Origin of the sequence: Bradyrhizobium sp. CB82 (assembly GCF_029714405.1) — a bacterium.
Taxonomy (GTDB): domain Bacteria; phylum Pseudomonadota; class Alphaproteobacteria; order Rhizobiales; family Xanthobacteraceae; genus Bradyrhizobium.
The window spans coordinates 7,401,030-7,458,293 of record NZ_CP121650.1 but is presented as its reverse complement, the minus strand read 5'-3'; the positions used below and the strand labels follow the sequence as shown (position 1 = coordinate 7,458,293).

The following is a 57,264-nucleotide window of genomic DNA, read 5'->3' as shown; positions in this document are numbered from 1 at the left end:
ACGCTTCGTCCACAGCCCCGGTCGCCGGCGAACCAGCCGGTGTGATATCTCTCGTCATGGCGTTGCTCTCCTTTGTGGAATCAGCACCCCGAGCCTACCGGCTCAAGGTGGGCAACGCCGACCTCTTCAGAAGTTCAACAGAACCCGGGACATCCCCATACTGTCGGTATCCGCCATGCTAGGCGAACACCGCGGCCAGATAGCGTGAACGCCCACCACATTTATGGCCATTGGGTTGGTCAGCTAACGTGGCTTCTTGGATCCATGCAATTCAGCGCCTCTCGCAAATTGGGTCAGAGGGCAGGGGCCATTTGCTCCGAACTGTTCTATCTCGGCTGGTCCCTCTGCCGTCTATAGGGAAGCCGAATTAGCGATGTATCGGCAAAGCTCGCGGCATCTCGCACCTCGATAGCGACCCGCTTAGGCAAGGCGGATGTCAGAATGGTGCTCACCAGGACAGCTCTACGATCTGACCTTGTCAGTTCGCGGTCGCACTTTGCAGGAGATACTCTCTCGCTAGACGTTGTCTGCTCTGGCGAAGCCCAGTCGGGATATCGATGGGTCACCCTAGAAACGCGAGAATACAATGTCATGGGCGAAATGCGAACCGAAGAAGACGTTCTTGGTGAGAGACAACTACCAGCGGACGCGCTCTACGGCATCAATACTCTCCGGGCTTTGGAGAATTTTCCACTCACGCGCCGCACGATCGTCGACGCTGCCTGAGTTTGTCCCTGCACTGGCGATGATAAAAGAAGCGGCGGCGCGAGCGAATCAAGAGATCGGCGCGCTGTCAGCGCAGAAAGCGGATGCCATCATTGAGGCGTCTCAAGAGATCCGCGCCGGAACGACGCTTCCATAGCAATGGCCTGCCAACAAGGACTGTTGGAGATCAACTGTTACGACATGCTAGTCTGCGATCGTCTGATCGAATCGATCACTCTCCTGCAGCGTTCGGCGACTGTCTTGATCGAACGGTATGTGCGCTCGCTTACAGTAAATGAGGAGCGTTCGCGGCAGAATCTGCTTGCGTCGTGTGCTCTAGCAACAGCGTTGGTACCCAAGTTCGGGTACGCAAGTGTTGCCGCGATCGTGCGGGAAGCGCTCGATGAACATCGATCGTTTCTCGCGTGCCATAGAACGTGGATTGCTGGGGCAGAAAGACGTGGATTCACTTATGCGCCGCGCTGCCGCCCAATCGACGCCCACGGCGAAGTGATGCAGATCTGCCAAAGGGAAAATTGCGAATTCTGGGATCGTATCGAGGAGGTTCCTTTCGCTTGCTCAGCGGCATGCATTAAATCCGAGAAGGACCTCCGGTTGCGAGCAAGGCGCGTCATTGGGGTATTGCCGGCCTATGCCAGATGCGCTATTCGCTCTCAAGTCGCCAACAAACGATCCCCCAAGGCCACCTCTCAAAAGACGGCTTGTTTCCAGGCTGACGGTCCGGCATCGAGACGGCTAGAGTGGTTTTCGTTGCGTTAGGGATGCAGGACATAATTCGCGACTCATTCTCAGAGTTTCTTACCCAACCTCGTCTTGAAAAGCCGCTTGCGGCGCAAGAACGGCGGCTAAACCTTCGCACTACTGCGGCCTCTAAGAGGAGGGGAACGCGTGGTTTGCGGGCCAAAGAGCCTATAAAAACGCTTTTGGACAAGTTCGTATCGGCGTAGTGATGTCGATGTGAACGACTAGTCTAAGTTCTGATCGCGAGTCCGACGCGATAGACGGTGGCCATAGCGTCTCAACCTCTGTCGCTAGACGGCCGCAACCGCATCGTACCTCTCGTGCTGAGGGCTACCGTTGTGCTTCATACGCTACTATCTTGCGATCGCTCTGCCAAAGCTCAATCGCGTAATCATTTGCAACTTGCCGTACCCGCTCCTTTGCTGCGCCCTCATCAGAACAGATAAATTCGACAAAACCCACAGCATGCCCATCTGGCCCGACTAGGTAGGCCGTGTACCGCTCCATCGAAGCTGCCTCTAGCCGACCGCTCGTGACCAAAGCGGCCCCGGTCTGTGCATTGACCGGTAACGCGCAACCCGGATTGCGGCGCAAACCTGCACTGCGTAAAGTGTCAAGATTGCTTGTCATCGATTCACTCCGTGATTGGAGTGCGGCTCCCCGACCAGATCGTGTACGTGAAGTCCGCGCCTTCCCGGTGATCGAACACCCTGGCGTGCTTGCTGGTGACCTTTACGGAAAAGAAAGATGAAGTGTCATGATCAAAGCCGCTGTACGCTCCCAGGGGGCTCGGCCTCAGCCGCCAACGCGATCTCACGCCGTGGTGAAACATATGCGGCAGTGAGCCGCCGACTTTGCACTGATTGTCGTAGTCGTATCCGCTCGCCCAATTTGCGTTTACCCACACCCTGATCCTGTTGTACCCACGGGTCTCGTGTTCGTACAAGCTGAGGACCTCGCGGCGGAGCGCGTGAGCAAAGGCGACCGCAGCCGCCGCCGCCCGCATATGCTGTTTCATGTCACCTCACCGCAGATCGGTCGGGGCGGACACAACACGCCGTGACACGTCCGGTCCGCCCCTGCATCACCGAGCCGGGAGGCGAGACGGTGATGGTGTGCTGGGCGAAGCAAGCTGCGTGCCGAAGGCGAAATTGCGAGGTCTGCGAGCGCCTCGCGATCGTGTGCGTAGCGTCAGACTAGGGAGATCGGCTCAAACCCGACAAACTCGCAAAGCTGCTGTCGGATTGTTCGCAAAGGCTGTGGTGCGGATCCTCGGCTTTGCTGGATTTGGCTTCACGGCGCACCGGCACGTCCGCCAACTGCCAGAGGTGCGGCTTTGCCGACACCTGGCGTTTCCTCGCTTCCTCCTTCGCCGATCCAATGCGAAGGATCAGTTCGCACCAAGCTCCAGGAGCAATGAGCCGGAGCCGCGATGCTCGCCAGCAGTCGACGGGAGCTTCGCTTGCCCCATCTCTTCGGGCGATTGCCCCAGGCCGTCCAAGCGAAAAGCGCGACGTTAGCGGCATACTTTTTCAGTTCTGCCTTGTCGGCCAGCACATCGGCCGCGCACTTTTTAAACGCACAGCTAGTGCAAATATACATCGGCCGCCTCGGTGACAGCTTCAAGGTTCTGGAGACCGTTTTTCCGAGCCTGGTCATACGGTCAACTACTAACATTGGCAATTGATGAAGATGACGCGCACGTGGCAATCGTACTCAATCAAGCCAGAAGAAAATCAGGATGCAATATAGATGTGGCCGCCCGATGAACCTGAAAGATGTGCTCACTCGTTGCCTAAAGCCGTCACTCGCGATCTCGGAAGCCGATGTACGCGCTGAGCCGCTATCAGCCTGGCGTCGGAAGGCGAAAAACTTCGCCAAAGTCGGTGCAGCATGTTTTCTCTGGCTTTGGCCGTCATCTCACTGCTCTACGCGACGGTCGGGCAGGCGGGCGGGACCGCGTTTCTCGGGCTGATGGCGTTCGCCGCTCTTCCGCCAACAGAGATGCGCCCGACAGCGCTTGCTCTCAACGTGGTTGTCGCGACTTATTCAACTTGGGTCTTTAATCGCAACAGAGCCGTTGACTGGACAATGCTGCGTCCGCTTTTATTTTCATCAACGCCAATGGCACTTGGCGGCGGTCTTATCGTTCTCGGGGATTACATTTACAAGCCAATGACTGGCATCCTCCTTCTCCTGGCAGGCGCCGTGATGACCTTACGGCGCGATCGGGTCAGCGATCAGGATCGCCAAATCCCGCTCTGGGGTACCGTAAGTGTTGGAGCGATCGTCGGCCTGATTTCTGGCCTGACCGGTGTTGGCGGCGGAGTGTTCTTGGCTCCGACGCTCATTGCATTGAATTGGGCGTCTCCTAAGCAGACCACTGCGCTGTCGAGCCCATTCATCCTGGCGAACTCCACTGTCGGGTTAGCCGGAGTTCTTCTCGCCGGCCAAGTTCCGTCTTTGCATCTCGGGTCATATGCCATCGCCGCGCTGGGGGGCTCCATCACAGGAACGGCGATCGGCCTCAAATGGCTGGGTCAAACAGCCACCAGGTTCATCCTCGCGGCAGTTCTGTTCGCCGCCGGGATCCAAATGGTTCTCGTTTGAAGGCTGAGGTCGCTGGAGTTTCATGAAGCTTGGCGCGAGCTCGAGGAGATGTGACGTCAATTCGGCAGCTGGCGTGTCGTAGTAGACGCTAACCATCTGTTCGGCAGTTGAGGCAGGAACGCATGTTGAACAGGCCGATGGGGATCAAGCCAAGCTCGATTTATTTAGGCTGGATTGAACGCTAGCCAAGCCTGATCGGATCGAATTGGAAACACTATATCATGGCTCAAATCGCATTCGAGAATCTGGCACCGCCCCCAGGATTGCAAGCCGCCATTGAACGGCACATTTCCGAACTGGAACAACTGTACGGTCGAGCGACGGTGGGACGAATCACCGTGCGAGGCTCGGGTGATCGTCGCGAGCCGGATAGTCAGTACCACGTAAGCATTCGGCTCGCGCTTCCCAATGGGAGCGAGGTGGATATCGGATGGAGGTCTGAGGGGGGTGAGCAGTACACCGATCTAAGCTCGGCCGTGGACGATGCGTTCAACCGAGTACGGAGCCACCTGAGGGAGCACGAGAATCTGATTGGCAGCGGTCGGATAGCGTCCCGGGAAGCAGAGACGGTTGGCACCGTGGTGCGGATTGATCCAGGGCGCCAGTTCGGTTTCCTCAAGAGCGCCACTAATCAGGAGATTTACTTCAGCAGCATCAGTATTCTGGGAGCTGGCGCGGAGATCGCTGTCGGAGCGCGCGTTAGCTATATCGAGGAACTCGGCGAAGACGGTCTGCAAGCGATCGCAGTCAAAGTTTTGGGCAAGTGAGCTAAGCTTGCCGTCGCACCCGACAATAAACCGCGATGTGAGGAGTAATGGCCGGGCCAGATGTACGCGGCGAAGCAGCTAAGTCATTGAGAAAGGTTCTCGCGTCGTCTTATGAGAGAGCTTCCGTCCTTCCATCCGCGTGTCGGCACCTTCGACGGCAGCAGCCGGCAGGCGCGATAGATGATCGCATGTTCTCGGGGAGGGTGGCTCCGGTTCCGACGACACTATATCGGCCACGCGGAGGGGATATTTCGCGTTGGCGAACCGAGTCTGAGCATCTCGCCCAGCTTATCATGATCCGGGCGATGCCAACGCGCCGAGTTTCTATTTGTACATCACTTAATGCGCTATGGATCAAGCAACCACCCAGCCGCGAGGTTGATGCGGGCGAGTTCACCCTTCTCCTGGTTCCTCCGCTCTGGCGGAAGATGTAGAAAATCTTGCTCGTGGGGCCCGGTCCGGGCGGCGTTTATTCCGTCCGGCATGTTTTCACCTCTGAAGTGGGCGGTATTGATCAGCGTGCCCGATGCCGCTCTCAAAGGGCGCCCGACGGCGGTGTGCATTTGTTGCGAGAATCTCGACACCAGTTCTGTGCATGCCGGCCGAGTCGAGGGTACCAGTCGCCGGATTCGCGCGCTCCTGACTAGTGCAGATTGTGCCTCCTGATATTCTTCCGCGGACATCCGGCGTGGGGGAGGTAATCCGCGCTGGTTTTGTGCGATGGCATTTCGCTTGCGCGACGGCATTCGTCTCGAGCATGCGAATTCAAACGCCATCTGAAAAAGTCAAGGCAGTCGAGTGAAAGAATAGCTGCGCCATACGTGCGGATCTTAAAGCCGCTTGCGGATTAGACGACGAATGAAGTCACTGATCTGTCACGGCGAGTTCGTACACATGCACGATAGAGTTAGTGATATATTGAAAAGCAGCCAAGAAAGAGCGCAAAATGAGCTCTCTTTCGCGGAACCGCAACGTTTTTCTAGCGGGAGATTCTATTCGATGTGGCCGTTTCAGAACAGGATGGTTGAGCAAGGACTGCGGCGATAAGCGCGATCAATTCCAAGAACAGGAGCGGGCAAGAAACGGAAAGACTGTTGAAATCTTCAAAGCAGTGAGTTCATCGCTTTTCTCTCGCGGTACTCGACACCAGGCTTTGTCCGCAACATGATCCACGTCATTTTTAGGTCAGATTTTCAAAATGCGTTTTCGTTCAATCATTGTCGCGCTGGGCGGCGTGGCCGTATTCGTCGTTGCGTTTATCGCCGATACCGGCGGCACACGCTCATCCCTTGCCTGGATCGGCAACAGGGTCGATCGCGCGTCTATGGTGCAGGAAGCTCCGACCATCGGCTCCGACCCGCCGATGTTCCGCTATGCCTCGATCCAGCGCGGCAGCATCGAACAGACGATCACGGTCACCGGCGCGCTTCAGCCCGTGAAGACGATCGAAGTGGGATCGCAACTGTCGGGGCAGATCTCGAAGGTCCACGTCGACTTCAACGACAATGTGCGGAAGGACCAGCCGCTGGCACAGATCGACTCGCGGAGCTTTGCGGCCAAGGTCGACGAAGCCAAGGCGGCGGTCGAGATGGCGCGCGCCAATGTCGAGCTGGAGCAAGCCAAGCTCGACCGCGGCAAGATCGACCTTGAGAATGCGAAGGGCACAAGGGCGGTGCTGGCGGCCAAACTGGACAGCGCCCAGGCGGTCAAGGCTTCGGCGCAGCGGACGCTCCAGCGCAAACTGGCGTTACAGTCGCAGAACGTGGTAGCGACCACGACGGTCGAGGACGCGCAGACCGATTTCACCGCGCGCCTCGCACAGGAGCGCGAGGCGGAGGTCCTCGTGACCCTGAACGCCTACGCCGTCGAAGGTGCCACCGCCGACCTGCGCCGGATCGAGGCCGAGCTCCAGCAGGCGAGGACAGCCGTGCCGGAGAAGGAGGCCATTCTCCGCGCCGCCGAGGCCGATCTCGACCGCACCATCATCCGCTCTCCGATTGACGGTGTGGTCGTCGGCCGGTTCATCAACGAGGGACAGACCCTCGCGGTCGGTCTTGAGGCGCGAACTGCCTTCCTGGTGGCGCACCGGCTCGAGGACATGGAGATCCACGCCCAGGTCGACGAGGCAGATATCGGACGCATCGCCGCCGGCCAGCGCGCGCACTTCACGGTCGATTCCTATCCGGACCGCCGCTTCGAGGCAGTCGTGCGGCAGGTCCGCAAGGCGCCCAAGACGCAGCAAAATGTGGTCACCTATACCGTCGTGCTGTCGACCTCCAATCTCGACGGCGCGCTGCTCCCCGGCATGACCGCGCTCGTCAAGATCGTGATCGACCGCCAGGACGACGTTCTGAAGGTGCCGGTCGCGGCGCTCCGCTTCCAGCCGAGCGGCACGCAGCCGTCCACGACCCAAAGCCGGGACGGCGTATGGCTGCGCACGTCTACGGGCTCGCTCAAGCGCATCGCTGTCACGGTCGGCACCGACGGCGCCGAACAGGTCGCGCTCAAAAGCGGCGACCTGACCGAAGGCAGCCAGGTGGCGGTCGGTCAGGCGATCCGGCCCGCGGGCATGGAACTGCTTGGAATAAGGTTCGGGTCATGACAGCCCTCCCCGCACTCGTCAGCCTCAGATCGGTCTGTCGCACCTTCCGGACCGACGGTGTCGCGGTGACCGCGGTGCGCGCCGTCAGCTTCGACATCCGGCGCGGCGAAAGCCTTGCCATCATGGGCCCTTCGGGGTCAGGGAAATCGACCCTGATGAACATGATCGGACTACTCGATCGTCCGAGCGAGGGCGAGATCCTCCTGGAAGGCGGCGACGTCGCCGACCTGCCTGATGACCGCAGGTCCGAATTGCGCGCGCACAGCATCGGCTTCGTGTTCCAATCCTACAATCTGCTCGCGCGCCACAATGCGCTCGAGAACGTGGCGCTGCCGCTCGTTTATGGCGGCATCCGCCACAAGCAGCGGATGTTGCGTGCCGAACAGTGCCTTGAGGCGGTCGGCATGCTGCACCGGGCGCGGCATTTTCCGCGACAGCTCTCCGGCGGCGAGCAGCAGCGTATCGCGATCGCGCGGGCCCTCGTCGCATCGCCTGCGATCTTGCTCGCGGACGAGCCGACCGGCGCGCTGGACAGCCGGACCGGCGCCGAGATTCTGGCCCTGTTCGACGCTCTCCACGACGGCGGCCAGACCATCGTGATGATCACGCACGATTCCAGCGTGGCCGCGCGCTGCGAACGAACCATCCGCCTGCATGACGGCGAGGTCGTCGCCGATGAGATACGTGATCCAATGCCGAAAAAGGTCTGGGCATCATGACGGCATATCAGGCCCTTCAGACCGCCCTTCATGCGCTGCGCCTGAACCCGTTGCGCAGCATCCTGACCATCCTGGGCATCGTGATCGGCGTGGCCTCGATCGTCACCGTCTTCGCCATCGGCAAGGGCGCGCAACTTCGCGTCGAGGAGCAGATCCGTTCGATCGGCTCCAACGTGCTGATGATCATGCCGGGCGCGGTCCAGCAGGGTGCCGTTCGCATGAAGGCCGGCACCAAGCTGACGATGACCGAGGGCGACGTGCGGGCGATCCTCGATCAGATTCCGGAGATCCAGACCGCGGCGGGTTCGGTCTCTGGCACAGCGCAAGTCATCCGGGAAAGCAAGAACTGGAACACCACGATCAACGGCACGACCACCTCGCACTTCATGGTGCGCGACTGGCAATTGTCATCCGGTCGATACTTCTCCGCGGCCGAGGAAGCGAGCGCCGCGAAGATCGTCATTCTCGGCAGTGCCGCCGCCAAAGAGTTGTTCGCGCCGGGCGACGATCCGATCGGCGCGCAAGTCCGGATCATGCAGGTCCCGCTCGAAGTCATCGGCGTGCTCGATCGCAAGGGACCCTCGCAGGACGATGTCGCCTTCGTTCCACTGACCACGGCCAAGCTGCGCTTTCTCGGCAGCGCAAGCGGTATCAACCGGGACGCCATCGCCTATATCCTCGTCAAGGTCGCCTCCGATACCCAGATGGCGGGCGCGATCAGCGAGATCGAAGGCCTGCTGCGGCAACGACACAGGATTCCCGCCGGCCAGGCCGACGATTTCAAGGTGCAGGATCCCGCGGCCGCCATGGAGGCGCAACAGGGCGCCATCCGCACCGTGGCGCTGCTGCTGTTCGCGATCGCCTCGGTCTCGCTCCTCGTCGGCGGCATCAGCATCATGAACGTGATGATCGTTTCCGTCACTGAACGTACCCGAGAGATCGGAATTCGCCGCGCCCTCGGTGGCCGGATGCGCGATATTCGTTTGCAATTTCTTTGTGAAGCTCTCGTCCTTTGTCTTCTTGGTGGCGCCATCGGCGTCGTCGGCGGCATCACGCTGTCGATGACGGTGGCGCGATTGGCCGGCTGGATCACTGCGATCGACGTGCGGTCGATTGGCCTTGCCGTCGGATTTTCAGCCATGACCGGTGTGATCTTCGGGTTCTATCCCGCCCACATGGCTTCCAAGCTCAGTCCGATCGAAGCGCTCAAGGTGGAGTGAGAAATAATGCCGAGATGGTCACATCAACCTCATGCCACGGGAAAATTGATCATGAACACAAAGGTAACCGTCACACCCACGCCGCGTGAGCGCGAACTCATGATGCTGATTGCCCGCGGCATGCAGAACAAGAACATCGCCTGTGAACTCCAGATTTCGGAAAACACCGTGCGTGCGCATGTCAGCAATATCATACGCAAATACAATCTGCAGAACCGTACCCAGATTGCAGTCATCTACGCGCTCCAGGCGCCTTAGTCATGCATGCGGCAACGGCGACCTCGCTTTGGTCAAACACTCCGGCCCGCGAGTCGATGCGACGCCGGCGAGGCGGCACCCCCACGTTCGTTTTGCATGAGATTCGCAGTGTATTGCTGGCGGGCTGACGATGAGAGTCGTGTCGGAATGTCGGGCTTTGGAGCTCACTGCGAAGCGCAACGGCGATGCCGGTACCCGCAAACCAGATCTGTACGCAGCGTACATTCTGATCTCGCGGGGCATTGGCTCGTTTCGTTAGTGGCGGCTGCAGGCCCGCTCGCGATTACAGCCATGATTTGGTAAGTCGCTACGATGCCGGTTCAAGCCGGCGGGGCCGTCAGTCTTGGTTTGCTGGGATCGGGCAGTAACTCAGCGGTAACTGGCGTATTTCTGCGGCGTGCCCAAACGGTCACGCTCGGCCGATAGCCGACAACGTGGACAGGCGGGGCGCGCAATCGGTCTCCCAGCCACGGGCACCCACGAGCAGTACTGCGCCCGAAAGACTTATAGTAGAGCGCCGGAACCATTGCCGGATTTTCCCGTTGACGCGAGTTGTCAGCGAGGACCTATGCTAATCATTCGATATTTTCTGTTCACCGGCGCTTTGCTCCTAATCCTTCTCTTCATCGCCGATCGCTACCTTCCAGCAGCGACTGTGGCTCAGGCCGACGACCAAGAGATCGATCGGACGATTATTCGGATTCACTCGGCGCGAGTTCTTCCGGAAAAGATCGTGTTCGACACATCGAATCCGCTGCAGCCTGCTGCTCCAGCGGCGGCCGAACGATTCGAAGACCTGCCGCGCCAAGCGTCTGAAACGGGGCCGCTATCCGCTCCTGCCGCGACCCGCCAGACCGCGCCGGTAAACAAGCGCGTCGTTCAGCGCATCGTTCATTCACATCGGGCGACCAGCGCAGGGCAGCGTCGTCTTGCCTTCGATCAATGAATTCTCTTCGCATGCCAAGAACTGCCAAGAGCGCACCGCTAAGAGTTAGCCTCAAGGCTATACCGGCGCTTCAATCGCTCAGTCGTCGTTCTCGCAGCGTACTGGATGCGATCAAGATCCGCTTTGTCCCGCGCCGTGACGTGAAGGATCCAATTCATGCCTTAAGGCCGGTCAGCCGCAGATTCTATTTCGACAGAAATCACCTGTTCTGTACCCGGAAAGCTGCAGATTTCCTGAAGCGCGATACGTTCGAGGTCCTTCTTCGAGACCTCTATCCTGGTCATCGAAACGCTCCCGATCCCGCCAGGAGGGCTCTGGCAGATTTTCTCAGCGATCAATCAAGAGCGCAGTCTATTGAGCTGACGTTCCTGCTTCCTGTTGACTGCCATTCTCGTCGATCACCATTGTTCCCAGAATCCACGCTAAACGCTTGCCAGTGATGGTCTCACGATAAAATCATCGGTGTCGTGCGTTTGTTGCGATCTGACGAGCACCAATACAGTTTCATTGACGGGCTCAATCGCCGTGGCGGTGTCAAGGTGAGGCAGACAAATCCGCCTTCAAGGTGTCAGAACACTTTGTTTTGCACGGCTGTATGTTGCGTTGTCGCTAAGCGCTGCCTTTCGCGCCTATAGGCCGAAGGCGGCGGCGAGTGAATTGCGAGACAACTCACTTTGGTTCCATGCCTCGCGGAAGGCCTTGGCGACGTCTGTATCATTGATTGAATGGCAACATTTGCGTAGGGGCGCCCTTGTGCTAATAGGCTCACGTTGCCTCTATTCAGTAGCCGTTTGCTTTTTTGAACGCGTCTGCGGGCGCTTTTCCAAAGAACTGGGATCTTCCGAGTCTTAGGAGACGGCTACATGAAGTCCGTGCGGATCACGCCTGAAGATAATTCGCAAGACGGCCAATTAATCACTTCCCTACTGGCAATCGGCGCTGAGCGGCAACTGTGCCAACTTCAGACGACATTCCGGACTCCCGACCAGGCTTCCAGCTATCTTCACAAGCACCGGAAAGAGTTGGAGCGTGCGGCCCGCGAAAGATTCGCGCGTGGCGAGTTGGAAGACGGTGTCGTCAAACTGACCATGCTTTTAGAGTGAGCATGCGCTTTACGACTGAGAGTGCCTTAAATTGCTGACGACAGTCCAGTGATGAGAGCAAATGCCCGTCTATTGCTGGCCGAAAGAGGCGGCGTTGGGTCGGTCCGCACCGACAAGATCGGGTATTTGATCTTTGGTAGCTGCCCGGTTGGCGAAGGAATGCGACGATATCATCCACCTCCTTTTTGCCTGGCTTGGCGCCGAGCTGCGCTTCGCTCATCACGCCCACCGCCTGCTTGAGACTCAAGACCTGCCCCGAATGGAAGTACGATGCCCGTAAGGCGACGTTGCGCAGCGGCGCGGATAAATATTCATCGCTTGCGATCTTGGTAACCGCAAAGCGGCCCTTGTCGGCGGCTTGTCAAACAACGGTGCCCGACTTCTCGATCACGCCGAGCAGGAAAGTAACTACGCTCCTATTCGGACCTTCGCACAAGCGGAGTGCGGAGTGCTGCGAGCAGCGAACCGTCGTCGGCGAATAAGTCCCAGACCATGATTCCGGCGAGCGCATGGGCGCGAGCGTACGTCGCCTTGCATGCGATGGAGAGTGGATCGTCGTAGCTGATCCACAAGCGCCGTTCGGCGTTATAGAGCCACGGCACCTGGGCCTCGTCGCTCCAATATCGGCGAAAGCCCTGCTCCTCCGGTCGCCGGGCAACGAGATCCCGATAATCGATGCCGTCGCTTCCTCCCCACTCCTCGCTCGCTGTAGCCCCCTGTTGGAAAAGCCCGCCCTTTTCTTGCGTCACGCCCGCAACGGCTCGGCCATAGAAGGCCATCCCGAGCGTCACCTTGGCGGGCGGCACGCCGGCTCGGATCAAGGCGTTCACGCTCGCATCGACATTGAGGTCGGGATTTGGATCTCCGGCACCGGCGAACAGTGGGGCATTGAAGCCGGCAAAGGCCGAGCCCGCATGATAGTCGTAGGCCATCACATTAATTCGGTCGACCAGGCGGGCGAGAGCGGCCGCCTCTAGATTGATAATTTTGTCAGGCGTGGACGACACCGCGATGGTGAGCTCCAGGTTCCGGCGCTCCAACGCGGAAAAGTCCGCGAGCTTTCGGCGGAGCTCTGCAATCAGGAGCGTGAAATTGCCACGGTCGTTAAGGTGCGCGAGATTTCCTGGACGTCCTCCTGAGACGGGAAATTCCCAATCGGCATCGACGCCATCGAACAGACCTGGATACGGCCGAAAGAACACCTCGATGACGGATTGTGCAAATCGCGCGCGCGAGAGCGGCGTGGCAGCTGCGACCGAGAAATATTTCGATCCGCTCCAACCGCCTAACGAAATCAGGATCCGAAGCTGCGGATTGTTCCGCTTCAATTCGGCGAGTTGGGCGAAGTTGCCGCCGAACGGACCGGGGGGCGCCGTCCCGTCGCAGGCCCCGGCGTCGAGGCAACGGTCCGTAAGTTCAGCTAGTCCTTCTGCCGAGACGGTACCGAATGCGTACATCAAGTGGGTCAGCTCGCGAGCTGGGATCGTCCTGATGCTCGGACCGCCTGGCCGGGCCTTCCAAGGGGCCAGATAGCCGGCGACCACGGGGCTCCCGACTTGCGCGGCCCACCCCTGCTGCATCAAGGTTTGTCCGCACACGAGGGTAGAAAACCCGGCCGCGGCGAATGTTCGACGATTAACAAGACTCAAGACCATAGGCTCTCTGCTGGATTGCTCGTTTGCGCCAACGGATGACACGACGACCTCCAGGATATCGCCCGGCACGACTGCCGCGAACCTGTCGACATCAAACTGATCCCTCGTTCTCAACCGAACGCCTCAAACCGGCTCCGGCGCGACACCCGGATTCACGCGCGATATACTTGGGATCGATATAGCGGTTGTCCATACCCAACAGCCCGCGCCGTCAGGCCGCCTTGCGCGGTGGCGTAGTGTCCTCGCGAATAGGGCGGCCGGTGAAGTGCCAGTCCGGTGAGACCCAGCAATCTTCTGATCAGCCAATCTACACGACAGCGATCTCGTCAGCTTCTCGAAAGGCAGCTCTGCTATCTAAGGGTCCGGAACGGCTGTGGCGGTTCTTAATTGGAGACGAGGTATGCGCGTTAACACTACCGACCGGTTGTCACCAATCCGCGAAGAGAGGACGAGCCGGCAAGACGGCCCAACGGACTTTCAGCAGCAGCTCAGCGCGCTAAGGACGCCGGGGACGCTCAACAGGGCGGGCAATTTGCAGGGCAGCCCGTCGCCGGGCGGGGCGCAGACGTGTCTTCCGCGGTCTCGCCTGAACCTTCCATATCGTGAGTCCGCGCTGCGCGACAGTCCTGACTTAGTGCGAAGGGACGCTCCGTCGGCGGAGGTCGTCGCGACGCTGGCAGGAGCGCAGACGCGTCTTCCGCGGTCTCGCATGAAACTTCCGTATAGTGAGTCCGTGTTGCGCGATGGTCCTGACTTTGTGCGCGATCCGTCGCAGGATAACCCGTCGCTGGACTTCAGCACGCTTCCCGGCGCGTTGCTGTCCGGGATAGAGACAGATCACCCGGAGTCTCGCATGAATCGTCCATATAAAGAGTCCGCGCTCCTTGCCGATGCTCACCTTGCGCCGCTCGATGAGACGGTCAACAGAAATCTCCAGGAGAAAGACGGGGCATCATCGCCGGCAATCCCATCTGAGCCATACTCAAGACATCACTGGCGAAATATATGATCGCTAAGCGCCGCATCTGAGGCAGCTAAGCTGCCTCAGTATCATCCGAGCGATCTGCACAACTCAATTTCCCAAGCCACCGCCCACCGCTATGTCCTGCGAGGGCGAATGGCCAGTCAGTTCCGAATTGCTTTCAGTCACGGGCGCGCATAGGTACTGAAACGATTGCCGCTCACATAGCGACAGGCCAAGCTTTCGAACTTTCCATCTGAGCGAGGCTACATCAATCCAAAATCGTTCCGCACGTGCGCGATGTGCAGCTGGTCTCGCAAAGCGAAGAAGAATAAGGCCGCGTCCGGCCACACCGCGGCTTCCGACCGGCCATTCCAGCTACGTGGTGCGTGGGTTCGTCGACTTGCTTTAATCGGCGATAGTGGTCTTCCTAATGTTTACCGAAATCGCTCGCCTTTCGCATGTAATAGCCTTGCTCCTGAATAGCTAGCCTGATCTCGTGACTGACGCCGAATACCCGTGTCTTCTTTTTTCGCCACTTCGCGAGCGAACCCGTGGCAGGCAGCGGAGCTCCCTGTGGAACAACCAGCAGATCATGTTTATCGTTTAGATACACGTCGAACATGTCCGACCTTTGGCTGAAATCGAGGCTATCCTGGCTGTCTCGTGTACGCGGACAAGCGGGTTCATTGGACTTTCGCTCAAACTTGCCAACGACCACGAGTCCTCAGCGACCGAGTGACAAGATTCAGTCGCGATACGCTCGTAAACGCCGTCCGGCTTTCACCGGACTTCGCTTGTCACACTATTTTGGCTTATGGTCAGCGTAGACAATCAAACGCCACCGGATCGATCCTTGTGACGTGGTGTGTGCGTGATGTCCTAGCGTCGGCAACACGTTGCCTGCTGCAATACCGATCTCGCGATGACAGCCCATGCACTGGTAAATTCCGGCGTGGGGAGCTGCGGCTCCGGGCCCGTAATCCTGATCAAAAGCTTCGCTGGAAGATTGTTGCAGATAGCTCGCGTCTTTGTAGATGGCCATTTCACTTCTCTTGACCGACTAATCTATGGATCAAATGAAATTCATTTTCGGCGCGCAAACTCAGTACGAAGAGAACGAATCTGCCGCCACGTACCGCGAAGACTGCTTAAATTGCCTCTCCACGGTGCATGTCGGCCAGTCGCTGCTAACAACGCGCTCCCCGTCCAGGAGCGGTGAAGTTAGTCCTATGATTGCGATCGCATCGTGCGTTTTTCGACCATCTTCCGCAGCATTTATGCGCCAGCTCGCGTTCGATTGCGCAGACGTTGATGCTTCTGGCCTTCGAGACAGAACCGCTAGGAGCCCAAGTCGCTCTGCTAATCTCCGCCTAGTGCATGGCCGATGGTTTCCGATTCCGAAGGCTTAAAGCCGACCTGATATATTCGATCGCTTGGATCTGTGGACCCGTTCCTCCACGCATCACGGCAAATCGGCGAGCTCTTCCGCCAGGAATTCGTCGGTCGGGTCGAACAGTTTCACCTGAGCAGATTTCGGCAATTGAGCGGAAGGAACTCTGGAGCGGGGGAGGGCAATAGAGCGCTCCCGACGACGCGCTAAAGAAAACCTTCTAAGTTTGTCCTTCCTCAGGTCGTGTCGGCCGTCTTAAAAGGAGTCCTTCGATCTCTCCTCGTGCTCCGCTCGGAACACTCCCTCTCGCTTCGCAATCGAAAATCTATCGGAATTTTTCAATCCATTCTCAACGCGCAATCCTTGCGTGCCGCACTAGTAGATGAATTGCCAGAGATCACTCAGGCTGGAGAAGCGAACACAATGATGAATGCTTGGGCGTTTCGCCACGACGCGGCCTTAGCGGGCCCTATCTGCCACGAGCAGGATTTCGTATGCTCCTGTCCACAAATTTTTTCAGTAGGGCACAATGGAGCCGGCTAGAGGAGAGAGGCATACGCTACCATCCGGTGAATGTACGCGCTTTTCTCAGAGTAAATGAGGCGGCCTGTGCGTATCCATCCTCTCTGTGCGAGACCCTTGCGCGACGCGACCGGAATGAGCTTCGGAATGGCGTCAAATAGTTCGGCCTGTTGAGGGAGGCTATGCTAACTGGGTGCGCGGTATGGATAAGCGTCGAAGGCGGCAGCAACAGATCGAATCAGAAAGCGATGTTCCTGCCTTACGCGGATCAAACCGTCTTCGATGTCCACTATCCCGTCTTCAGCGAGGAGCGCCAAGCGTTCAGCTGAATCGAAAGAAATTGGATCAAATCCGTGGGCGGCACAGATTGCCGGCACGTCGGCCTCCAGATCACACATCAGCCGCTCGATGATGGCGCCTCGGACGCGATCTTCCGAAGTGAGGTAACAGCCCTTGAATGTCGCCAGACGGCCAGCTCTGATCTGCCGGCTGTAAGGACCCTCAGTAACTTCGTTCTGGACGTAGCCGTCCCCCAATCGCCCAACAGCCGACGGCCCGAAGCCGATCAGGGTCCTACAGGTATCTGCCGAGTAGCCCAATGAGTTCCGCCGCAGGCGACCGGCTTTCTGCACCAGCGCGAGCTCGTCCTCAGGCAAGGCGAAATGGTCGAGTCCAACTTGGCGATAGCCGGCGGCGACTAGCGTATCGGCCACGGCCGCGGCCTGTTCCGCGCGGGCGCCATTATCTGGCAACTCCGCCTCGTCGATCAGGCGCTGATTCTTCTTGAATGAAGGAATGTGTGCGTAGCTGAAAACCGCAAGCCTGTCTGGGCGCATGCCCGCAGCTAGTGTCGCAGTCCGTACGCACGACTGCACCGTCTGCCTTGGAAGACCGTAGATGAGATCGAAGTTAATACCGCTTATTTCATGCTCGCGTAGATTTTTGACTGCAGCCGCCGTCTGCGCCTCACTCTGAACTCGGTTGATGGCCCTTTGAACAATGGGATCAAAACTCTGCACGCCAAGGCTCGCGCGGCTCACTCCGGCTGCGCCTAAGGCCTCGGCCATCTCTGCCGTGAATGCACGCGGATCTATCTCAATGGCGATGGTTGCAGATCTGCTGAATGCGAAGTTGAGACGTAAAAGTCTCATCAAATCCAGGAACTCCGCTGGCTTGATGAGGGTTGGCGTTCCGCCGCCGAAATGTACGTCGCTCACAGGTAGTTCTTTGGGTACTTTCTCCGCGACCAAACGGATCTCTTCACGCAGCACGGTCAAATAATCAAGAATAGGTGCGTCCTGCAGAGTCATGGCGGTTGGAAAGCCACAATACCAGCAAATCGACCGGCAGAACGGAATGTGGAAGTAGAGCGACACAGGCTCGCAGGGCGCCAGGCGCCTCAGCCACTCCTCATAAGCCTTGGCACCGACCACAGCGGAGAACTGGGATACCGTTGGATAGATCGTGTACCAAGGCGACTGGGAGTCACCGTACTTTTTTAAGATTGGCGACTGCAATGGTTACTATCCCGTGCCTGCACTCGCGGCCTTAGCTGCAATCGCCGTAGATTCAGCACAGTGCAATGACGCAAAAATCGTCGTTCGCGTGCTATGCTCTCTCTTCTCGCTCCCTGGCTGGCAGAGTGCTCGCCAGCGTCTAACCGATGAAAGTCTGTTTGTGACCGATCCTGACTCTCCTTACCGCCAGTGTCCTCGCCAAATTTCAGTGCCCCGGATCCTTCGCCCGGTCTTAAGCGCCGCTTACGATGAGTGAGCATTAAAAGGGGTGATGAACTATCGAGCTCTGGCCTCGATGCAATCGCTGTCGAGCCGGAGCCGAATTTACACGAAGCGAGCAAGCGCCTTCGGATAGAGGGGCATAAGCTGCTCGACGGCGACGACAGATCAGCCGCTCTTGTTGAGCCAAAAATTGAACTCGTGGTCTTGAGGGCGCTAGCGGGCGAGTAGCCGCGCTTGCGGGAGGCCTCCTCAGGCACTCGGACGAGATTTTCAACAAAAGAGTAATCCGATCTGCCCGAGTTGTCGGTGAAGTAAACTTTCGTCTTTACTCGCAATCGATCACGTTCTCCAAGCGTCAAGATTGCGGATCGAACTGAGGACATAGAGTGCCATTCAACCTCTATGATTCCATAGTAGGCCTCGGAACTCTCCGTCCGCGCGGTGCCCCAATCGCAGTCGGTCGGAAGGCATCTGCTCCATGCGCGAACAAGGACTTTGTCGAACTGCTGGTCGACAAGTATGTGCGTGATGATACCGGTGCTCTGATCCTCATTAGACCATTTTCCGACAAACTCGGTCACTGTCGCGCCGCCGAGATTGCGTGGTGTCAGTCTGTTGTTCTGCTCGCCTAATGCTGGCCGGACAAGCAGGAGCGCGGCGAGCGGCAAGATCGCGGACAATCGCAACATCGTAGTTTTCCTAGTTTGACTTTCGAAATGTTGGCAACAACCGTGCCAGCCAGCTGAACCAAAAAATGGGGGTTGAAGTGGATTTCGTGTCTGCAGCTCACAGATGCTTCGTCGTGAATCCGACAATTCGCAGCGCCAACAGACGGCGCGTGCCAGACTTCTTACTTCATTGACGTGATCTGATAGCTGCTCCTAACTGCTCGCTTTGTGGTAGACCTGATTGATAGCTCGGGCGATGGTGTACGGTAGGGGCTGAAGGCGAAACGCTAGTTCAGCTCCATTGCGGCGAATCCGAGTGCTTTCGTGCTCCAGCCTACCGGATTTGGCAGCTCCCAAAGCCGAGCGGCCTTGGTTTAGTGCATTTGAAACAAGCAGGCCGCTTGAGCTGGGTTTACGTGTGCAGAATCTCAGTCCATTCCTCCGATCTCTTCGAGGAGTTTGGCCGGCGCCCAGATCGCGGTTCCCCCGCGCATTCTTCGCACATCGAGCGCAACATGAAGGAGTGACCCTGGCTGAAATCCAGTGCGCGAGTGCTCCGGCTTCATTGTGATTCAAAGAGATCTCGCGACCATGGTCAGGGTCACACGTTTCGCTGACGCCTGCCAGGCGATGGTCTTAACGCGTTAGTAAAGAGCGAGGGGCGCTTGAGCGGCAGTTGGATTTCAGAGCCCTCCGCGCCAGAGGCAGCGGGCGCGCCCAATGCGAACGTGGCGGGAGGCGCTTAAATCGCGTTGTCAGGCACAAGCGGTCGGAGACCAGGGTTGCAGAAACGATGGAGACGATCCCGACCGCTTAAGTCGGCTTCTCCGGAAATGTCGTCGGAGACGGTAAGTCTTGCGGGCCCAAACTGCCGTGAGAACCCTGGTCGAGGGCTGGACCGGCAACTGCTTCGACCACCTGCAGCAGTGCTAGCCGGCGCGTTTGGTCGTGGATCCGGAGAAATGCCTGCATGAGCCGAAGGTTTTGCAACTCACGTATCGCCGATGAACTGTTGTCGTTCATTTCCGAAATCTCCCGAATTTCGCGCTTTTAATCGAAGCACTAAAAGAGTGCAATGGAAGATCTTCATCAAGCAAGGGTTGTGGACCCCGGTGTACCGCTCGGGCACGCATCCACCGGGCAGAGCGCATTCCGACGCGCGGGCTTGGACTGGGAGTTTTTATGGCTTGAGTGCTTGTAGCAGGTGACCGGTCGGCCTCCATCGCCGCGCCCGGCGCGCGGCATGGGAGGCCGCATATTTCCAATCTGTGTATGCGCATGTCGGCTGCCGACGGACCTTCGTTAAATATGCCCGATAAGAGGCGATGTTGGCTTCGACAAAGCTGATGGTGAGCCTCAGCCCCGCGTCGATCGAGGTTTCCGGCATCCAACGCGGATCGCGTGGGTCCTTCTGCATGGCTCGCCTTGCATCTTTTGGTTGACGCATGAGGACCAGTGAAATCTGGCAATCTGATGTCGTGTACTCCTAACCGATGCCCCCACCACAGGGTGCCTCAGGGAGAGGGCGCGTTCACGCTATTCGCGCACCAGGTGATGCTCCTCACGCATCGCCTCACGCACAGCCTAGCAACCCACGCGACGGCGAAATGGGTCACAAGCTTTCCCCTATAGGTTCCGATCCAGACGGCGACCGCATGATGCGTTGGATGCACTCTCGACTGCTATCAATATAAGAACGTGAACGTCCGCCTCATCCAGAAGTGGCGTAAGGTGTAGCGTACGTTTGTGCCGGTCGAGATTGGGCCGTATGTGCCTCCGCGGGATGAGGCCGAAGCGGCCGGCGCGTCGACAGAGGAGCTAGGGCATCATCGAGATTGATCTCGGTAGCGGATACCGCATCCGGGTCGATGGTGACGTTGATGGAGACGAGCTGCGGCCGATGCACTGGTGTGCCGATGTCCGACAGGCGCGCGAGCCCGCATTAGGCCGTCAGTGCTACGGCAAGAGGCCGATGCAGACGTGGATTTCACGATCGTCAACGACGGCTACCCGCATCTCTCTGATAGAACCTGTTCTCGCATGCCCGCACGCGCCTCACTCGATCTTCGCCTTTCGTCCTCGCGCGCGTGCCGGCGGTCGGCCCAAGAACTTGATCTTCGCCTCTCGAGGACCCAAGCCGAAGATCGGCTTCGCCGACGTATCACCAACGACATCCGTCATTCTCCGGCGAGGAGAGCTTCCTGGTCTATGACCGGCCGATCAGTCCAAACGGCCTGCTCTAGTCGGAGCTCGTCGCTTGGTGGTGCAACGTCAGCGCTGGCCAATGCAGCAAATCTCAGCGCGCGCCTTCAGGAATCCTTGCTTCAGACGCGTAGCGCAAGCTCTTCGCTAGTGCCCCAAGGCCGGGGTCAGCCAGGGGCCTTATTTCAACTGGAAGAAGATGTATGACGGACTGCTGCCGACCGAGATGCGACGGTTAAAGCAGCTCGAATTGGGCAACGCCTGCGTCCAGCAAGGCTCGACGGAGTGATCATCATCCATGCGTCCCACTTCTCTTCGCTGCCGTTCTTCGAACTAGTCAAAGGATCGACCACCATTCTGTTGGCACGTCACGCGTCTTTACTCAGGCGGATCGCCTCTGTGAAGCGTGATCATGCCATACACTTGCGCTGACGCCAAAATTGGCGGCGGATGCCGATGGTAACCCGCAGGCTTCAGGATGGTCGCCCAGAAGGCTGTCTGGGCCCTTTTCAGTTCAACTTATAAGAGGCTTGAAAGAATGTACCCCAACGCTCCATGCTGAACTTCGAAAACTGAGTCCCATTGATTCCCGGGCCATCACAGCCTGTGCATGTCGCTTCGCTGTCTTTTTTAGTCCACATCGTCCAATAACGCCCGCCGACGCCGACGCTAAAGTTCTTGGTAATGAAGTAGGACAACACGCCTTCGAGCTGGACGCCCCCGCCACCATTGCCACGTTGATCAATGAAAGTGGTCGTCGGGCGCAAGAGATGATTGTCACGCCCTTTAAAGTCGGTCCAGGGCAGGTAAGCGACGTCGGTGTTTAAGCGCCAGCGCTCGGTCAACATGGTCTCGGCGCTCACGCCGACGCGAGGTGCGTTCCACTGAGCATTCTGGCTAACAACGACCGTGTCGTCACCAGCCCGCAAGCATGACCTCGTCGGGTTGGCGATCTCTACACATCCGATGGAGTCGGAGCTCTGTTCATAGTAGGTCCAGCCGATAAAGCCCCCGACCTTGTAGTTGGCGCCGCGCAGGAAATCGTAACCTACGTCGGCCGTGTAGTAGGTGAACCTTCCGTTTGCCTGCCCTGATATCGTGTTGACATAGGAGAGGCCGCCACGGACAAGGCCCCAATCTTCATCGTTCATGTTTCCTTTGTTGAAGCGCCCGATGCCAACGTTGCTCTTCAGGAACACTCCCCACGGGTTGTCAAGTCGGCCAAATAATTCCCCGGAAAGTCCGTCGAGGCCGTGGTAGGTGAGCCTTGATATAAGAATGTTAGGATCTCCAGTCGCGATCTCATCGGGCACGGCGCTGGCGTCCCATTGGAATCGTCCCCGGCTGAGCCAGAGCCGCGATCCGCCTTCGAAGGACCAACCGGCTGTGTAAAGAATCGGCGGCGCGTTGGCGAGTTCTTTCGCGTACAGCGGCGCATCCGACCAGTGCGCCGTCCATGGGGCGACGCCAAAATGGTAGTTCAATCCGATCTTTCCGATGTGGTAGTCGCTGGACAGGGACGTTGTGTTCGGCGGAAGAATTGCGAACGGCGGATATTGCAAGGTGGAAGGAGTCGCGACACTCGGTCCGCCGAAATGCAGATAGTCATACTCAGCTTTGACCGACCATGCAGGCGTAAGCGCTTGCTCTACGCCCAGCCCGATGATGCCACCGAAGCGACCATAATCGAAATGGGCTTTCTCCTGCCGCCAACGGCCCTCAAACTCGTTATTATTGAGGATGTCGCCCCGATTGTTTTGCCAAGCCACGCCTCCCTTGAGATAGGCCAGCGTGCGGCCCAAGGCGCCAAACGCGTAACCGACGCGGCCGGTCGCGGTGGCAAAGACGCTGGGACTTGCCTTGCAGTTTGCACTCACGACAAAGCCGGAGGCGGCGAGGCAAGTATTCGTGCCATCGGAGACAGCACCGCTGGCATCGAGTTCGACGCCAAACACCCAGCCATTCTTCTGCCAATTGTAGCCGACCTGGCCACCTGCGAGGAACACTGGAGTATCGACGACACCGCCATAGATTGACGGACCGTAGGGGTTGCTGAAGGAAGTTTGGCCGTAGCCGCCGCCGAGATGCCCGCCAATATAACCTCCGGACCAGTTCCACACCGCAGGTGGCAGTTTCACTTCTGGCTCAAGATCTGCCGCATTCGCTGCACCGCTTGCGACGAGCGCAATTGTCGTGACTCCTAAACGGAGAACTCCAGATCGCATCCAACACTTCCCTGCTTTTTCTCGGCCCACGACCGAGCGCCCTTAAGTTATCGCCGCAGCAAACCGTTGGGGCGGACCAGACGCTAACAGCGACACGCGCCGAGTCCGTCCCGAAGACCATCGCCTGCGATTGGTGATGATGCCGCAAAGAGAGCAAGTCGCGTGCCGAAGTGAATTCGTAGGCTATGCAGGCACTTCGTCGCGACGTATAGCGTCACGTTGCTGACGTTTGTCTTAAGACTGACAGCTGCGTTACTTTCTTCCGACAGGGCGTTGCGATTCGAACAGCCTCAAGAGGCAGACGCGCGTTAATTTGGGCGTTCAACCTCGACCTGGGTCACGGTGCTCGTACAGGTTCGGTCTGATTTCAAAAGCTCCCGCTGCGCGCATCCTCAAGGATCCGCGCTGTGCTTCGTTTGGTTGAGCATTGACCGTTGTATCCGCCCTGCACGCCCCGATCGGAGTGATGGATCCGTCCGGCCCGCGGCCTTTTGCTGCTGAACGGCCATCTGTTTAGTTGCGGCATTTACTAGAGCAAATTCAGTTGAATCGTTTTGGCTAGTCCAGCTTTTGCAGGCGTGAGACCCTTCAGGGTCTTCAGCCGCCGATCGTAATTGCCGGCGTTGATGAAGTCGGCAAGGTGAGCTTCGAATTGATCGTGTCGATCGTAGTGATACCGTTGGACGGTCGCTTCTTTGATCGTGCGATTCATGCGCTCAAATGGTCCAGGTATGCTTGACCTTGGTCAGCCGATGCTCGATCCCGTTCCCTTGGCAGCGCATGTCGAACATATGTGTCACGTATCTTGCCATCGGGCCGTCCCCTGTTCGGTGACCAGTATCGCTGGTCTGTCCTGAGCGCCGGCGCGGCGCTGCCGGCATCCGCGCCGTGACTGTCGTCGCGGACAACTGCAAGGAAAGTTCCTGCAGCCTTACGAACACTCTGATCAGTTAGCGAGTTATTCAGGCGGCAATAGTGGCGCGTTCTCCACCGGCGATCTGTCGACGACGTTCCGACTGTCGGCGGCGCACGGCGAGTTCTTCCGCGCATGGGATGAGAGTCGCAGCATCGACAACGGTCGCAGCATCGGTTCGCGACAGACTGATCCCTGGCCGTAATTGAGGGAATATTCGCTCAATTCCACCGTGCAGGGCCTGTAAGGGCTGTCGCAATCTGGAGGGCGAGAAATTTTATCAACGCCCGCGAGTTCAGCGATGTTATCGCGCTGATCAGGATTAGCCGGCGGACGTTGCCGCGTTCACGCGAATAGAATTCGTGATTAATTGGCCATCGTCGCCAAAGGGCGCGCCTGATTCTCACCGAGAAAAGGGCGGCCGCGATCGTGGACGTCCGACATCTCGCCGCTCAATGCTGCGGGTTCATCCTAAGAAACGCGCGATGCAAACCCAAGGCCAGGTGTAATGTCACCCAAGCCGATAGAGGTGATGTGTGGGCACGACGACCTCCGCATCCCAGGAGCCCGTGTCCCATTCCCGAGGACCCAGTACGAGCGCGGGCAGCAGAAGGCGCTTGAGGCGGTGGCCGGTTGTTTTCTCGTCGAGCCAAGACGGGACTGCCGCCCTAGCTCCTACGGAGCAATCGTGGATGTTTCATGCCTCCGAAAGCTTCCTGACACTGACCGCGGTCGGTCTGGTAGTGCTCTGCTCGCCTTTGCGTTCACTTAAAGCGAGCGCGCTCGCTGCATTTCGCGCTTTGACCAAGCTAAGTGCTTGGCGGCTAGGTATCCCAACAGCACGGTGCCTGACGCTGAACGCCGATTGCCGTCCGCCGCGGTAAGGCCGATCGAGGTGTTTCGAGACCAGCCCCTCACAACAGGTCTCGCCCGTGTTGAGATCAATTAAGGACATCGTCGAGATTAACACTAACTCCGCGTCGTCGGCGCGATGGACAACGCCATTCTTGTTAGAGCGATCCAGATGATGGATTGCAGTGCGGCTCGCACTCAAACTGGAAGTGAAATGTGACGATTATCCTAGCCCTGCTAGGGAGCGCGATCATCGGACTGGGGACGGGCCTGATTTTTCGGGTCTGGGCGATGGTGTTGGTGTCTCCGGCAATTGCGGTCCTCGCTGCGATCGTTCTTCAGGTCTCCGGCTTTGGCTTCTTCCCTGGCGTGTCTGTCGTCATCGGATGCCTCCTCGTCAGCCAGATCGCCTACCTGCTGGCAGCGTTCTGCCTGCATAAGGGAGACATCTCAGTTCAGGACGAAGCCTACGGCGACCCAGGCGAACACCGCCATCAGGATGTCCACGACAAGCACCAGTAGCGCAAGGCCCGTCCAGGACGGCAGCTTTCGGCGCAGCCGGAGGGTTTTTCGCCGTGTCAGCAGACGGCCCGGTAAGAACGGAGGTGCGTACCTGACAGCAATGCCAACCGCACTTTTTTGAAACACCATGGATCTCATTGCGGCACACCTTTCAATGCTAATGGTCAGTTTACCGTTTCATCAGCAAGAGCAGTGCCAGTGCGGAGCATGCTTGGCAGCGGCTCGCGGCGGCGCGGAATGACAGCGTTGGAAGTGTGTCGCGGAACCTGCGTGTCAACGTGGCACCGGCGGCCTCTATGGGGCATGTGGCGCTTTCACCGGAAGCGCTGGGCGCGGACTACTCACTTACCCGGCCTCGTGACGCTTGGCCTTTCAAAAGAAAATCCATCGACGTGGCTTGGTCGCGGCGACTGCGCCGTCGCCTCCGTCGCCGCAGCGCCGTGAGAAACACGCCTGGTCAGTCGGCCAGTTCTGTTCAGCGGAAATGAACAAGGTGTGCCTCAATCGGCTCAGCTTCCAATTGGCATTGCCGGATTGACAGCCACGCTTTAAACGAGCTTCCGCACTGTTCCGAGGCTGATTTTCAGCGGTCGCCAGGATCGGGGCCTGTAGCTCAATCGTTAGAGCCGGCCGCTCATAACGGTCTGGTTGCAAGTTCGAGTCTTGCCAGGCCCACCAATCAAATCAATAGCTTGCAAAACCCCCTGGAATCCCGGGTCCGGTGCGGGTCCCGCTTTGGTAATTTTATTTCGCCTTTGTTTTTCTATGCAGTGCGAAGCGCTGCGATCGTTCTGAACTGGGCTTTGCTAAGGCCTCGTCATGCGAGCGAGCAAGCGCTGCCTAGCTTTCGCACTCGCTTCTGTGATTGCTGTCTCGTGAGTTGTGACCTTTTTGACTATGGAAACCCGGCACAGTTCTCTCATTCGGGCGATCGCGAGCAAGGTCGTGAATTGTTTTCCCACGATGAGTTCGACTTCAAGGCGCCCCTTCGCGATCTCCCTTCTCAGACCGGACACCGTCATGCCTCCGGCAGGGAACGCTTCCCGCACAGCGACGTCGAGCCGAAGCGGTGTGTCGGGCGAATACTTGCTCATGAGACACCGTTAGATGCAGCGTCAGAAATTGCGAATCAAACATCTTGATGACGTTCAACCAAGATTGGTAAAGCTCATGCGCGAATGAGCTTTGTTCGAAAACAAACCATCTGCTGGTATTGCCTTCGTAAGAAAATCATTCTAGTCGAACAGTTAACCGCCTTGAGCAGCGCTGTGTTGCGATAGCTGCGTTGCTTGCAAGACGCTGATGCGCTTTGTCCCGTCGGCCCTGTTCCGTACTTCTACCCATTCGGAAGAAATCGCCTCCTTGATCATTCACAACCGAAACAAATGGCGCGTGATTGCTCGCTGCGACAGGAGGCTCGTTGTTATTTTTCGCGGCTGCTCGACACCTCACGAAGCTCACACCATGATTGTACGCGACCAACATGGGTGACTGGCGATCCGGAATTGGCAATGACGCGACGTGACTATTTCAGGATTTTCATTGGATCGGCAACGCCAACTGCGAGATGCCCCGCATGCGCGTGGTGTCGCCGACACCTCCCATAAGCTTCCATAAGCTCGGCCCGTTCTCGGAGTCCATTGCGCGGTCATCCCGCGGTCGCTTCGATCTCGCTCTCTCTCGCCGCAAAGGAATTCAGATGAGGCATTTGTTTCAGCGTTGGATCTCGATCGCGGTCCTGTCGGTCGGTATTGTCTCGGTCGCGGTCGGAACTTCGTATGGACAGGACAAGGTGCTCCGCATCGGCTACCAGAAATACGGCAAGCTGGTGCTTCTGAAGAGCAAGGGCACGCTTGAGCCCAAGCTCGCCGCGGAAGGCTACAAGGTGGAGTGGACGGAATTCCCGTCTGGCCCGCCGCTGCTCGAAGCGCTCAATGTGGGCTCAATCGATTTCGGCAACACCGGCGAAGCCCCGCCCATCTTCGCGCAGGCCGCCGGCGCCCCAATCCGGTATGTCGCTTACGAGCCGCCGGCGCCAAGAGGCGAAGCCATCCTCGTGCCGAAGGATAGCCCGCTGAAATTGGTCGCCGAGCTCAGGGGCAAAAAGGTCGCTCTGAACAAGGGCTCCAACGTCCACTATCTGCTTGTAAAGGCGCTGGAGAAGGCCGGCGTCAATTATTCAGAGATTGAGCCGGTGTTTCTGGCGCCAGCCGATGCCCGCGCCGCCTTCGAGCGCGGCGCGGTCGATGCCTGGGTGATCTGGGATCCGTTCCAGGCCGCCGCCGAAGCCGCCACCGGCGCACGCACGCTCGCCGACGGCACCGACATCGTTGCCAACTATCAGTTCTATTTCTCTTCGAACAAGTTCCTCGACGCCAACCCAAAGATCATCGACGCTGTGCTCGCCGAGCTCAGCGCGGTCGACGATTGGGCCAAGGGCGACATCCACGCGGTGGCCGAGCAACTGGCGCCGGCGATCGGCCTGTCGGTCCCGGTGGTCGAGGTCGCCCTGAAGCGGCAGGCCTACGGCATCAAGCCGCTGTCTGACGCCGTCATCGCCGATCAGCAGCAGGTTGCCGACGCGTTCTTCGCGCTGGGCCTAATCCCCAAATCCATCAAGATTTCCTACGCGGCGCGGAGGCCAGGTTCATGAGTAAGACTACGAGCAAGCCGTCCAACGCCAACATCCTCTGGTTCCTGCCGACCCACGGCGACGGCCGCTATCTCGGCACCGGCATCGGCAGCCGCGAGGTCAATTTCAACTATCTGCGCCAGATCGCACAAGCGGCCGACCAGCTCGGCTATTACGGTGTGCTGCTGCCGACCGGGCGTTCTTGCGAGGATTCCTGGATCGTCGCCTCCAGCGTGGCGCCATTCACCGAGCGGCTGCGCTATCTCGTCGCTGTCAGGCCTGGCCTGCAATCGCCGAGCGTTGCGGCGCGCATGACATCGACACTCGACCGCATCTCGAATGGCCGGTTGCTCGTCAACGTCGTCACAGGCGGCGATCCCGTCGAGAACAAGGGAGACGGCATCTTTTTGGGCCATGACGAGCGTTACGAGGTCACGCGCGAATTCCTCAACGTCTATAGCGGCCTGCTCGGCGGCAAGACTGTCAACCACGACGGTAAGTACATCCGCATCGAGGATGGACGCCTCCTATTCGACCCCGTGCAGTCGCCGCGCCCGCCGCTCTATTTCGGCGGCTCATCCGATGCCGGCATCGACGTCGCGGTCGACACCGTCGACAAATATCTCACCTGGGGCGAGCCCCCTGCGCTGGTCGCCGAGAAGATCGCGAAGGTGACGGAGGTCGCTGCCTCCCGCGGCCGAAAACTCTCCTTCGGCATCCGCCTTCACGTGATTGTTCGCGAGACCAGTGAAGAGGCATGGCGGGCTGCCAACGAGCTGATCAAGCATGTCAGCGACGAGACCATCGCCACCGCGCAGAAGAACTTTGCTCGCATGGATTCGGTCGGCCAGCAACGCATGGCGCGGCTCCATGGCGGCAAGCGCGACAAGCTCGAGATCAGCCCGAACCTGTGGGCTGGTGTCGGCCTCGTGCGCGGCGGCGCCGGCACGGCCCTGGTGGGTGACGCCGAGACCGTCGCGGCTCGCATGAGAGAGTACCAGGATGTCGGCATCGATACCTTCATCATGTCGGGCTACCCGCATCTGGAGGAAGCCTATCGCTTTGCCGAGCTGATCTTCCCGCTGCTCTCGCTGGAGCAGCCCTCCAACGTCACGAGACTTCACTTCAACGGTGGTCCTTTCGGCGAGACGGTCGGCAGCGATTTCCGTCCGCAGCACAAGGTGTCGCAGTCATGGGCCTGATCGACAGCGCTTCATTGCCGCGCAGCTTTCGCCTGCCGCTGGCCGACGGTCTGATCCAGTGGATCGTGCCGCTCACCATCGTCGTGCTGTGGCAGCTCGCCTGCGTCAGCGGCTTCGTGCCGACACGGGTGCTGCCGGCGCCGAGCGACGTCGTTCTGGCGGGGTGGAAGCTGCTGCTCTCGGGCGAGCTCGTCAGCAACATCTGGGTCTCGTTCTGGCGCGCGTCGATCGGCTTCCTGATCGGCGGCAGCATCGGCTTCGCTTTCGGCCTTGCCAACGGCTTGTCGCAACTCTCCAGCAGGCTGACCGACACGACGCTCCAGATGGTGCGCAACGTGCCGCATCTGGCGCTGATCCCGCTGGTCATCCTGTGGTTCGGCATTGACGAGAGCGCAAAGCTGTTCCTGGTCGCGCTCGGCGTCTTCTTCCCGATCTACCTCAACACGCTGCATGGTATCCGCACCGTCGATCCCCAACTCATTGAGATGGGCCGCATCTACGGCATGAGCAACAGCGAATTGTTCCGCCGAGTGATCTTCCCGGGCGCGCTGCCCTCGATCTTCGTCGGCATCCGCTTCGCGCTCGGTATCATGTGGCTGACTCTGATCGTCGCGGAAACGATCGCCGCATCGTCGGGACTCGGCTATATGGCGATGCAGGCGCGCGAATTCATGTTGATCGATGTTGTCGTGCTCTCGATCCTTATCTACGCCCTGCTCGGCAAGCTCGCCGACAGCGCCTCCCGTGTGCTCGAGCGTCTGACGCTCTGCTGGCACCCCGCCTTCCAGAAACCCTGAGACTGACATGCAGACAGCCACTCGTACCATCCTGCCCGAGGCCGAGCTCGCGCCCCGCGTCGGCTTCGCTCCGCATGCCCGCGTCCTGCGCGACGTTCAACCCGCGCCATCTCGCGGTCTGCCGCTGAATATCCGCGGCCTGCGCAAATCGTTCGGCGACAACGAGGTGCTGCGCGGGATCGACCTACACATACCCGCGGGGCAGTTTGTCGCCATCGTGGGCAAAAGCGGCTGCGGCAAGAGCACACTGCTGCGACTGATCGCGGGCCTGGAACAGATCACGGCCGGCAGCATCAGCCTCGGCGAGATCGCGCGGCCCGAGGACGTCCGCGTGATTTTCCAGGAGCCGCGGCTGTTGCCGTGGGCGCGGGTGCTCGCGAATGTCGAGGTCGGCCTCGGCCGCGAATGCGCCGCGGCGGACGGGCGTGGCCGTGCCGAGAAGGCGCTGAGCGAAGTCGGCCTCGCGGACAAGCGCGATCAGTGGCCCTCGGTGCTGTCAGGGGGCCAGAAGCAGCGCGTGGCGCTCGCCCGTGCGCTGGTCTCCAGCCCTCGCGTGCTGGCCTTCGACGAGCCGCTCGGCGCGCTCGATGCGCTGACGCGCATCTCCATGCAGCGCTTGCTCGAGCGCGTCTGGCGCGACCAGGGTTTCACCGCGATCCTGGTGACGCATGACGTCGCCGAGGCGGTGGCGCTCGCCGATCGCGTGCTGGTGATCGAGGACGGGCGCATCGCGCATGACGTGGCCGTTAGCGTGCCGCGGCCGCGCGAACGCGGGTCAGTGGCCAATCTAGAAGGCTCGATCCTGCGCCACCTGCTCTTAGGCGATGTGCGAATTTAGGTACGACACACGATATCCAGCGAGTTCGCCATGAATGCCATCCTTCGTCCTCTCGTCACAGAACCCGGCGTGCCAGCCGCCGAATTCCGTAGCGCCATGCGACATCTGACCGGCGGCGTTAGCGTCATCACGGCCGGACGGGGCAGGGACATCACGGGCATGACGGTGACCTCGGTGACGTCGCTTTCGATCGATCCGCCGACGCTGATCGTCAACATCAATCGCGACGCCTCCTCGTTTCCGCTCATCAAGCGCCTCGGCGCCTTCGGCGTGAACGTCCTGAATGCCGATCAGCTTGACATTGCCGAGCGCTTTGCCGGCAAGGGCGGCCTGAAAGGTGTGGACCGATTTTGTGGCTCCAATTGGAACGCAAGCGCGTCGGGCACCCCGCTGCTCGTCGAAGCACTTGCCGCGATCGATTGCGAAGTCGAGGAGATCGTCGAGCGCCATTCACATGGTATCATCATCGGCCGCGTACGCGAGATCCGAAGTGCGGCCCGCAATGCGGCGCTCGCTTATTGGCACGGCCAGTACGTCGCGATCGATCACGAAGAGGATGCGATAAGGATGGCGCAAGTCAGCGTGCCCTCGCAAAGGCGTTCACGTCCCGGAAAGTAAGGGCAATCGGCGCGCGCCTGTTCTCATCGAGAATCGATCTGTTGCGCCACAAACGAAATTCTCGGTGGTATTTGGCTGGATCCGGAATTGACCGAAAGTCGCATGAGACTGATCGCCCAGAGAATAGAACACGACGTGCGCCGACGCATGGCGCCGCGCTGTTTCTCTGCGGCCACAGGCAATTGTTGCTGCTGCTGATCCTTTCCTAAGCACAAAACGCAGATTTGCAGGGACGCCGACATTCGGCGATCGAGTAGCCATGACCGAAGCTTATATCATCGAAATTAACAACCATACCGCTGGTATCGTCACTAGGGACAAGCGAGCCTTTCGCTTCTTCTCCTCAGAGCGTTTGTTCGACAGCCTGGAGGGGCGTGAGTTCCGTTCGGCGCGTGATGCGGAGCGCGCGGCACGCGCGTTGCTCTCCGAAAGGCCTCGCCCGCAGGGCTAACACTCTTGAAGTTTGGGGTAGGTCAAAGTGACCGGAGTGATCCGCGAACACAAAAATCGTTTCGTCGTTCGTCGGCGCAGCAATGGAGAGATTGACCTCGCCGCTCAACACATTCGAAATTCCATTTCATTGACGATACGCGAAACACGCAGCATCATTTTCGCATCGAACGATTACGGATGCGGGCATCAAACCCGAGATCGAGGTCTTCGATGCCGGACACGTCCGGCTCGCAAGGCATCTTCTGGAAACCGGAGCCCTGAAGCCGCCCGCCTTTTTTCAATTCTGTCTTGGCATGCCCTGGGGGCGCCGGCACGAGCCGACGTGCTCCAGCTCATGCGCAGCATGCTGCCGCTCGAAGCGGGCTGCAGTGCGATTCGGCATTTCGCACGATCAGTTCAAAATAGTCGCAGCGGCGTGCCAGCTCGGTTGGCATGTGCGAGCGGGTCTCGAGGACAATCTTTACATTGCAAAAGTCAAGCTTGCCGCGAGCAATGCTGACCTTGTCGAAGAGGCGGCGCGGATCGTGACGCGCCAAGGACCAAGACCGGCTTCCCCCACTGAAGCGAGAAAGATGTTACGTCGCATCTGACCCTGCTGGTCACGAAGGAGGTTCGAAACAGGAGGTTGATCGAAGCGTTTCCTCCGCCCTTCGCAAACTGGTGGATCTGCGGACGTGGTTTCGCACTCCTGATCGACGGCAACGAACTCTCAGTCACTGGCATGCCGCCATCAGTTCAGTGCGAGCAACCGCCGTCTTCGCCGCCAAGCTGCGTCACGAGCCAATCTGCAAAGGCCCGCACTGCCAATCTCTGCCGGCTGGCGCGCGGGTAGATTAAGCGGTGACCGACGTAGCGGATATCGTTTGCGCGGCCCGCCAAGGGAGCCACCAATCGTCCGCTGGCTAGTTCACGTTCCGCTAACAGCGTTGATTCCAACGCCACGCCCAATCCCTCAGCGGCCGTCGCAATCGCCAGAAAGCTCCGGTCGAATCTCATGCCGTGAAGGGCGGGGGCTTCCAATCCATTGGCGCCGAACCATTGGTGCCATTGAATCTGCTTCACGTCTGAACGGATGAGCGTCTGATCGACGAGATCCGCGGGCTTTCTTATGGACCTTGCGAGCGAGGGCGAACAGAGCGGAGTGACCGTCTCCTCCGGAAGAGGGACGATCTCGACGCCCTCCGCACGAGGCGGACCGTATACGATGTCGATGTCGAAATCATCATTGCTGAAGCGTGCGTAGTCCGTGCTCGCAGCCAGCCGAACTTCGAGCTTCGGGTAAGCGGCGAGAAATTGTGCGAGCCGTGGTGCTAGCCATTGCGCGGCAAAGCTCGGCGCGGAGTGGACGCGCACCAATTGCGGTCCGCGTGCGGCGACTTCCTCGAGGCCGCGGCGGAGCTGATCGAACGCGGCTCCGGTGTGACGCATCAGATTTTCGCCGGCCGGCGTGAGCCGCACGGAGCGCGCGCTGCGTTCGAACAGAACCGTGCGAAGCGTGGCCTCAAGCTTGCGGATGGCATGACTGACTGCACTCGGCGTCAGGTGAAGCTCATTCGCCGCATCGCGAAACGATCCGGTGCGGGCCGCGGCTTCAAAGGCACGAATTGCCGATATTGGGACATTCGACAGCATTCCATAAGTGAACCAGATTCATCGATCCGTGACAACTGTGCGCTTGTCCCTGGGCCGTCCGCGGGTCATTCCTAGCCTTGCCAAGGAAGAACAATATACGGGAGGGACTGATGCTGCTCAGCGGTAAGACGGCGATCATTTCGGGTGCGGCTTCGCCGCGCGGCATCGGGCTCGCTACTGCCCGGCGGTTCGCCGCCGAGGGTGCTCGGGTCGCCATTCTGGATATCGACGCCGGCGCTGCGGCCGATGCTGCGGCATCGCTTAGACAGTCCCACATCGGACTACGGTGCGACGTCGCCGACCAATCGTCCTGCGAGCAGGCGGTGGCGCGCGTGGTCGAAGCCTTCGGCGGCGTCGATGTCCTGATCAACAACGCCGGCATCACCCAGCCGGTGAAGCTCTTGGAAATTACGGCGGCCGATTGGGATCGCATCCAGGACGTCAATCTGAAGGGAGTCCTGTTCCTCTCCCAGGCCGTGATCCCGCACATGCGTACGCGCAAGTCCGGATCGATCGCCTGCATGTCGTCGGTTTCGGCGCAGCGTGGCGGCGGAATTTTCGGCGGCCCGCACTATTCGGCCGCGAAGGCCGGCGTGCTCGGCCTCGCCAAGGCGATGGCCCGCGAGTTCGGTCCAGACGGAATCCGCGTCAATTGCGTCACGCCGGGCCTGATCGGCACGGATATCACGGCGGGCAAGCTGAGCGACGAGATGAGGGCGAAGATACTGGAAGGCATTCCGCTCAATCGTCTCGGCACGGCTGAAGACGTCGCCGGGATCTACACCTTCCTGGCCTCGGATCTATCTGCCTACGTCACGGGTGCGGTCATCGACGTCAACGGCGGCATGCTTATCCACTGAGCGAGCGAGACAGGGTCCAGATCGATGAAAACGCCGACCAACACGCTTACCAACGCGCCCAAGCTGGCGGACCGCGCCTACAACATTCGCCGCAACGCGCTGCGCATGGGTGAAGTCCAGGGCCAAGGCTATATCGCACAGGCGCTGGACATCTCCGATGTTCTCGCCGTGGCTTACTTTCACGCGATGCGCTACCGGCCTGAAGATCCGACATGGGAGGGGCGGGACCGCTTTCTGCTCTCCAACGGGCACTATGCCATCGCCCTTTACGCTGCATTGATCGAGGCGGGAATTGTACCCGAAGAAGAACTCGAAACGTACGGAAGCGACGAGAGCCGCCTGCCGATGTCGGGCATGGCCTCCTACACGCCCGGAATGGAAATGTCGGGCGGCTCGCTCGGACTTGGGCTCAGCATCGCCGTCGGCATGGGCCTCGGGCTCAAGCGCAAGAAATCCGAGGCACGGGTCTACACCTTGTTCTCCGATGGCGAGCTTGACGAAGGCTCGGTCTGGGAGGCCATCCAGTCGGCAGGCCATTACAAGCTCGACAATCTGATAGGAATCGTCGACGTCAACAATCAGCAGGCGGACGGTCCTTCCACGCAGGTCATGGCCTTCGAGCCGCTGGTCGACAAGCTTCAGGCCTTCGGCTGGTTCGTGCAGCGCATCGACGGCAACGATCTCGATGCCGTGGTTGCCGCGTTCGATGCCGCCAAATCCCATTCCGAGCCCAAGCCGCGGATGATCATCGCCGATACGCTGATGGGGAAGGGGGTTCCTTTCCTCGAGCAACGCGAGAAGAACCATTTTATTCGCGTCGAGCAGCACGAATGGCAGCTCGCGCTGGCTGCGTTGGAAGCCGGGAGGTAGCTATGAAGACCGTCAGATCAGCACCGCAGCCGGGTAAGTCGCGCCTGACCACCTCCGCCATGATCGCATCGATCGCGGCCGAGGGACAGAAGACGAAACCGGCGCCTTTTGGGCACGCCCTCGTCGAGCTCGCACGCAGCCGCCCTGATGTGGTCGGCATGACGGCCGATCTCGGGAAATACACCGACCTGCACATCTTCGCGAAGGAATTTCCGGACCGCTACTACCAGATGGGTATGGCGGAACAGCTTCTGTTCGGCGCCGCTTCGGGCCTTGCCGCGGAAGGCTTCATGCCGTTCGCGACCACCTACGCCGTGTTCGCATCGCGGCGGGCTTACGATTTCATCCACCAGACGATTGCGGAGGAAGACCGCAACGTGAAGATCGTTTGCGCATTGCCCGGTCTGACCTCCGGCTATGGCCCCAGCCATCAGGCCGCAGAGGATCTGGCGCTATTTCGTGCGATGCCGAACATGACGGTCATCGATCCCTGCGATGCCCATGAAATCGAGCAGCTGGTGCCTGCCATCGCGGCGCATCAGGGGCCGGTCTACACCCGCCTTTTGCGCGGCCAGGTGCCGCTCGTTCTGGACGAATACAATTACAAGTTCGAGCTCGGGAAGGCCAAGCTGATCCGCGACGGGAAGGACGCCCTGGTGATCTCGTCCGGCATCATGACCATGCGTGCGCTCGAGGGGGCGCAAGCCTTGAAGGGCGACAGCGCCGATGTTGCGGTACTTCACGTTCCAACCATTAAGCCGCTGGACACTAAGACGATCTTGCGTGAAGCCGGCAAGCCGGGTCGCCTTGTCGTTGTTGCCGAAAACCACACCACAATCGGCGGACTTGGCGAGGCGATTGCCGCACTCTTGATGCGTTCAGGCGTTCATCCGCCTTTCCGCCAGATTGCGTTGCCGGACGAGTTTCTTGATGCCGGCGCACTCCCGACACTGCACGACCGCTATGGAATTTCCACCGCAGAGGTCGCAAGGCAGATCAAGCAGTGGCTTTAGCGCACCGGCGCTAAGCGCCAACCCAGCCAAGCCGAGGTGAGGAGCTAGGCTCGGCGCATATTGCGGCGGCGAGCGAGGGCTCCTGCCCGAATGCAAGCGGTCGTGAGCCGCTAAACGAAGAGCCGGAAGGTCGCAGGCCCGCGCAGGCTGATGCAGCCGGCACCAAGATCAATGCAGGAAACAGGAGGAAAACATGACTGTCTCGAAGCCCGGAAGCATCAGTCGTCGTTCGCTGTTGATGGCGGCCACGGCCGTGCCGCTCTGCGGGATTCTGACCCGTCCAGCGTCTGCCGCCGAGTTTGTCTACAAGTTCGCGACCGGACAGGATCCGACGCATCCGGTGAATGTCCGGGCACAGGAAGCGATCAATCGTATCCACGAAGCGACCAGCGGCCGGCTGGAGATCAGGCTGTTTCCGGCCAACCAGCTCGGCTCCGACACCGAGCTCATGACCCAAGTTCGCAGCGGTGGCGTCGAGTTCTTCAATCAATCATCCTCGATTCTTGCCACCCTGGTCCCGAGCGCGGGGATTGTGAACACCGGCTTCGCATTCGCCGACTACGACAGCGTTTGGAAGGCGATGGATGGCGACCTCGGCACCTATATTCGGGCGCAGATTGCCAAGACGCCAATCATGGCGGTGTCGAAGGCGTGGGACAATGGCTTTCGTCAGGTAACCTCGTCGGGCCGCGAGGTGCGTACGCCGGATGACCTGAAGAATTTCCAGATCCGCGTTCCGCCTGCGCCGCTGCTCACTTCGCTCTTCAAGGCGCTCGGCGCCGGGCCGACGTCGATCAACTTCAACGAGGTTTATTCCGCGCTGCAGACCAAGGTCGTCGATGGCCAAGAGAATCCGTTGCCCATCATCGCGACCGCGCGGCTCTATGAGGTGCAGAGCACATGCAGCCTGACGGGGCACGTCTGGGACGGCTACTGGATCCTCGGCAACAAGCGCGCCTTCGAGCGCCTGCCCAAGGACGTGCAGGAGATCGTGACACGCGAGCTTGACCGCTCCGCCATCGATCAGCGCGCCGACATCGCAAAGCTGAGCCAGTCATTGCGGACCGACCTCTCCGCCAAAGGTTTTAAGTTCATCGACATCGAGCGAGCCGCCTTCCGCCACGCCCTGTCGAAGACCAGCTTCTACGCCGACTGGAAGGGCAAGTTTGGCGAAGAGGCGTGGTCCCAGCTCGAAAAAGCCGCGGGCCAGCTATCATGACCAGCATCGGCCATACGCCGCATGTCGATGCCGGTATGGCGGCCGGCGCGTCGCAGGCAGGCCGGCGCCGTTGGGTGATAACGGCGAACACGGTGCTTGGTCATGTCGTCGCGGTCCCGGCAGCAATGCTCGTCCTGGCGGAGATCGCCGTGCTGTCCGCAGGCATCGTGGGCAGATACGTGTTCCGATCGCCGATCGTCTGGTCCGACGAGCTTGCTGGCATTCTCTTCCTCTGGCTCGCCATGCTCGGATCCGTGATTGCATTCCAGCGCGGCGAACACATGCGGATGACCGCCATCGTCGGCATTCTCAGTGCGGAAGTTCGCGCATTCCTGGACGTCGTCGCGGCCGCGGCGTCGCTGGCATTTCTCCTGCTTGTCGTCTGGCCGGCCTATGAATTCGCCGCAGACGAGGCATTCGTCACCACGCCGGCGCTCGAGATCGTCAATAGCTGGCGTGCTTCGGCTTTGCCGATCGGGATCGGATTGATGCTGATCGCAGCGATTCTCCGGCTGATCCGGATCGCGAGCCTGCGCAGCCTGCTGGCGTCCTTGGCGATCGTCGCGGGCATCATCGCGACGTTCGTTCTGCTGGCGCCGGTCTTGAAGCCGCTCGGCAATCTGAATCTTCTGATTTTCTTCGTTGTCGTGGTTGGCGCCATGGTCTTCGCGGCCGTGCCGATCGCGTTCGCGTTCGGCCTCGCCACGGTCGGCTATCTCGCCCTGACAACCAGCACGCCCGACGTGGTGATGATCGGACGCATGGATGAGGGCATGAGTCATCTGATCCTGCTCGCGGTGCCGCTCTTCGTCTTTCTCGGCCTTCTGATCGAGATGACGGGGATGGCCCGCGCCATGGTCAGCTTCCTGGCAAGCCTTCTGGGTCACGTGCGCGGCGGATTGCACTACGTCCTGGTCGGGGCGATGTACCTGGTCTCAGGCATCTCCGGGTCCAAGGCGGCGGACATGGCTGCCGTAGCTCCGGTGTTGTTTCCCGAGATGCGGCAACGCGGGGCCAAGCCTGGCGATCTCGTTGCGCTCCTGGCCGCAACGGGTGCGCAGACCGAGACCATCCCACCATCGCTTGTTCTGATCACGATCGGCTCGGTGACCGGTGTGTCGATCTCGGCGCTGTTCACGGGTGGGTTGCTCCCAGGCGTCGTGCTCGCGGTGATGCTCGCTGCGGTCGTCTGGTGGCGCTATCGCCGCGAGGACCTGTCCCACGTCAAGAGGGCGACGGGGCGGGAGATCGGCCGCGCCTTTGTCATCGCGATTCCTGCCATCGCGCTGCCATTCGTGATCCGGACCGCCGTCGTCGAAGGCGTTGCGACGGCAACGGAGGTCTCTACCATCGGCATTCTGTACTCGGCCTGCGCGGGTCTCTTCATCTATCGCCAGTTCGACTGGCGCCGCGTCTACCCGATGCTGGTCGAGACGGCTTCGCTGTCGGGAGCGATTTTGCTCATCATCGGCGCGGCAACAGGCATGGCCTGGGCGCTGACCCAATCGGGATTTTCCGCCTCTCTTGCCAAGTTCATGACGAGCCTTCCCGGCGGCGTCCCTGTCTTCCTGGCGGTGACGATCGTGACCTTCGTGATTCTGGGCAGTGTGCTGGAAGGGATCCCGGCGATCGTCCTCTTCGGACCGCTTCTGTTCCCGATCGCGCGACAGGTCGGTGTGCACGATGTCCACTATGCGATGGTGGTCGTTCTTGCGATGGGCATCGGCCTGTTCGCGCCGCCGTTCGGCGTCGGTTACTATGCGGCCTGCGCCATCAGCCGCATCAATCCGGACGAAGGCATGAAACCCATCGTGGGCTACATGATCGCACTCTTGATCGGCACACTGATTGTTGCCGCCGTGCCCTGGCTGTCGATCGGCTTCCTTTGACAACATGGCCGGACGCCTTGCGGGACAAACCCCGAGGCGCCTCGTCAGGCGAATTTCGGCGGATGCAGCGGCAGGCCCCACAAGGCATATCGATCTCTTCGACCCGGGCCTTGCCGACCTCAGTCACCCGCAGCCGGCCGTCGGTGTCGAAGGCCATTCCATCCGGCCCTTTGAAATCGGGATTGGCGTCCGGTTGGAGGACGTTCCCGAAAACTTCGCGCCTAGGCGATGACTCGCCGAGCACGTCATATCGATAGATTTCGCCGGTGAAGGACGCGTTGGCATAAAGGTGATTGTCGGGACCGAAAGCAATGCCGTTGGTAAAGCGAATCTTGCGATCGAGAACGCGCAGCACCTTCATCGCCGCCGGATCGATCTCATATACACGGCCGTCCCAATCGAGGTCCATATAGCCATCGACAAAGGCCTGGCCGTTGACGAAATCCTCGGCGGCCATGCCGGAATAGGTCATGTAGAGCAATCCGTTCGGGCCGAAGCAGAGGTCGTTCGGAAACAGAAAGCGCTCCGCGCCCTCGCCCTGGCATGCGCCGGACCTCCTTTCCGCCTTCGTCGATGCAGATCAGCGCTCGGCGGCCGGCTTCCGCGATCCAGATCGGCATCTGCCAGGTTTATCGCATTCGCAAGTCCCGCGACGAGCATGATGCCATCATGCAGGCGACCGAAGGCGACGGCGACGCCTCACGAACCAGGGGAGGCAAGCCGCTGGTGCGTTGGTAGACAGCGGGCGGTATCACGCTGTGTGCCCCTGTTGTACCCCGAGATTCACGGGGCACAGACGACGGGAGATGGTCCGGTAAGCTATTGATATTTCTTGTATTCTGGTGGGCGCACAAGGGATCGAACCTTGGACCTCTCCCGTGTGAAGGGAACGCTCTCCCGCTGAGCTATGCGCCCGGGACCATTGTGCCGGTCAGGCGGTTGGCCGACCGGCACGTCAGAGCCCGCGATTTAGAAGTGCGGGCCAAAGGTGTCAAGTTTGCAGGCGGCTACGGGCCTTAAAAACTATCCGCAGACTTCGCAAATCGGCTGCGAAAATCGCCTTTTTGGCTGCTCAAGCGCCCTGTTGACGGGCGCGGGAGGCGTGGGCCTGGAGTGCGCGGATGCGCTCTGCGAGCGTGCCGCCGCCCTCGGGCAGGCTGGTGGCGGCCGCGCCGTTGGCGCCATCGGCCGGGCGAGGGGCGGGCTTGGGCGCCTGGCCTGCTTCGGCCGCGAGCAACGCCTCGATCGGAGAGTTCGGGCCTTCGAGCTGCATCGCGAGCTTGGCCACCTCGGCGGCGATGTCGTTGATGCGCTCGCGCAGCAGCGCGTTTTCCATGCGCTCGGTCGCCCAGGAGCTCTCGGCCTGCTGCTGGATCGCGTTGATGTCGCGCTGAAGCTTTGCGCGCTCGTCGCGCGCGAGCTTGAGCTGCTCCTCGAGCGCGGCCTTCTCGCTGCGCAGCGCCTCGAGCGCCGGCGACTTGTTGCCGGCGCTCAAGCCGGCGATCTCGGTGCGCAACTCCTTGATGATGCGCTCGGCCGTCTCCTGGCCCTGGCGGAGCTGGTTGTTCTCGTAATCGCGCTCGGCGAGCAGCTTGCCTTGGGTTGCGAGCCGGCCCTCGAGATCGGCGACGCGGCCGGACAGCATCTCGGCTTCCTTGACTTGCCCGATGAGCTGGCGGTCGAGCTCGGTGACGCGCTGGCTCAGATTCTCGACGCGGCCGCGCGCGTCCGCGAGCTCGCGTGAGGCGGTCTCGGACTCCGAGCGCTCCTGCATCAGCCGCGCCTGTGTCGAGGCAAACTCCTTTTCGGCGTCGCCGACCCGATTTTTCAGCCGCTCGATCTGCGCCCGCACCGCGACCAGCTCGACCTGGCGGCTTTCCGCCATCGTCGAACGATCGGAGAGCTCATGGTTGATCTTGGCGAGCTCGCCCTGCTTGTCGGTCAACGCCTGCTCGGCAGTGCGCAGCGCCTCGGTCTTGGTGTTGAATTCCTCTTCGGTGGCGCGGAGCTGCTCCTTCAGCGCTTTCTCGCGCGCCTCCAGCGCGAAGATCGTGGCGTTCTTCTCGCCGAGCTCGATCTTCATGCGGTTGATGGCGTCGCTCTTCTTGCCGAGCTCGGCGAGCTGGCTCGTGGTCTTGCTCTTGAGCTGATCGACGCTCATCTCCAGTCGTCGTGCCGACATTGCGAATTCGGCGCGGAGCTGGTCCTTGTCGGCCTGGATCTCCGCCATCGACAGCGGCGTTGCCGCCTCGAGCCGGCGCGTGGTCAGGCGCACCGCGCGGTTATGCACCAGCGGAACGATCGCGAGCCCGCACAGCATCGACAGCAGGAAACCGATCGCGAGGTACATGATCGGTTCGACCATGAGCCAGAACTCCCAGAGACAAGGAAAAATTTACCAAGGACAATGCCATGGCGGGCCGGCGAAAAGCCAGCCCCGGCCCGTCGTTAACGTGAATCGATAGCCGACGGAGAAGCGGAATCCTGGAACGCGATGGCTCCCCGCAAGCGAAAGACCTGTTCGCAACGGCGCCATCTCATCCCGCGTGCCGCGACGATGCAGTGATGCCGCTGATTTGCCCGACGTGTCAAACAGTTCCGTACGACGCGCAATGCATCGCCGCCGGTCACCGGCTCCTTTGCATGGGGTTGTTTTCGATATTTTTGTCGCCGGCAGCGGGCGAGCCGTCTAGAACGGGTTCCAGGTCGCGCGCGGGGTGTATTTCAGGTAGCCGATATTGGCCCCGAGCCGCAGACCGATGCCGGACCGGATCGGCACCAGCACGATGTTGTTGGCGGTCAGCGCCGTCATGCCGAAGCCGCCGATGATGTAGGCGGAGCCGTCGATGCCGGCGAAGCGCTGATAGATCGCGTTGGTGGCGGGCAGGTTGTAGACCAGCGTCATGGTGCGCGCGCCGTCGCCGCCCCAGTCGAAGCCGAGCGAGGGGCCCTGCCAGTAGACCCTGAGGTCGCCGGCGTTCTTGGTGTAGAGCGTGCCTTCGCCATAGCGCAGGCCCGCGACGAAGGCGCCGGAACCTTCCTCACCCAGGATGTAGCCGTTGGGCAGGCCCCATTGGCTGACCGCTTTCTCGATGATCGAGGCGAGACCGCGCGAGACGTTGCCGAAGAAGCGGTGCCCGGCGCCGACGAGTTCGTCCGGCCCATAGGTGTTGGGCGTCGGGGTCCGCTGCGGCGGCGGCAGGTTGGGCGGCGGCGCCTGCTGCGCGGCGGCCGGCACGATCCAGCCCACCATCGCGGCAACTGCGACCGCGGCGAGGCGTGATGCGAAAGTCATAAAAGAACCCCTGGTATCGAATCCGGTCGCACCCTTAACCTGACGCCAACAGGCGAGGGCTAGGTTGCGCCGATGTCCCCTCGACTCGGATGTTATCCGCAGCAACTATGACGGCACAACGGCAGGAAGATAGCCCCTTGCGCCCCGGAATTGCCTTGATCGGCCTTCTGGCCGGACTTTGGTTCACCTTTCACGGCCCGGCCATCGAGGCCGCCACCACCGAGCGGATCGTAATCAACCGCTTCTCGGGGGTGGCTATCGAGGGGTTCGACCCCGTGGCCTATTTCGTTGACGGCGGGGCCGTCCAGGGCACCGCCGAGTTCGAGGCAAGCCTGTGGGGGGCGGTCTGGCGGTTCCGTAACGAGGGCAACCGCGCGGAATTTTTGGCCCATCCCGAGGTCTATGGACCGCAATTCGGCGGCTATGATCCCACCGATATCGCTCGCGGCGTCGTCATCGCCGGCAATCCGCGCTTCTTCGTGGTCTCGGCCCAGCGGCTCTATCTGTTCAGCCGGGAGGACAGTCGCGACGCCTTTGCCGCCAATCCCGAGCGTTTCCTTGACGAGGTCGGCAAGCGCTGGCCCGCGCTCCAGGAGCAGCTCAGCCAGTAGGAAGGCAGGCGCCTTTCGGGTCGCCCCAGGCGATGAACTCCGGGACGATGAAGCCTTCACGCCTCTCGCCAAACCGGAGTTCGCCACCCTTGCCGTCGGTGACCTTGCCGCCGGCGGCGGTGACCACGGCACAGCCGGCCCCGACGTCCCATTCCGAGGTCGGTCCGAGGCGGGGATAGATGTCGGCGCTGCCTTCGGCGATACGGCCGAACTTGACCGCCGATCCCGCCGTGTGCCTGACCGCACCGGGCCGACCGGCAATGAAGGCTTCGCTCCTGGCATCGCCGTGCGAGCGGCTGACCGCGGCGACCCAGGGCTCGCCGGGCTTCGGCAGCTTTCGCGTCCGGATCGGCTCGGCGCTTCCGATGATAGCGCCATCAAACGTCACACGCTCCGCGCCGTGCCCGACGATGCCGCGCCAGAGCAGGCCAAGCGCGGGCGCGCTGACGATGCCGAGCAACGCCACGCCGTCGGTGATGATGGCGAGATTGACGGTGAACTCGTCGCGGCCGGCGACGAACTCCTTGGTGCCGTCCAGCGGATCGACCAGGAAGAAACTGCCCTGGAAAGGCGGCGTCGCAAGCTGAGCGCGCTCTTCCGACAGGGTCGGCACGTCGGCCGCGAGCAGCGAAAGCCCCTCGCCGATGATGCGGTCGGCGGCGAGGTCCGCTTCGGTGACCGGCGAGCCGTCCTGCTTGCCATCGACCCGCATCGCGGCCCGATTGACGGCGAGGATCGCTTCGCCTGCCTTCAGCACCAGCGCAGTCAACGGCTCCATCAGGCTCAGGGCAGTCGGCCCATCAATGCGCCCCTTCACCTGCATGCCTCATTCATCGGCAACCTCGTTCGCCTTGAGTTGATTCGCGTCCATATGGCCGCTTCGAGCCTATCGCAAGCGCTAGCTGCAACGGGGGTGCGAATGTTAGAACCAGGGCCAATTCTAGGGCACGCGTGATTCGCCGCCTTCTGCCGTGCAATTCCAGGAACCATCGATGTCTGGCACCTCGTCACCCGGTACCGCTACTGCTCCCGATATGCTCGAACTCGCGGCGCTTCTGTGCTCGCGGGTTTGTCACGACCTCATCAGCCCTGTCGGCGCCATCGTCAACGGCCTCGAGGTGCTGGATGACGATCCCAAGCCCGAAGATCGTGAATTCGCGCTCGATCTGATCCGCAAGAGCGCCAAGACGGCATCGGCGCGGCTGCAATTCTGCCGGCTCGCCTTCGGCGCGGCCGGATCGTCCGGCGCGCAGATCGATCTCGGTGACGCGCAAAACATGGCGCGCGGCCACATCGAGGACGGCAAGTGCACGATCACCTGGAATCTGCCGCGGCTGCTGTTGCCGAAGAACCGCGTCAAGCTGCTGCTCAACATGCTGGTGATCGCGCAGCATACGATCCCGCGTGGCGGCATGCTGAAGGTCGATCCGATCGGCGACGGCGAGACCATGAGCTTTCGCGTCACCGCCACCGGACACAATGCGCGCCTGCCGCAGAACATCGCCGAGCTACTCAGCGGCGAGCGCGGACCCGCCGCGGACGCGCACGCGATCCAGCCTTATTATACGCGGCTGTTGGCACAGGCCTGCGGGCTCACCGTGAAGCTCGCGCCAGAGGGCGAGGCGATAACTGTTACGGCTTCGTAAACGGCAACCGCACAGCACTCCTTAATCAAAGCTTTACAAGGCGCTTCGAAATCTTCGAAGCGCCTTGTCTCTTTGTTGGTCCCGTTCTTTTGCACTTACTCAACCAATATTAAACGCTTTGCGGTGAAGCTGGCCCCATTCTGAAAGACGCACATGTGCGCCCTCCCTTATGAAGGCCTGTTTTCCATGGATGATCTGTTGCGGGAGTTTTTGACGGAGACCAGCGAGAGCCTGGACACCGTCGACAATCAGCTGGTGAAGTTCGAGCAGGAGCCGAACAACGCCAAGATCCTGGATAACATCTTCCGCCTCGTCCACACCATCAAGGGTACCTGCGGCTTTCTGGGCTTGCCGCGGCTCGAAGCGCTGGCGCATGCCGGCGAGACCTTGATGGGCAAATTCCGCGACGGCATGCCGGTGACCGCCGAGGCGGTGACGGTGATCCTGTCGTCGATCGATCGCATCAAGGAGATTCTGGCCGGGCTCGAGGCGACCGAAGCCGAGCCCGAGGGCACCGACCGCGACCTCATCGACAAGCTGGAAGCGATGGTCGAGCAGGGCATGGCGGCGATGTCCGGCTCGGCGCAGCCGATGCCGACAGGTGGCGCCGCAGCGGTTGCCGACGCGCCGCCGCTGGCGCCGGAAGCCCCGGCCGCGCCCGCCAAAGAGACGACCCAGGGCACGCTGATCGAGCAGACGCTGGAGCGCCCGTTGCGTCCGGGCGAGGTCTCGCTCGACGAGCTCGAGCGCGCCTTCCGCGAGACCGCGATCGAGGTGCCGGTGCCGGCGGCTGCTGCTGTCGCCGCGCCCGCCGCGAAGGACGCTGCAAAATCCGCCAGGGAAGCCAAACCCTCGCCGAAGAAATCGATGGCGGACGAGGCCGTCACCGAAGGCGACCGCGTCGCCAACCAGTCGATCCGCGTCAACGTGGATACGCTGGAGCATCTGATGACCATGGTCTCCGAGCTGGTCCTGACCCGCAACCAGCTGCTCGAGATCTCCCGCCGCAACGAGGACACCGAGTTCAAGGTGCCGTTGCAGCGCCTCTCCAACGTCACCGCCGAGCTGCAGGAGGGCGTCATGAAGACGCGCATGCAGCCGATCGGCAATGCCTGGCAGAAGCTGCCGCGCATCGTCCGCGACCTGTCGAGCGAACTCGGCAAGCAGATCGAGCTGGAGATGCACGGCGCCGACACCGAGCTCGACCGCCAGGTGCTCGACCTGATCAAGGATCCGCTCACCCACATGGTGCGCAACTCCGCCGACCACGGCCTGGAGACCCCGGCCGAGCGCCTGGCGAGCGGCAAGGGCGAGCAGGGCACCATCCGGCTGTCCGCCTATCACGAGGGCGGCCACATCATCATCTGCATCGCCGACAACGGCCGCGGCCTCAACACCGAGAGGATCAAGGCCAAGGCGCTCTCTAGCGGTCTCGTCAGCGAGGCCGAGCTGGAGAAGATGAGCGAAGCGCAGATCCACAAGTTCATCTTCGCGCCGGGCTTCTCGACCGCGGCCGCCATCACCTCGGTCTCGGGCCGCGGCGTCGGCATGGACGTGGTGCGCACCAATATCGACCAGATCGGCGGCACCATCGACATCAAGAGCGTCGCCGGCGAGGGCTCGTCCGTCACCATCAAGATCCCGCTGACGCTGGCCATCGTCTCCGCCCTGATCGTGGAGGCCGGCGGCGACCGCTTTGCGATTCCCCAGCTCTCGGTGGTCGAGCTCGTCCGTGCCCGCGCCAACTCCGAGCACCGCATCGAGCGCATCAAGGACACCGCGGTGCTGCGGCTGCGCAACAAGCTGCTGCCGCTGATCCACCTCAAGAAGCTTTTGAAGATCGACGACGGCGCCGCCAGCGATCCCGAGAACGGCTTCATCGTGGTGACGCAGGTCGGCAGCCAGACCTTCGGCATCGTGGTCGACGGCGTGTTCCACACCGAAGAAATCGTCGTCAAGCCGATGTCGACCAAACTGCGTCACATCGACATGTTCTCCGGCAACACCATCCTGGGCGATGGCGCGGTCATCATGATCATCGACCCCAACGGCATTGCCAAGGCGCTCGGCGCCTCCGGCTCCTCGGCCCATGACATGGCCGACGAGAATGCCGCCCATCACATCGGCTCGGGCGAGCAGACCACCTCGCTGCTGGTGTTCCGCGCCGGCTCGTCCCAGCCCAAGGCGGTCCCGCTCGGCCTCGTCACGCGCCTCGAGGAGCTGCCGGCCGAGAAGATCGAGTTCTCAAACGGCCGCTACATGGTGCAGTACCGCGAGCAGCTGATGCCGCTGGTCGCCATGGAGGGCGTCACCATCGCGAGCCAGGGCGCCCAGCCGATCCTGGTGTTTGCCGATGACGGCCGCTCGATGGGCCTCGTCGTCGACGAGATCATCGACATCGTCGAGGAACGCCTCAACATCGAGGTCGGCGGCTCCGGCGCCGGCATTCTGGGCTCGGCCGTGATCAAGGGCCAGGCCACCGAGGTGATCGACGTCGGCCACTTCCTGCCGATGGCCTTTGCCGACTGGTTCACCCGCAAGGAGATGAAGCCGTCGATGCATTCGCAGGCGGTGCTCTTGGTCGACGACTCGGCCTTCTTCCGCAACATGCTGGCCCCCGTGCTGAAGGCGGCCGGCTACCGCGTCCGCACCGCGCCGACCGCGCAGGAGGGCCTTGCCGCGCTGCGCGCGCAGAGCTTCGACGTCGTGCTGACCGACATCGAGATGCCCGACATGAACGGGTTCGAGTTCGCCGAAACCATCCGCTCCGACCACAATCTCGGCGCGATGCCGATCATCGGGCTCTCGGCGCTGGTCTCGCCGGCGGCGATCGAGCGTGGCCGGCAGGCCGGCTTCCACGACTATGTCGCCAAGTTCGATCGTCCCGGTCTGATCGCGGCGCTGAAGGAACAGACGGCCGGTGCCGCCGGCGCCTCCGAGCTGAGCCGGGCGGCCGCCTAAGGGATAGGGAGGGGATACGACAATGAGCAGCAAGACGCAAAGCAGCGAAGGGGCGATGGTCGAATACGTCACCGCGATGATCGGCGGCCAGCTGTTCGGGCTGCCGATCTCGCGCGTGCAGGACGTGTTCATGCCCGAGCGCGTCACCCGCGTGCCCCTGGCCTCGCGCGAGATCGCCGGCGTGCTCAACCTGCGCGGCCGCATCGTCACCGTCGTCGACATGCGCGCGCGTCTCGGGCTGCCGCGGCCCGAGGACGGCAAGCTGCCGATGGCGGTCGGCGTCGACCTGCGCGGTGAATCCTATGGCCTGCTGATCGACACGATCGGCGAGGTGTTGCGCCTGCCGGAGGACGGCAAAGAGGAAAACCCCGTCAACCTCGACCCCCGCATGGCCAAGCTCGCCGGCGGCGTCCACCGCCTCGATGGCCAGCTCATGGTCGTCCTCGACGTCGATCGCGTCCTCGAACTGGCACCCGAGATGATGGCGGCCTGAGACGACGGTTGGCCGGCCGACCGACCTGCAATGGAAGTGTCCCCTCGGGGACAGGAAGTAGAGGTTCACATGAGAACTTGTCTCGTCGTTGATGACTCCAGTGTCATCCGCAAGGTTGCGCGCCGCATCCTGGAAGGTCTCGACTTCCAGATCCTCGAAGCCGAGGATGGCGAGAAGGCGCTGGAAACCTGCAAGCGCGGGCTGCCCGATGCCGTGCTGCTCGACTGGAATATGCCGGTCATGGATGGCTACGAATTCCTCGGCCATCTCCGCCGTATGCCCGGCGGCGACCAGCCCAAGGTGGTGTTCTGCACCACCGAGAACGATGTCGCACATATCGCGCGCGCGCTGCATGCCGGTGCCAATGAGTACATCATGAAGCCGTTCGACAAGGACATCGTGACGGCGAAGTTCCAGGAAGTCGGCCTGATCTGACCGTGCTGCCCGAGGGCTGAACGGATCCTTCGGCGTATGTTTTCAACTGAACCGTTTCAGTCTGAGTTGGTGAGTAATGAGTGTTGTGTGCGCTGGAAGTTCGACCATCAGTCCGTCGCGGGAAGGGCCACTGCGCGTGATGATCGTCGACGATTCCGTCGTCATCCGCGGTCTGATCTCGCGCTGGATCGGCGCCGAGCATGACATGGAGGTTGCGGCCTCCTTGCGCACCGGACTTGAGGCGGTCAATCAGCTTGAACGCATCAATCCCGATGTCGCCGTCCTCGACATCGAAATGCCCGAACTCGACGGCCTCACGGCGCTGCCGCAGCTTCTGGCCAAGAAGCGCGACCTCGTCATCATCATGGCCTCCACGCTGACCCGCCGTAACGCGGAGATCAGCTTCAAGGCGCTGTCGCTGGGCGCGGCCGACTACATTCCAAAGCCGGAATCGACACGCGAGGCCTCCGCAGCCGACATCTTCCATCACGACCTGATCCAGAAGATCCGTCATCTCGGCGCACGGCTTCGCAGGAAGCCGGTGGTCGCAAGCCCGTCGCTCGCGCCCGCGAGCCCGGCTGCGCTTGCGCGCGAGCCTGCCGCGCGGCCTGCGGCACCGGCGTCAGCCGCACCGGCGGCCTCCGCCGCCTCGCTCGTCAGACGCTCTTTCTCGACGCTGGCCCCGAAAGTGCTGTTGATCGGCTCCTCGACCGGCGGCCCGCAGGCGCTGATGTCGCTGGTGGCCGATCTCGGTCCGGTGATCGATCGCTTCCCGGTGCTGATCACCCAGCATATGCCTCCCACCTTCACCACCATTCTCGCTGAGCATCTGGCGCGTACGAGCCGCAGGCCCGCGCATGAGGCGATCGACGGCGAGGCGGTGAGACCAGGCCGGATCTATCTCGCGCCAGGCGGCAAGCACATGCGCGTGGTGCGGAGCGGGACGGAAGCCGCGATTGCGCTTGACGACGGACCTGCAGTGAACTTCTGCAAGCCTGCGGTCGATCCGCTCTTCACCTCCGCCATCGACCTCTGGCACGGCGGCATTCTGGCGGTGATCCTGACCGGCATGGGCTCGGACGGCATGCGCGGCGGCAAGGACATCCTCGCCGCCGGCGGCAGCGTGATCGCGCAGGACGAAGCCACCAGCGTGGTGTGGGGCATGCCCGGTGCGGCCGCGAATGCCGGCATCTGCGCCGCGATCCTGCCGCTCAATCAGATTGCGCCGAAGGTCAATCGGTTGTTCTCGGGAGACCGCTCGTGACGCCGATGGACTATGAATATCTGCGCAAGTTCCTGAAGGAGCGTTCGGGGCTCGATCTCTCCGCCGACAAGACGTACCTGGTCGAGAGCCGGCTGCTGCCGCTCGCGCGCAAGGCCGGCCTCGCCGCCATTCCCGATCTCGTGCAGAAGATCAAGATTGGCGACGGCAAGCTTGCGACTGACGTGGTCGAGGCGATGACCACCAACGAGACCTTCTTCTTCCGTGACAAGCTTCCGTTCGATCATCTGCGCGACACCATTCTGCCGGGCCTGCTCCAGGCGCGCGCGGCGCGCAAAAGCCTGCGCATCTGGTCGGCGGCATCGTCGACCGGGCAGGAGCCCTATTCGATCGCGATGTGCCTGAAGGAGATGGGCGCCGCGCTCGCCGGCTGGCGCATCGAGATCGTCGCGACCGATCTGTCGCAGGAGGTGCTGGAGAAATCCAGGGCCGGCGTCTACAGCCAGTTCGAGGTACAGCGGGGTCTGCCGATCCAGCTGCTGGTGAAATACTTTACCCAGACCGGCGACATCTGGCAGCTCAATGCCGACATCCGCTCCATGGTGCAGTTCCGCCAGCTCAACCTGCTCCAGGACTTCTCGCATCTCGGCACGTTCGACGTCGTCTTCTGCCGCAACGTGCTGATCTATTTCGACCAGGATACCAAGGCCGTGATCTTCGAACGCATGGCGAAGAGCCTTGAGGCGGATGGCACCTTGCTGCTCGGTGCCGCCGAGTCCGTGGTCGGCATCACCGACGCCTTCCGTCCCGTCGCCGACCGCCGCGGCCTCTACCAGATCAATCCGGCGCGCGGCGCACGTCCGGCCGGCGCGCCGATGCTCGCAGGCATGAGGATCGCCGCGGCGCGGTGATCTCCTCCTCTCGTCATTCCGGACTGGCGACCACATCGCCCCGGACTGATGGATGCTCTACAAAATCGCGTGCGGTAAAAATCGCGAGCTGTTGCCGGTGATTGGGCTTTCGTCCTCGCGGATCGACAAGCCACAGGGCTCATGATTGACGAGCCAGCTGCCGACCACGGGATAAAAGCCGGAAAAATTCGGGAGCGGCGAGAGCGCCTGACGGACAAAGCCTTCGGCCCCGTAGGGGCCCGCGTGCTCGTCGAGCGGGACGCCGCCCGAGACGAGCATGACATTGGCGCCTTCGCGCGACAGCAGCGGCTTGCGCACGTAGGAGCTGCCGAGCTCGGCCGCGCGCGGATCATCCTCGAAGAAGGCCGGCAGCAGGTTGGGGTGGTTCGGAAACATCTCCCACAGCAGCGGCAGGATTCCTTTGTTGGAGAGCACCGCCTTCCACGGCGGCTCGATCCAGCGCGTCGGCGCCTCCCTAAGCTTGGCGCCGAAGGCGTCGTGGAACATCCATTCCCAGGGATAGAGCTTGAAAGCGAGCGCGATGTCACGGTCATCGAGATCGACGAAGCCGCCACCCGCCTCGCGCCAGCCGATCTCCTCGATGTCGAGCAGCGTCGTCGATAGACCCGCCTGGCGCGCGGTGTCTTCGAGATAGGCGAGCGTGCCGGCGTCTTCTTCGTTGCCGGTCGTGCCGGTGAGATGCAGATGCTGGCCTGCCGCGATCGTCTCCCAGGCCGCGATCAGCCGCTCATGGATGGAGTTGAACTGGTCGGCGCGCGCCGGGATGATGCGCCGCTCGATCGCCTGTTCGAGCCAGGTCCATTGAAACACCGCGGCCTCGAAGATCGAGGTCGGCGTATCGGCGTTGTATTCGAGCAGCCTGGCCGGCGACTTGCCGTCGAACTTCAGGTCGAGCCGGCCGTAGAGGCTACGGTCGTCGCGCTCCCAGCTCTCGGCGATCAGGTCCCAGAACGCTTCCGGAATCTTCAGCCGCTCGAGCAGCAGTTCATCATTGATGATGCGGCCGGCGATCTCGATGCACATCGCGTCGATCTCGCCGGTCGGCGTTTCGACCCCGCGTTCGATCTCGTCGAGCGTGAAGGCGTAGTAGGCCCGCTCATCCCAGTAGCGCTCGCCGTCGATAGTATGGAAGTCGAAGCCGCATTGTTCGGCGGATTGCCGCCAGTCGTCGCGCTCGGGACAAATGATGCGCTGCATGCGCTAGCCGCCACGGCCGTGGCCATGACCATGGCCGCCGTGTCCATGAACGACATGCAGCGTGCCGCCGAAGCCGCCATAGGTGGCTGGCCGGCAATAGGGTTGTCCGTCGATGCCGGGAACGACCGTCATTCCGGGTCCGCAGTCATGGGGCCGCCGCACAAATCCCATCGAGACCGCGCTGGCCGCGGCACTGCCCATCAAGGTGAGCACGACACGTCGCGAACGTTTCATGCCGTTTCCTCCCGACGCCAGTTAAGCAGACCGGCCAAAGGCGGTGAATTCAAGACTTGGCTCGGCTCACCCGCGCCCCGAGAAGCCGAAGGCATGCGCGAACGAGCCGAAGCCGCCCCGCGTCACGCCGCCTGAGCCCGAGTCGGACGATCCGCCAGATGAGGAATGGCTCGAGGAGTCGCTGCTGAAGAAGCTCGAGCGCGATGACCAGTGGCCGCCGCTGCCGGACGAGCTTCGGCTGGTACAGGCCGTATTGGGTTGCGCCGGCTCCGCCATGCCGGGCGCGGGCGGATCGCAGTTCTGCCGCGGCATCAGCGTGTAGGCGGTGGTGCCAACCGCGATCGTGCCCATCACCAGCAGCGCGACATGGCCGGAGCGCTTGACCGGCTCCTTCGGCGGAAGCGGCAAGGGCTGCGGTCGGCGCTTGCCGAACTCCTTGTTGGGGCGCTTCTCGGCCATGGTCAGTAGATCATGCAGGCGGCATTGAGCAGGCCTGCAGCGAGCGAGGAAAGGCCGAGCCAGATCGCCGGCGCCATGTCGCCCGCGGCGATCCGCGCCGACAAATTCGGCACCGGGATCTTCACGACATAGAACACGACGACCTGGACGATCAGCGCGATCAACGCCCAGATCAGGCAGTCCACCAAATTGGCCGAATGTGCGATGGCACTGAACAGCGGTGCGACGAAGCCGAGCAGGCTCAGGCCCAGCGCAATCGCGGCGGCCGGGTCATTGTCACGGATGAGCTGGAATTCATTGTGCGGCGTGATGCGAGTGTAGACGAACAGATAGGCCACGATCGCCACCAACCCGGTGCAGAAATAGACCAGAAAGGCCGGCAGGCCAGCAAGCGATTGCAGGATCATCGTCGCCCCGTGGTGTCAGGCGATCATTCGTCGGCAGGCGGAGGATAGCGGTTCAACGGTTAGGGGGTGATGAAGCTCTGCCCGTGTCCCAAAAACGAAAACCCCGCCATTTGCGGCGGGGTCCTGTCGGGGAGGAGCAAGCCCGGAGGGCTCGCGACAGAAGGAAGGTCAGGCCGGGATGCGCTCGTCGGCCTCGTGCGGCTCGCGCAGCACGTAGCCGCGGCCCCACACGGTCTCGATGAAATTGCGGCCTTCGGAGGCATTGGCGAGCTTCTTGCGGAGCTTGCAGATGAAGACGTCGATGATCTTCAGCTCGGGCTCGTCCATCCCGCCGTACAGGTGGTTGAGGAACATTTCCTTGGTGAGGGTCGTGCCCTTGCGCAAGCTGAGCAGCTCCAGCATCTGGTATTCCTTGCCGGTCAGATGCACGCGCTGGCCGCCGACTTCCACCGTCTTGGTGTCGAGGTTGACCACGAGGTCTCCGGTCTGGATGACCGACTGGGCATGGCCCTTGGAACGGCGCACGATGGCGTGGATGCGGGCCACCAGCTCGTCCTTGTGGAAGGGCTTGGTCATGTAGTCGTCGGCGCCGACGCCGAGACCCTTGACCTTGTCCTCAATGCCGGCGAGGCCGGAGAGGATCAGAATCGGTGTCTTGATCTTGGAGACCCGGAGCTGCTTGAGCACGTCGTAACCGGACATGTCGGGCAGGTTGAGGTCGAGAAGGATAATGTCGTAATCGTATAGCTTACCGAGATCGACGCCCTCTTCCCCCAGGTCGGTCGTATAGACGTTGAAGCTTTCCGACTTCAACATCAGCTCGATCGACTGCGCGACGGCGCTGTCATCTTCTATCAGCAAAACGCGCATGCCAGTTCCCCATAGTCGCCGCTCCGGGCGTCAGGTCGGCCGCATTCGCGGCACTCAACAAAACGCCTTTGAACAACTGATTCGGATCCTGACGTCACATGGTTAACAAAGTCTGATTCTGGAACGCAAGAGCTCGCGGTGCAATTTTTGTCGAATCGCCCTAAGATATTGCGCAGAAGCAGCTTTCGTCACCCGGCTCCGTTCAAGTTCCACTTTAAGAGACGGACCTAACCGACTCTCGCGACTCCCCTTCTTCTGTCGGGCAGGCGCTCAGTCACAAAGACAGTGACGCAATGATTAATGATGCGGGTAAACACGAAGTTAAGCGCCGTTCAGAAATGTGGCGAAATTTAAGGGTTTCGTCATGAAGGGCCCGCGCGTGAAGGCCGGATCATGAAGGCGCTTGCCGAGCAGATCGGAGACATCGACGGCATCAACATATACGGCCGCGTCGTCGGCGTGCGCGGCCTGATGGTCGAGGTCGCCGGTCCCATTCACGCGATGTCGGTCGGCGCGCGGCTCGTGATCGAGACCGGCGCGGACCGTTTCATTCCCTGCGAGGTGATTGGCTTTTCCGGCAACAACGCTGTCGTGATGCCGTTCGCCGGTCTCGAGGGCGTGCGCCGCGGCTGCAAGGCTGTGATTGCCAATGCCGCCAACCAGGTGCGGCCGTCGGCGGCCTGGCTCGGCCGCGTCGTCAACGCGCTGGGCGAGCCGATCGACGGCAAGGGGCCGCTGCCGCAGGGCACCTCGCCGATGCCGTTCCGCAATTCGCCGCCGCCGGCGCATTCGAGGAAGCGCGTAGGTAGCCCGCTCGATCTCGGCGTCCGCGCGCTCAATACCTTCCTGACCTGCTGCCGTGGCCAGCGCATGGGCATCTTTGCCGGCTCCGGCGTCGGCAAATCCGTGCTGCTGTCGATGCTCGCGCGCAATGTCGACGCCGATGTCAGCGTCATCGGCCTGATCGGTGAGCGCGGCCGCGAGGTGCAGGAATTCTTGCAGGATGACCTTGGTGAAGAGGGGCTGGCGCGCTCCGTCGTCGTGGTCGCAACCTCCGACGAGCCGGCGCTGATGCGGCGGCAGGCGGCGTATCTGACGCTTGCGATTGCCGAATATTTTCGCGACGAGGATCAGGACGTTCTCTGCCTGATGGACTCGGTGACGCGCTTTGCCATGGCCCAGCGCGAGATCGGCCTTTCCGCCGGCGAGCCGCCGACCGCCAAAGGCTATACGCCGACCGTCTTCACCGAGCTGCCGAAGCTCCTGGAGCGCGCAGGTCCCGGCATGGGCGTCGGTGCCATCACCGCGATCTTCACGGTGCTGGTTGACGGCGACGACCATAACGAGCCGATCGCGGACGCCGTCCGCGGCATCCTCGACGGGCATATCGTGATGCAGCGTTCCATTGCCGAGCGCGGGCGTTACCCCGCCATCAACATCCTCAAATCCGTCTCCCGCACCATGCCGAAATCGGCCGACCCGCAATTCTGGCCGACCATTCAGAAGGCCCGCCAGGTGATGGCGACCTATGCTGACATGGAGGAACTGATCCGGCTGGGCGCCTACCGGGCGGGGTCCAGCCCCGAGGTCGACGAGGCGATCCGCCTCCATGAGCCGCTGGAGGCCTTCCTGCGCCAGCGCAAGGACGAACGTGCCGGTTTGGCGGACGGCTACCGCCAGTTGGCGCAAATCCTCCAGAATTTGGAAACGGAACGCTAACTTTGTCAGGCCATCATCCGCTTCACAGTGCAGTAGAGCCGGTCGGGGCCCAATTCGGGATCGGGGAGACCGGTGTTGTCCCACGTGCAGCTAGGGGACTTCTGGGGAGTACGAGTCGATGAAGTCACGTGAAACGCTCATTCGCCTGAAGAAATTTCAGGTCGACGAGAAGCGCCGCAGGGTCACCCAGATCGAGAGCATGATCGCGGACTTCCAGCGCATGTCCGTCGATCTCGAGCGCGAGATCCTGACCGAACAGGAGCGCGCCGGGATCAACGATCCCTCGCATTTCGCCTACCCGACCTATGCCAAGGCCGCGATCCAGCGCCGCGAGAACCTGACGCGCTCGGCCGACGAGCTGAAGGGCCAGCTCGAAGAGGCCAAGGGTGCGCTGGCCGAGGCTTTTGAGGAATTGAAGAAGGTCGAGCTCCTGGACGAGCGCGACCAGGCGCGCGAGCGCGCCGAGGAGAGCGCCCGCGAGCAGGCCGATCTCGACAGCATCGGCCTGATGCGCGCCCGCATGGGCGCCATCGCCTAAAGAGCTCTCAAAGCCGCGCAGCCAAGGAATTGCGTCAGCCCGGCCCGCAAAGGGGCCGGGTTTTTCGCATGTGATGTCCACAGCGTGGCGCCCGGCCCCCTTGGTGGCGGGCTTTGCCGCGCGCTATGGTGGTGGGATTGCAGGGGCCTCGCGGGAAAGCAACGGGGCGGCGCGCGCTGGGGGACTGAATGCCGACGCCAGCAGATCTGGTCTGGCTGATCGCAGCGGTGGCGAAGGGCGACGAGGCGGCTTTCGAGCGCCTCTACGGCGCCACGCGCGCGAAACTCTATGGCGTCGTGCTCCGTATCTTGCGCCGACAGGATCTTGCAGAGGAGGTCATTCAGGAGACCTACGTGAAGATCTGGAACAGCGCGGGGCAGTTCAATCCGGAGCTGTCCTCGCCGATCACGTGGATGGCGTCGATCGCGCGCAACCGCGCCATCGACCTGGTGCGCAAGAAGACCGAAGCCTCGATCGAGGAGGAGCCTCGGGCGATGGAGGTTGCCGCCGACAGCCCCGATCCGCTCGCGCGCCGCGAGATGACGGAGGAATTGAAGCGGCTCCTGGAATGTGTCGGCCGGCTCGAGCCGGAGCGCCAGAAGCTCGTGCTTCTTGCCTATTACAACGGCTGGAGCCGCGAGCAGTTGGCGGAGAAGTTTTCCGCGCCCGTCAACACGGTGAAGACGTGGCTGAGGCGCAGCATGATGGATATCCGGGAGTGCCTTGGGCTTTAGCAGATGGTGAGAGTGTACAAGCCAGCACCGCGTTCTCCCTCTCCCCATTGGGGAGAGCTGAAGGACATTGATGGCCTACACTGAGGACCATATCGCGCTCGCCGCGGAATATGCCCTCGGCACACTCGATGCCGACGAGCGCAC

At 61.2% G+C, this 57,264-nt stretch carries 51 protein-coding genes, 2 tRNA genes and 2 pseudogenes (2 of these 55 running past the window's edge); 35 read left to right on the top strand and 20 right to left on the bottom strand.

The features are described 5' to 3' along the window. Nucleotides 1-58 carry the 5' portion of an IS256 family transposase gene (locus QA640_RS36030; protein WP_283037532.1) on the bottom strand. The gene continues 1,217 nt to the left of window position 1, outside the view, so the window shows 58 of its 1,275 coding nt (coding positions 1-58); it begins with the start codon at nt 56-58; its stop codon lies beyond the left edge, outside the window. Nucleotides 59-586: 528 nt separating this feature from the next. Here QA640_RS36030 and QA640_RS36025 point away from each other — a divergent pair. Beyond that, entirely contained in the window at nt 587-862 is a 276-nt protein-coding gene (locus QA640_RS36025) for a hypothetical protein (RefSeq protein ID WP_283037531.1), read from the top strand. Nucleotides 863-1,797: 935 nt separating this feature from the next. Here QA640_RS36025 and QA640_RS36020 read toward each other — a convergent pair. Together QA640_RS36020 and QA640_RS36015 are read right to left on the bottom strand one after the other, a co-directional pair. Continuing rightward, on the bottom strand, nt 1,798-2,097 hold the full coding sequence (locus QA640_RS36020) for a hypothetical protein (protein ID WP_283037530.1): 300 nt from the start codon (nt 2,095-2,097) through the stop codon (nt 1,798-1,800). 4 nt (nt 2,098-2,101) lie between these two features. After that, nucleotides 2,102-2,485 (bottom strand): hypothetical protein, encoded by a 384-nt coding sequence (locus tag QA640_RS36015; protein ID WP_283037529.1) that lies wholly within the window; start codon nt 2,483-2,485, stop codon nt 2,102-2,104. An 875-nt stretch (nt 2,486-3,360) separates the two neighbouring features. On the opposite strand from QA640_RS36015, the gene QA640_RS36010 reads away from it, so the two are divergent. The 8 genes from QA640_RS36010 (at nt 3,361) to QA640_RS35975 (ending at nt 11,692) form a co-directional block, all read left to right on the top strand. Beyond that, nucleotides 3,361-4,077, top strand: coding sequence for a sulfite exporter TauE/SafE family protein (locus QA640_RS36010; RefSeq protein WP_283037528.1), 717 nt, complete (start codon nt 3,361-3,363; stop codon nt 4,075-4,077). A 221-nt stretch (nt 4,078-4,298) separates the two neighbouring features. After that, a complete protein-coding gene (locus QA640_RS36005) occupies nt 4,299-4,844 on the top strand; it encodes an HPF/RaiA family ribosome-associated protein (protein ID WP_283037527.1) in 546 nt (181 codons plus the stop codon). A 1,198-nt stretch (nt 4,845-6,042) separates the two neighbouring features. Further along, nucleotides 6,043-7,446, top strand: a complete 1,404-nt coding sequence (locus QA640_RS36000; RefSeq protein ID WP_283037526.1) for an efflux RND transporter periplasmic adaptor subunit — start codon at nt 6,043-6,045, stop codon at nt 7,444-7,446. Continuing rightward, nucleotides 7,443-8,165, top strand: coding sequence for an ABC transporter ATP-binding protein (locus QA640_RS35995; protein WP_283037525.1), 723 nt, complete (start codon nt 7,443-7,445; stop codon nt 8,163-8,165). The genes QA640_RS36000 and QA640_RS35995 overlap by 4 nt, the downstream gene beginning before the upstream one ends. After that, entirely contained in the window at nt 8,162-9,385 is a 1,224-nt protein-coding gene (locus QA640_RS35990; protein ID WP_283037524.1) for an ABC transporter permease, read from the top strand. Before QA640_RS35995 ends, QA640_RS35990 begins: the two co-directional genes overlap by 4 nt. A gap of 51 nt (nt 9,386-9,436) precedes the next feature. After that, nucleotides 9,437-9,643 carry a LuxR C-terminal-related transcriptional regulator gene (locus tag QA640_RS35985; RefSeq protein ID WP_283037523.1) on the top strand — a complete coding sequence of 69 codons (207 nt, stop codon included), beginning with the start codon at nt 9,437-9,439 and terminating at the stop codon, nt 9,641-9,643. Between the two features lie 568 nt (nt 9,644-10,211). Next, on the top strand, nt 10,212-10,589 hold the full coding sequence (locus QA640_RS35980) for a hypothetical protein (protein ID WP_283037522.1): 378 nt from the start codon (nt 10,212-10,214) through the stop codon (nt 10,587-10,589). 863 nt (nt 10,590-11,452) lie between these two features. Then, a complete protein-coding gene (locus QA640_RS35975; protein ID WP_283037521.1) occupies nt 11,453-11,692 on the top strand; it encodes a hypothetical protein in 240 nt (79 codons plus the stop codon). A gap of 416 nt (nt 11,693-12,108) precedes the next feature. On the opposite strand, the gene QA640_RS35970 is transcribed toward QA640_RS35975, so the two are convergent. From QA640_RS35970 to hemN, 3 genes are all read right to left on the bottom strand, one after another. Further along, nucleotides 12,109-13,272 (bottom strand): glycoside hydrolase family 18 protein, encoded by a 1,164-nt coding sequence (locus tag QA640_RS35970; protein WP_283037520.1) that lies wholly within the window; start codon nt 13,270-13,272, stop codon nt 12,109-12,111. Between the two features lie 1,841 nt (nt 13,273-15,113). Beyond that, complete coding sequence (locus QA640_RS35960) at nt 15,114-15,353, bottom strand: hypothetical protein (protein WP_283037518.1); 240 nt, start codon at nt 15,351-15,353, stop codon at nt 15,114-15,116. Between the two features lie 1,055 nt (nt 15,354-16,408). Continuing rightward, entirely contained in the window at nt 16,409-17,740 is a 1,332-nt protein-coding gene (gene hemN, locus QA640_RS35955; protein ID WP_283037517.1) for an oxygen-independent coproporphyrinogen III oxidase, read from the bottom strand. Nucleotides 17,741-20,983: 3,243 nt separating this feature from the next. Here hemN and QA640_RS35950 point away from each other — a divergent pair. After that, nucleotides 20,984-21,106 (top strand): annotated as a pseudogene (locus tag QA640_RS35950) (IS3 family transposase); the annotation flags it as partial. A gap of 235 nt (nt 21,107-21,341) precedes the next feature. On the opposite strand, the gene QA640_RS35945 reads toward QA640_RS35950, so the two are convergent. Then, nucleotides 21,342-23,057: an outer membrane beta-barrel protein gene (locus QA640_RS35945; RefSeq protein ID WP_283037516.1), complete on the bottom strand. Its 1,716-nt coding sequence runs from the start codon at nt 23,055-23,057 to the stop codon at nt 21,342-21,344. Between the two features lie 574 nt (nt 23,058-23,631). Further along, nucleotides 23,632-23,851: pseudogene (locus tag QA640_RS35940) on the bottom strand (IS3 family transposase); the annotation flags it as partial. 1,187 nt (nt 23,852-25,038) lie between these two features. Between QA640_RS35940 and QA640_RS35935 the strand changes: the two are divergent. The 8 genes from QA640_RS35935 to QA640_RS35900 all read left to right on the top strand — a co-directional run bounded on the left by QA640_RS35935 (nt 25,039) and on the right by QA640_RS35900 (nt 31,882). Further along, the gene (locus tag QA640_RS35935) at nt 25,039-25,344 is read left to right on the top strand and encodes a hypothetical protein (protein ID WP_283037515.1); all 306 of its coding nucleotides are present in this window, start codon (nt 25,039-25,041) and stop codon (nt 25,342-25,344) included. Nucleotides 25,345-25,946: 602 nt separating this feature from the next. Further along, nucleotides 25,947-26,022: transfer RNA gene (locus QA640_RS35930), tRNA-Ile, on the top strand. A 1,021-nt stretch (nt 26,023-27,043) separates the two neighbouring features. Next, the gene (locus tag QA640_RS35925) at nt 27,044-27,997 is read left to right on the top strand and encodes a sulfonate ABC transporter substrate-binding protein (protein ID WP_283037514.1); all 954 of its coding nucleotides are present in this window, start codon (nt 27,044-27,046) and stop codon (nt 27,995-27,997) included. Further along, a complete protein-coding gene (ssuD, locus tag QA640_RS35920; protein WP_283037513.1) occupies nt 27,994-29,178 on the top strand; it encodes an FMNH2-dependent alkanesulfonate monooxygenase in 1,185 nt (394 codons plus the stop codon). Before QA640_RS35925 ends, ssuD begins: the two co-directional genes overlap by 4 nt. Then, nucleotides 29,169-29,975 (top strand): aliphatic sulfonate ABC transporter permease SsuC, encoded by an 807-nt coding sequence (gene ssuC / locus QA640_RS35915; protein ID WP_283037512.1) that lies wholly within the window; start codon nt 29,169-29,171, stop codon nt 29,973-29,975. Before ssuD ends, ssuC begins: the two co-directional genes overlap by 10 nt. Before the next feature lie 7 nt (nt 29,976-29,982). Further along, a complete protein-coding gene (locus QA640_RS35910; protein ID WP_283037511.1) occupies nt 29,983-30,813 on the top strand; it encodes an ATP-binding cassette domain-containing protein in 831 nt (276 codons plus the stop codon). A 30-nt stretch (nt 30,814-30,843) separates the two neighbouring features. Continuing rightward, nucleotides 30,844-31,431 (top strand): flavin reductase family protein, encoded by a 588-nt coding sequence (locus QA640_RS35905; RefSeq protein ID WP_283037510.1) that lies wholly within the window; start codon nt 30,844-30,846, stop codon nt 31,429-31,431. Nucleotides 31,432-31,690: 259 nt separating this feature from the next. After that, nucleotides 31,691-31,882, top strand: a complete 192-nt coding sequence (locus QA640_RS35900; RefSeq protein ID WP_283037509.1) for a hypothetical protein — start codon at nt 31,691-31,693, stop codon at nt 31,880-31,882. Nucleotides 31,883-32,036: 154 nt separating this feature from the next. Here QA640_RS35900 and QA640_RS35895 read toward each other — a convergent pair whose 3' ends face one another. Together QA640_RS35895 and QA640_RS35890 are read right to left on the bottom strand one after the other, a co-directional pair. Beyond that, nucleotides 32,037-32,198 (bottom strand): hypothetical protein, encoded by a 162-nt coding sequence (locus tag QA640_RS35895; protein ID WP_283037508.1) that lies wholly within the window; start codon nt 32,196-32,198, stop codon nt 32,037-32,039. A 421-nt stretch (nt 32,199-32,619) separates the two neighbouring features. Then, complete coding sequence (locus QA640_RS35890) at nt 32,620-33,516, bottom strand: LysR substrate-binding domain-containing protein (RefSeq protein ID WP_283037507.1); 897 nt, start codon at nt 33,514-33,516, stop codon at nt 32,620-32,622. A 110-nt stretch (nt 33,517-33,626) separates the two neighbouring features. Here QA640_RS35890 and QA640_RS35885 point away from each other — a divergent pair, with 110 nt between their 5' ends. The 5 genes from QA640_RS35885 (at nt 33,627) to QA640_RS35865 (ending at nt 39,367) form a co-directional block, all read left to right on the top strand. After that, nucleotides 33,627-34,376 carry a glucose 1-dehydrogenase gene (locus QA640_RS35885; protein ID WP_283037506.1) on the top strand — a complete coding sequence of 250 codons (750 nt, stop codon included), beginning with the start codon at nt 33,627-33,629 and terminating at the stop codon, nt 34,374-34,376. A 24-nt stretch (nt 34,377-34,400) separates the two neighbouring features. Further along, nucleotides 34,401-35,246: a transketolase gene (locus QA640_RS35880; RefSeq protein WP_283037505.1), complete on the top strand. Its 846-nt coding sequence runs from the start codon at nt 34,401-34,403 to the stop codon at nt 35,244-35,246. A gap of 2 nt (nt 35,247-35,248) precedes the next feature. Next, entirely contained in the window at nt 35,249-36,259 is a 1,011-nt protein-coding gene (locus QA640_RS35875) for a transketolase family protein (RefSeq protein WP_283037504.1), read from the top strand. A gap of 193 nt (nt 36,260-36,452) precedes the next feature. After that, on the top strand, nt 36,453-37,478 hold the full coding sequence (locus QA640_RS35870; RefSeq protein WP_283037503.1) for a TRAP transporter substrate-binding protein: 1,026 nt from the start codon (nt 36,453-36,455) through the stop codon (nt 37,476-37,478). Then, nucleotides 37,475-39,367, top strand: a complete 1,893-nt coding sequence (locus tag QA640_RS35865; protein ID WP_283037502.1) for a TRAP transporter large permease subunit — start codon at nt 37,475-37,477, stop codon at nt 39,365-39,367. The genes QA640_RS35870 and QA640_RS35865 overlap by 4 nt, the downstream gene beginning before the upstream one ends. Here the strand turns inward: QA640_RS35865 and QA640_RS35860 are convergent. Further along, nucleotides 39,261-39,839, bottom strand: a complete 579-nt coding sequence (locus tag QA640_RS35860; protein ID WP_283037501.1) for an SMP-30/gluconolactonase/LRE family protein — start codon at nt 39,837-39,839, stop codon at nt 39,261-39,263. The two genes, QA640_RS35865 and QA640_RS35860, sit on opposite strands and share 107 nt — an antisense overlap. A gap of 101 nt (nt 39,840-39,940) precedes the next feature. On the opposite strand from QA640_RS35860, the gene QA640_RS35855 reads away from it, so the two are divergent. Continuing rightward, nucleotides 39,941-40,105, top strand: a complete 165-nt coding sequence (locus QA640_RS35855) for a hypothetical protein (RefSeq protein WP_283037500.1) — start codon at nt 39,941-39,943, stop codon at nt 40,103-40,105. A gap of 102 nt (nt 40,106-40,207) precedes the next feature. Here QA640_RS35855 and QA640_RS35850 read toward each other — a convergent pair. The 3 genes from QA640_RS35850 to QA640_RS35840 all read right to left on the bottom strand — a co-directional run bounded on the left by QA640_RS35850 (nt 40,208) and on the right by QA640_RS35840 (nt 42,662). After that, nucleotides 40,208-40,282 (bottom strand) — tRNA-Val (locus QA640_RS35850). 157 nt (nt 40,283-40,439) lie between these two features. Further along, complete coding sequence (locus QA640_RS35845; protein WP_283037499.1) at nt 40,440-41,732, bottom strand: hypothetical protein; 1,293 nt, start codon at nt 41,730-41,732, stop codon at nt 40,440-40,442. 324 nt (nt 41,733-42,056) lie between these two features. Next, nucleotides 42,057-42,662: a DUF1134 domain-containing protein gene (locus QA640_RS35840; RefSeq protein ID WP_283037498.1), complete on the bottom strand. Its 606-nt coding sequence runs from the start codon at nt 42,660-42,662 to the stop codon at nt 42,057-42,059. A 137-nt stretch (nt 42,663-42,799) separates the two neighbouring features. Between QA640_RS35840 and QA640_RS35835 the strand changes: the two genes are divergently transcribed. After that, nucleotides 42,800-43,273, top strand: a complete 474-nt coding sequence (locus tag QA640_RS35835; protein ID WP_283037497.1) for a YHS domain-containing (seleno)protein — start codon at nt 42,800-42,802, stop codon at nt 43,271-43,273. Here QA640_RS35835 and QA640_RS35830 read toward each other — a convergent pair. Further along, entirely contained in the window at nt 43,263-44,096 is an 834-nt protein-coding gene (locus QA640_RS35830; RefSeq protein WP_283037496.1) for a 3'(2'),5'-bisphosphate nucleotidase CysQ, read from the bottom strand. The genes QA640_RS35835 and QA640_RS35830 overlap by 11 nt on opposite strands. 169 nt (nt 44,097-44,265) lie before the next feature. Here QA640_RS35830 and QA640_RS35825 point away from each other — a divergent pair, with 169 nt between their 5' ends. The 6 genes from QA640_RS35825 to QA640_RS35800 all read left to right on the top strand — a co-directional run bounded on the left by QA640_RS35825 (nt 44,266) and on the right by QA640_RS35800 (nt 50,941). Then, nucleotides 44,266-44,919, top strand: coding sequence for a histidine phosphotransferase ChpT (locus tag QA640_RS35825; protein WP_254103655.1), 654 nt, complete (start codon nt 44,266-44,268; stop codon nt 44,917-44,919). Nucleotides 44,920-45,105: 186 nt separating this feature from the next. Continuing rightward, entirely contained in the window at nt 45,106-47,880 is a 2,775-nt protein-coding gene (locus QA640_RS35820; protein ID WP_283042984.1) for a hybrid sensor histidine kinase/response regulator, read from the top strand. Between the two features lie 22 nt (nt 47,881-47,902). After that, nucleotides 47,903-48,373 (top strand): chemotaxis protein CheW, encoded by a 471-nt coding sequence (locus QA640_RS35815; RefSeq protein WP_283037495.1) that lies wholly within the window; start codon nt 47,903-47,905, stop codon nt 48,371-48,373. A 69-nt stretch (nt 48,374-48,442) separates the two neighbouring features. Further along, the gene (locus tag QA640_RS35810; RefSeq protein WP_283037494.1) at nt 48,443-48,808 is read left to right on the top strand and encodes a response regulator; all 366 of its coding nucleotides are present in this window, start codon (nt 48,443-48,445) and stop codon (nt 48,806-48,808) included. A 76-nt stretch (nt 48,809-48,884) separates the two neighbouring features. Continuing rightward, entirely contained in the window at nt 48,885-50,072 is a 1,188-nt protein-coding gene (locus tag QA640_RS35805; protein ID WP_283037493.1) for a chemotaxis response regulator protein-glutamate methylesterase, read from the top strand. After that, nucleotides 50,069-50,941 (top strand): protein-glutamate O-methyltransferase CheR, encoded by an 873-nt coding sequence (locus tag QA640_RS35800; RefSeq protein WP_283037492.1) that lies wholly within the window; start codon nt 50,069-50,071, stop codon nt 50,939-50,941. The genes QA640_RS35805 and QA640_RS35800 overlap by 4 nt, the downstream gene beginning before the upstream one ends. 57 nt (nt 50,942-50,998) lie before the next feature. Here QA640_RS35800 and QA640_RS35795 read toward each other — a convergent pair whose 3' ends face one another. The 5 genes from QA640_RS35795 to ctrA form a co-directional block, all read right to left on the bottom strand. After that, entirely contained in the window at nt 50,999-52,159 is a 1,161-nt protein-coding gene (locus QA640_RS35795; RefSeq protein WP_283037491.1) for a glutathionylspermidine synthase family protein, read from the bottom strand. 3 nt (nt 52,160-52,162) lie between these two features. After that, nucleotides 52,163-52,393, bottom strand: a complete 231-nt coding sequence (locus QA640_RS35790) for a hypothetical protein (RefSeq protein WP_283037490.1) — start codon at nt 52,391-52,393, stop codon at nt 52,163-52,165. A gap of 66 nt (nt 52,394-52,459) precedes the next feature. Beyond that, nucleotides 52,460-52,852: a hypothetical protein gene (locus QA640_RS35785; protein ID WP_283037489.1), complete on the bottom strand. Its 393-nt coding sequence runs from the start codon at nt 52,850-52,852 to the stop codon at nt 52,460-52,462. A 2-nt stretch (nt 52,853-52,854) separates the two neighbouring features. Next, nucleotides 52,855-53,259, bottom strand: coding sequence for a DUF350 domain-containing protein (locus QA640_RS35780; protein WP_283037488.1), 405 nt, complete (start codon nt 53,257-53,259; stop codon nt 52,855-52,857). 168 nt (nt 53,260-53,427) lie between these two features. Then, nucleotides 53,428-54,129, bottom strand: coding sequence for a response regulator transcription factor CtrA (gene ctrA, locus QA640_RS35775; RefSeq protein ID WP_016848562.1), 702 nt, complete (start codon nt 54,127-54,129; stop codon nt 53,428-53,430). Between the two features lie 393 nt (nt 54,130-54,522). Between ctrA and fliI the strand changes: the two genes are divergently transcribed. The 4 genes from fliI to QA640_RS35755 all read left to right on the top strand — a co-directional run. Beyond that, nucleotides 54,523-55,848 (top strand): flagellar protein export ATPase FliI, encoded by a 1,326-nt coding sequence (fliI, locus tag QA640_RS35770; protein WP_283037487.1) that lies wholly within the window; start codon nt 54,523-54,525, stop codon nt 55,846-55,848. Between the two features lie 118 nt (nt 55,849-55,966). Continuing rightward, on the top strand, nt 55,967-56,386 hold the full coding sequence (fliJ, locus tag QA640_RS35765) for a flagellar export protein FliJ (protein ID WP_027527631.1): 420 nt from the start codon (nt 55,967-55,969) through the stop codon (nt 56,384-56,386). 188 nt (nt 56,387-56,574) lie between these two features. Beyond that, the gene (locus QA640_RS35760; RefSeq protein WP_283037486.1) at nt 56,575-57,120 is read left to right on the top strand and encodes a sigma-70 family RNA polymerase sigma factor; all 546 of its coding nucleotides are present in this window, start codon (nt 56,575-56,577) and stop codon (nt 57,118-57,120) included. 70 nt (nt 57,121-57,190) lie between these two features. Then, a protein-coding gene (locus tag QA640_RS35755; protein WP_283037485.1) for an anti-sigma factor crosses the window boundary here: on the top strand, nt 57,191-57,264 show its start. The gene runs 898 nt beyond the window's last position; only the first 74 of its 972 coding nucleotides appear in the window; its start codon is at nt 57,191-57,193; its stop codon lies off the right edge, out of view.

Bases quoted from the DNA above. Each gene is read 5' to 3' on its own strand.
- QA640_RS35860 (WP_283037501.1), bottom strand. From the start codon at position 39,839: ATGACCTATTCCGGCATGGCCGCCGAGGATTTCGTCAACGGCCAGGCC.
- QA640_RS35785 (WP_283037489.1), bottom strand. From the start codon at position 52,852: ATGGCCGAGAAGCGCCCCAACAAGGAGTTCGGCAAGCGCCGACCGCAG.
- QA640_RS35825 (WP_254103655.1), top strand. From the start codon at position 44,266: ATGTCTGGCACCTCGTCACCCGGTACCGCTACTGCTCCCGATATGCTC.
- ssuC (WP_283037512.1), top strand. From the start codon at position 29,169: ATGGGCCTGATCGACAGCGCTTCATTGCCGCGCAGCTTTCGCCTGCCG.
- ctrA (WP_016848562.1), bottom strand. From the start codon at position 54,129: ATGCGCGTTTTGCTGATAGAAGATGACAGCGCCGTCGCGCAGTCGATC.
- QA640_RS36015 (WP_283037529.1), bottom strand. From the start codon at position 2,485: ATGAAACAGCATATGCGGGCGGCGGCGGCTGCGGTCGCCTTTGCTCAC.
- QA640_RS35880 (WP_283037505.1), top strand. From the start codon at position 34,401: ATGAAAACGCCGACCAACACGCTTACCAACGCGCCCAAGCTGGCGGAC.
- QA640_RS35925 (WP_283037514.1), top strand. From the start codon at position 27,044: ATGAGGCATTTGTTTCAGCGTTGGATCTCGATCGCGGTCCTGTCGGTC.
- QA640_RS35780 (WP_283037488.1), bottom strand. From the start codon at position 53,259: ATGATCCTGCAATCGCTTGCTGGCCTGCCGGCCTTTCTGGTCTATTTC.
- QA640_RS36010 (WP_283037528.1), top strand. From the start codon at position 3,361: ATGTTTTCTCTGGCTTTGGCCGTCATCTCACTGCTCTACGCGACGGTC.
- fliJ (WP_027527631.1), top strand. From the start codon at position 55,967: ATGAAGTCACGTGAAACGCTCATTCGCCTGAAGAAATTTCAGGTCGAC.
- QA640_RS35855 (WP_283037500.1), top strand. From the start codon at position 39,941: ATGCAGATCAGCGCTCGGCGGCCGGCTTCCGCGATCCAGATCGGCATC.
- QA640_RS36000 (WP_283037526.1), top strand. From the start codon at position 6,043: ATGCGTTTTCGTTCAATCATTGTCGCGCTGGGCGGCGTGGCCGTATTC.
- QA640_RS35760 (WP_283037486.1), top strand. From the start codon at position 56,575: ATGCCGACGCCAGCAGATCTGGTCTGGCTGATCGCAGCGGTGGCGAAG.
- QA640_RS35990 (WP_283037524.1), top strand. From the start codon at position 8,162: ATGACGGCATATCAGGCCCTTCAGACCGCCCTTCATGCGCTGCGCCTG.
- QA640_RS35975 (WP_283037521.1), top strand. From the start codon at position 11,453: ATGAAGTCCGTGCGGATCACGCCTGAAGATAATTCGCAAGACGGCCAA.
- QA640_RS35980 (WP_283037522.1), top strand. From the start codon at position 10,212: ATGCTAATCATTCGATATTTTCTGTTCACCGGCGCTTTGCTCCTAATC.
- QA640_RS35995 (WP_283037525.1), top strand. From the start codon at position 7,443: ATGACAGCCCTCCCCGCACTCGTCAGCCTCAGATCGGTCTGTCGCACC.
- QA640_RS35870 (WP_283037503.1), top strand. From the start codon at position 36,453: ATGACTGTCTCGAAGCCCGGAAGCATCAGTCGTCGTTCGCTGTTGATG.
- QA640_RS35790 (WP_283037490.1), bottom strand. From the start codon at position 52,393: ATGAAACGTTCGCGACGTGTCGTGCTCACCTTGATGGGCAGTGCCGCG.
- QA640_RS35805 (WP_283037493.1), top strand. From the start codon at position 48,885: ATGAGTGTTGTGTGCGCTGGAAGTTCGACCATCAGTCCGTCGCGGGAA.
- QA640_RS35820 (WP_283042984.1), top strand. From the start codon at position 45,106: ATGGATGATCTGTTGCGGGAGTTTTTGACGGAGACCAGCGAGAGCCTG.
- QA640_RS35875 (WP_283037504.1), top strand. From the start codon at position 35,249: ATGAAGACCGTCAGATCAGCACCGCAGCCGGGTAAGTCGCGCCTGACC.
- QA640_RS35960 (WP_283037518.1), bottom strand. From the start codon at position 15,353: ATGGCCATCTACAAAGACGCGAGCTATCTGCAACAATCTTCCAGCGAA.
- QA640_RS35840 (WP_283037498.1), bottom strand. From the start codon at position 42,662: ATGACTTTCGCATCACGCCTCGCCGCGGTCGCAGTTGCCGCGATGGTG.
- QA640_RS36020 (WP_283037530.1), bottom strand. From the start codon at position 2,097: ATGACAAGCAATCTTGACACTTTACGCAGTGCAGGTTTGCGCCGCAAT.
- QA640_RS35865 (WP_283037502.1), top strand. From the start codon at position 37,475: ATGACCAGCATCGGCCATACGCCGCATGTCGATGCCGGTATGGCGGCC.
- QA640_RS35810 (WP_283037494.1), top strand. From the start codon at position 48,443: ATGAGAACTTGTCTCGTCGTTGATGACTCCAGTGTCATCCGCAAGGTT.
- fliI (WP_283037487.1), top strand. From the start codon at position 54,523: ATGAAGGCGCTTGCCGAGCAGATCGGAGACATCGACGGCATCAACATA.
- QA640_RS35905 (WP_283037510.1), top strand. From the start codon at position 30,844: ATGAATGCCATCCTTCGTCCTCTCGTCACAGAACCCGGCGTGCCAGCC.
- QA640_RS36005 (WP_283037527.1), top strand. From the start codon at position 4,299: ATGGCTCAAATCGCATTCGAGAATCTGGCACCGCCCCCAGGATTGCAA.
- QA640_RS35900 (WP_283037509.1), top strand. From the start codon at position 31,691: ATGACCGAAGCTTATATCATCGAAATTAACAACCATACCGCTGGTATC.
- QA640_RS35815 (WP_283037495.1), top strand. From the start codon at position 47,903: ATGAGCAGCAAGACGCAAAGCAGCGAAGGGGCGATGGTCGAATACGTC.
- QA640_RS35845 (WP_283037499.1), bottom strand. From the start codon at position 41,732: ATGGTCGAACCGATCATGTACCTCGCGATCGGTTTCCTGCTGTCGATG.
- QA640_RS35890 (WP_283037507.1), bottom strand. From the start codon at position 33,516: ATGCTGTCGAATGTCCCAATATCGGCAATTCGTGCCTTTGAAGCCGCG.
- QA640_RS35885 (WP_283037506.1), top strand. From the start codon at position 33,627: ATGCTGCTCAGCGGTAAGACGGCGATCATTTCGGGTGCGGCTTCGCCG.
- QA640_RS35910 (WP_283037511.1), top strand. From the start codon at position 29,983: ATGCAGACAGCCACTCGTACCATCCTGCCCGAGGCCGAGCTCGCGCCC.
- QA640_RS35970 (WP_283037520.1), bottom strand. From the start codon at position 13,272: ATGCAGCAGGGGTGGGCCGCGCAAGTCGGGAGCCCCGTGGTCGCCGGC.
- QA640_RS35985 (WP_283037523.1), top strand. From the start codon at position 9,437: ATGAACACAAAGGTAACCGTCACACCCACGCCGCGTGAGCGCGAACTC.
- QA640_RS35830 (WP_283037496.1), bottom strand. From the start codon at position 44,096: ATGCAGGTGAAGGGGCGCATTGATGGGCCGACTGCCCTGAGCCTGATG.
- ssuD (WP_283037513.1), top strand. From the start codon at position 27,994: ATGAGTAAGACTACGAGCAAGCCGTCCAACGCCAACATCCTCTGGTTC.
- QA640_RS35945 (WP_283037516.1), bottom strand. From the start codon at position 23,057: ATGCGATCTGGAGTTCTCCGTTTAGGAGTCACGACAATTGCGCTCGTC.
- QA640_RS36025 (WP_283037531.1), top strand. From the start codon at position 587: ATGTCATGGGCGAAATGCGAACCGAAGAAGACGTTCTTGGTGAGAGAC.
- QA640_RS35795 (WP_283037491.1), bottom strand. From the start codon at position 52,159: ATGCAGCGCATCATTTGTCCCGAGCGCGACGACTGGCGGCAATCCGCC.